The organism is Thermosyntropha lipolytica DSM 11003 (assembly GCF_900129805.1).
Classification (GTDB): domain Bacteria; phylum Bacillota; class Syntrophomonadia; order Syntrophomonadales; family Syntrophomonadaceae; genus Thermosyntropha; species Thermosyntropha lipolytica.
This window is the reverse complement of the sequence record NZ_FQWY01000019.1, coordinates 1-41313: the sequence shown is the minus strand read 5'-3', so window position 1 is coordinate 41313 and position 41313 is coordinate 1. Positions and strand designations below refer to the sequence as shown.

The 41313-nt window shown below is 41.5% G+C and carries 35 protein-coding genes, 1 other RNA gene, 1 pseudogene and 1 other annotated feature; of the genes and pseudogenes, 35 read left to right on the top strand and 2 right to left on the bottom strand.

From position 1 onward, the window contains the following. Positions 1–12: 12 nt before the first annotated feature. Both BUB92_RS06710 and BUB92_RS11370 read right to left on the bottom strand, forming a co-directional pair. Positions 13–579, bottom strand: a complete 567-nt coding sequence (locus tag BUB92_RS06710) for a hypothetical protein (RefSeq protein WP_200774221.1) — start codon at positions 577–579, stop codon at positions 13–15. After that, positions 560–658: pseudogene (locus BUB92_RS11370) on the bottom strand (IS607 family transposase); the annotation flags it as partial. The gene BUB92_RS06710 and the pseudogene BUB92_RS11370, both read right to left, overlap by 20 nt. Positions 659–853: 195 nt before the next feature. On the opposite strand from BUB92_RS11370, the gene recJ reads away from it, so the two are divergent. The 35 genes from recJ to ftsZ all read left to right on the top strand — a co-directional run bounded on the left by recJ (position 854) and on the right by ftsZ (position 40923). Next, a complete protein-coding gene (recJ, locus tag BUB92_RS06705; RefSeq protein ID WP_084728379.1) occupies positions 854–3730 on the top strand; it encodes a single-stranded-DNA-specific exonuclease RecJ in 2877 nt (958 codons plus the stop codon). Beyond that, positions 3687–5891 carry a RelA/SpoT family protein gene (locus BUB92_RS06700; protein WP_423230201.1) on the top strand — a complete coding sequence of 735 codons (2205 nt, stop codon included), beginning with the start codon at positions 3687–3689 and terminating at the stop codon, positions 5889–5891. The genes recJ and BUB92_RS06700 overlap by 44 nt, the downstream gene beginning before the upstream one ends. 3 nt (positions 5892–5894) lie before the next feature. Beyond that, positions 5895–6344, top strand: a complete 450-nt coding sequence (gene dtd / locus BUB92_RS06695) for a D-aminoacyl-tRNA deacylase (RefSeq protein WP_073091900.1) — start codon at positions 5895–5897, stop codon at positions 6342–6344. A 19-nt stretch (positions 6345–6363) separates the two neighbouring features. After that, on the top strand, positions 6364–6984 hold the full coding sequence (locus tag BUB92_RS06690; protein WP_073091898.1) for an MBL fold metallo-hydrolase: 621 nt from the start codon (positions 6364–6366) through the stop codon (positions 6982–6984). Between the two features lie 66 nt (positions 6985–7050). Next, positions 7051–7305 (top strand) — a binding site (T-box leader). 167 nt (positions 7306–7472) lie between these two features. After that, positions 7473–8315: a 3-deoxy-7-phosphoheptulonate synthase gene (gene aroF, locus BUB92_RS06685; RefSeq protein ID WP_073091894.1), complete on the top strand. Its 843-nt coding sequence runs from the start codon at positions 7473–7475 to the stop codon at positions 8313–8315. 1 nt (position 8316) lies between these two features. Further along, a complete protein-coding gene (gene pheA, locus BUB92_RS06680; RefSeq protein ID WP_073091892.1) occupies positions 8317–9177 on the top strand; it encodes a prephenate dehydratase in 861 nt (286 codons plus the stop codon). Further along, entirely contained in the window at positions 9137–10615 is a 1479-nt protein-coding gene (gene hemZ / locus BUB92_RS06675) for a coproporphyrinogen dehydrogenase HemZ (protein WP_073091889.1), read from the top strand. The genes pheA and hemZ overlap by 41 nt, the downstream gene beginning before the upstream one ends. A gap of 37 nt (positions 10616–10652) precedes the next feature. Continuing rightward, positions 10653–11912, top strand: a complete 1260-nt coding sequence (hisS, locus tag BUB92_RS06670) for a histidine--tRNA ligase (RefSeq protein ID WP_073091887.1) — start codon at positions 10653–10655, stop codon at positions 11910–11912. A 19-nt stretch (positions 11913–11931) separates the two neighbouring features. After that, positions 11932–13692, top strand: coding sequence for an aspartate--tRNA ligase (gene aspS, locus BUB92_RS06665; protein WP_073091885.1), 1761 nt, complete (start codon positions 11932–11934; stop codon positions 13690–13692). 96 nt (positions 13693–13788) lie between these two features. Then, a non-coding RNA gene (gene ssrS / locus BUB92_RS06660) (6S RNA) lies at positions 13789–13967 on the top strand. A gap of 25 nt (positions 13968–13992) precedes the next feature. Then, on the top strand, positions 13993–14688 hold the full coding sequence (locus BUB92_RS06655) for a tRNA threonylcarbamoyladenosine dehydratase (RefSeq protein WP_073091882.1): 696 nt from the start codon (positions 13993–13995) through the stop codon (positions 14686–14688). A 46-nt stretch (positions 14689–14734) separates the two neighbouring features. Then, positions 14735–15415: an endonuclease III domain-containing protein gene (locus BUB92_RS06650; protein WP_242939014.1), complete on the top strand. Its 681-nt coding sequence runs from the start codon at positions 14735–14737 to the stop codon at positions 15413–15415. Between the two features lie 17 nt (positions 15416–15432). Next, positions 15433–16731 carry a phenylacetate--CoA ligase gene (locus BUB92_RS06645; RefSeq protein ID WP_143156884.1) on the top strand — a complete coding sequence of 433 codons (1299 nt, stop codon included), beginning with the start codon at positions 15433–15435 and terminating at the stop codon, positions 16729–16731. A gap of 13 nt (positions 16732–16744) precedes the next feature. Next, a complete protein-coding gene (locus BUB92_RS06640) occupies positions 16745–17173 on the top strand; it encodes an ACT domain-containing protein (protein WP_073091877.1) in 429 nt (142 codons plus the stop codon). Positions 17174–17429: 256 nt separating this feature from the next. Beyond that, on the top strand, positions 17430–17924 hold the full coding sequence (locus tag BUB92_RS06635; protein WP_073091875.1) for a hypothetical protein: 495 nt from the start codon (positions 17430–17432) through the stop codon (positions 17922–17924). 18 nt (positions 17925–17942) lie between these two features. After that, entirely contained in the window at positions 17943–19892 is a 1950-nt protein-coding gene (locus BUB92_RS06630; protein WP_073091872.1) for a hypothetical protein, read from the top strand. 24 nt (positions 19893–19916) lie between these two features. Next, on the top strand, positions 19917–20807 hold the full coding sequence (locus BUB92_RS06625) for a copper amine oxidase N-terminal domain-containing protein (protein ID WP_073091870.1): 891 nt from the start codon (positions 19917–19919) through the stop codon (positions 20805–20807). 93 nt (positions 20808–20900) lie between these two features. After that, positions 20901–21944: a PHP domain-containing protein gene (locus tag BUB92_RS06620; protein ID WP_073091868.1), complete on the top strand. Its 1044-nt coding sequence runs from the start codon at positions 20901–20903 to the stop codon at positions 21942–21944. A 322-nt stretch (positions 21945–22266) separates the two neighbouring features. Next, the gene (gene mraZ, locus BUB92_RS06615; protein ID WP_073091865.1) at positions 22267–22698 is read left to right on the top strand and encodes a division/cell wall cluster transcriptional repressor MraZ; all 432 of its coding nucleotides are present in this window, start codon (positions 22267–22269) and stop codon (positions 22696–22698) included. 10 nt (positions 22699–22708) lie between these two features. Further along, positions 22709–23626: a 16S rRNA (cytosine(1402)-N(4))-methyltransferase RsmH gene (gene rsmH, locus BUB92_RS06610; RefSeq protein WP_073091863.1), complete on the top strand. Its 918-nt coding sequence runs from the start codon at positions 22709–22711 to the stop codon at positions 23624–23626. A gap of 28 nt (positions 23627–23654) precedes the next feature. Next, positions 23655–24158: a hypothetical protein gene (locus BUB92_RS06605; protein ID WP_073091861.1), complete on the top strand. Its 504-nt coding sequence runs from the start codon at positions 23655–23657 to the stop codon at positions 24156–24158. Between the two features lie 19 nt (positions 24159–24177). Next, entirely contained in the window at positions 24178–26292 is a 2115-nt protein-coding gene (locus BUB92_RS06600) for a stage V sporulation protein D (protein ID WP_073091858.1), read from the top strand. Positions 26293–26315: 23 nt separating this feature from the next. Further along, positions 26316–27788: a UDP-N-acetylmuramoyl-L-alanyl-D-glutamate--2,6-diaminopimelate ligase gene (locus BUB92_RS06595; protein ID WP_073091856.1), complete on the top strand. Its 1473-nt coding sequence runs from the start codon at positions 26316–26318 to the stop codon at positions 27786–27788. After that, positions 27785–29182 carry a UDP-N-acetylmuramoyl-tripeptide--D-alanyl-D-alanine ligase gene (locus BUB92_RS06590; RefSeq protein WP_084728378.1) on the top strand — a complete coding sequence of 466 codons (1398 nt, stop codon included), beginning with the start codon at positions 27785–27787 and terminating at the stop codon, positions 29180–29182. The genes BUB92_RS06595 and BUB92_RS06590 overlap by 4 nt, the downstream gene beginning before the upstream one ends. Before the next feature lie 24 nt (positions 29183–29206). Further along, the gene (gene mraY / locus BUB92_RS06585) at positions 29207–30193 is read left to right on the top strand and encodes a phospho-N-acetylmuramoyl-pentapeptide-transferase (protein WP_073091854.1); all 987 of its coding nucleotides are present in this window, start codon (positions 29207–29209) and stop codon (positions 30191–30193) included. A 40-nt stretch (positions 30194–30233) separates the two neighbouring features. After that, positions 30234–31607, top strand: coding sequence for a UDP-N-acetylmuramoyl-L-alanine--D-glutamate ligase (gene murD, locus BUB92_RS06580; protein WP_073091851.1), 1374 nt, complete (start codon positions 30234–30236; stop codon positions 31605–31607). Between the two features lie 25 nt (positions 31608–31632). After that, complete coding sequence (ftsW, locus tag BUB92_RS06575) at positions 31633–32733, top strand: putative lipid II flippase FtsW (protein WP_073091849.1); 1101 nt, start codon at positions 31633–31635, stop codon at positions 32731–32733. A 15-nt stretch (positions 32734–32748) separates the two neighbouring features. Further along, on the top strand, positions 32749–33846 hold the full coding sequence (gene murG / locus BUB92_RS06570) for an undecaprenyldiphospho-muramoylpentapeptide beta-N-acetylglucosaminyltransferase (protein WP_073091847.1): 1098 nt from the start codon (positions 32749–32751) through the stop codon (positions 33844–33846). Between the two features lie 85 nt (positions 33847–33931). Next, positions 33932–35326: a UDP-N-acetylmuramate--L-alanine ligase gene (murC, locus tag BUB92_RS06565; protein ID WP_073091844.1), complete on the top strand. Its 1395-nt coding sequence runs from the start codon at positions 33932–33934 to the stop codon at positions 35324–35326. A 13-nt stretch (positions 35327–35339) separates the two neighbouring features. Next, positions 35340–36590 (top strand): UDP-N-acetylglucosamine 1-carboxyvinyltransferase, encoded by a 1251-nt coding sequence (gene murA / locus BUB92_RS06560; protein WP_073091908.1) that lies wholly within the window; start codon positions 35340–35342, stop codon positions 36588–36590. Positions 36591–36705: 115 nt separating this feature from the next. After that, positions 36706–37431, top strand: coding sequence for a cell division protein FtsQ/DivIB (locus BUB92_RS06555; RefSeq protein WP_073091842.1), 726 nt, complete (start codon positions 36706–36708; stop codon positions 37429–37431). Between the two features lie 15 nt (positions 37432–37446). Beyond that, positions 37447–38172 carry a DUF881 domain-containing protein gene (locus BUB92_RS06550; RefSeq protein WP_084728377.1) on the top strand — a complete coding sequence of 242 codons (726 nt, stop codon included), beginning with the start codon at positions 37447–37449 and terminating at the stop codon, positions 38170–38172. 5 nt (positions 38173–38177) lie between these two features. Continuing rightward, positions 38178–38510 (top strand): small basic family protein, encoded by a 333-nt coding sequence (locus tag BUB92_RS06545; RefSeq protein WP_073091837.1) that lies wholly within the window; start codon positions 38178–38180, stop codon positions 38508–38510. A 75-nt stretch (positions 38511–38585) separates the two neighbouring features. Beyond that, positions 38586–39821: a cell division protein FtsA gene (gene ftsA, locus BUB92_RS06540; protein ID WP_073091905.1), complete on the top strand. Its 1236-nt coding sequence runs from the start codon at positions 38586–38588 to the stop codon at positions 39819–39821. Positions 39822–39840: 19 nt separating this feature from the next. Next, positions 39841–40923 carry a cell division protein FtsZ gene (gene ftsZ / locus BUB92_RS06535; protein WP_073091834.1) on the top strand — a complete coding sequence of 361 codons (1083 nt, stop codon included), beginning with the start codon at positions 39841–39843 and terminating at the stop codon, positions 40921–40923. The last annotated feature ends 390 nt before the right edge of the window (positions 40924–41313 follow it).

Below are 41313 nucleotides of genomic sequence, written 5' to 3'. Positions count from 1 at the left end.
AGCAGGCGGTATTTAAGCACTCCCATAGCCCCTGTCCCAAGAAACAGGAACTCGCGCCCTTATCCGGGTCTCCCCACTTGCCCTGAAAAGATTACTCTCTTCAGGACAGAGATGTCTCGCACTTTCTCCTACGTTGATTCTGAGTGCAGCACTATTTTCATCTATTTCAATTCTTGTGTTGAGATTTCCCTTCTTTGTCTTGTCTCCTCTTGAGTAGAGATGGCCTTTTCTTTTTTCCTGCCATTTTTGTTGCAGTTTTTTATATTCATTTCCATTTATATGCCGTTTCTTGAGTTTTTTAAATAAATTCCTGCCGCCGAAAATAACTTTACTGGGGTTTTCGCCTTTTTCTCTGCATGACTCAAGAACGCTTTTTGCCTTTATTATCGCATCATCTGCATACCTCGAATTCAGGTGAAAAACCCCTTGAAGGTCTCTTTTAAGTTCGTTTCTGGTTTTGCCTTCTAGAAGCCTGTGGTATGCAAATCTCATGCAGGCTGACCATCTTCTCATTAAATCCGCTACTGCTCGCTCATCTTCTTTGCTCGGGAAAGTAAGTTTAGTCTGTATTGTTATCATCCCTTTTATCACCTCTTTGTCCGTAAATCCTGGCTGCAAATGAGGTGACTATTGCTATTAAGTCTTCTGCCATTTTTCTAGTTTATAATTGTTCTTCAGCTGATCCTTTACTTTTTGCATACTTAATAACATCTATTATCACCAATTAAAGTTATATCACTTTGTATTACTATGGTTTGTTGTCGCTAACCTCCTTAATTAAATATACACTATATGCAAAATTTTATTATAAAAAAAGAAATTTATCCATAAAAAACGGGGATTTTAGGTTATAATGTTTTTTATAATTGGCGATGTTTGTTTTTTGAAGGAGGCTAATAACCATAAGATGACGGTTTGGAAGATAAAGGATTTTTCTCGACATAAGGCTGGGCAGCTGCAAGATAAATTGGGCTTATCCTGGCCTTTAGCTGTTTTGCTTACCCAGAGGGGAATAGATGAAGAAGCCAAGGTACATAAATTTCTTGCAGGAGGATTGAATGATTTAATTTCTCCTTATCGCATGCAAGGTATAAACCAGGCAGTTTTAAGGATAAAGGAGGCGGTTAGCCGGGGAGAAAAGGTAGTCATATATGGTGATTATGATGTAGATGGTATATGCAGTACGGTGATAATGCTTAAATGTCTGGAAAAGTTGGGCTTAAAGGCTGATTATTATATTCCAGACCGCTTTAGTGAAGGTTATGGACTCAATGAAGAAGCAGTCATTAAGCTGGCTGAAAAAGGCTATAATCTGCTTATAAGTGTTGACTGTGGGATAACTTCAGTTAAAGAGGCAGAAACGGCAGCCCAACTGGGTATGGATATGATAATAACTGATCATCACACTCCCCCTGAGGTATTGCCGGAAGCTAAGGCTATAATAAACCCTAAGCTGGATGAAGAAGAAGATATCATGCATCTGGCCGGGGCAGGAGTAGTTTTCAAACTGGCAGAAGCTTTAATTGGAGAAGAGGCTTATCATTTTATAGAGCTGGCTGCTTTAGCTACAGTTGCTGATATTATGCCTCTTACCGGTGATAACCGGATTATTGTAAAAGAAGGTTTAAAGAGGATGCCGGCTACCAGGAACCGGGGGCTTAAAGCCCTTTTGGAGAAAACCGGGCTTAGAGAAAAAGAGGAAATTACTCCCTGGCATCTGGGATTTATCATAGCTCCCCGGATTAATTCGGCAGGAAGGCTCTATAAGGCGGATTTAGCGGTAGAGCTTTTTTTGCGCGATGATGAGGCTGCATGCCAGGAGATTGCCGAAAAGCTTTGCCAGCTAAATAATGAGCGCAAAAACCTGGAGGATTGTATCTGTAAAGAAGTGGTTTTAAAGGTCGAAAATGAGGTGGATCTGGAAAGGGAAAAGATTATTGTAGTGGCAGGTGATAACTGGCATCCTGGGGTTTTAGGGATTGTAGCTTCCCGCATCTGTGAAAGGTATAACCGGCCTGCTGTCCTTATATCCTGGGAAGAAGGGATGGGACGTGGTTCGGGAAGGAGTACAGGGGACATAAATCTTTATGAGGCTTTAGCTTCTTGCCGTTCAGAACTGGTTCATTTTGGCGGCCATAAGATGGCAGCCGGGCTTACTATAGAAAGAGATAAATTTGCGGTTTTTAAAGAAAAATTATCTGCCTGGGCCAGGGATAATATAGATGCCGCTCTTCTTAAACCGGTTTTATTAATTGATTGTGAAATCAGGCCAGAAGATATAAATGAAAGATTGTTAGATGAGATAGAGAAGTTAAAGCCTTATGGGGAAGGCAATGAGATCCCTTATTTTATAGCGCGCAAAATGGAGGTAACCTCTGCTTATCTGGTAGGCAAGGACAGGGATCATGTTAAAATGAACCTCAATCCCGGCAACCTGGCAGCAGTAGCTTTTGGCAAACCTGAATTTATGAATTTTCCGCTGGATAAGTGTTATCATGATGTAGTCTTTTATCTGGAATATAATGATTTTAGAGGGGAAAGAACTATTCAGCTGAAGATTAAAGAAATAAAGCCATCTTTTGTGCCTGATAATCCCTATATCGCCTCATCCCACCTGAATAAACGGGAGTGGTGGACAGGGATTTTATCTCCCATAGAAGAAGGAAAGCCAGTAGTTTTACTTTATCCCACTTACCGGGTGTTAAAAAAACATGCTTTACAGCTGGAATTGTTTTTTAGGCCCGGGGTTTTGTGTGCCATACATGGTAAGCTGGCTCCGGAAGAGAGAAAAAGGAGATTACAATATCTTATAAAAAATGAAAATAAAATATTTCTCTTGACTCAGGCTTTGTATGATTATATATGTAAAAAAAAGCTGGTAAAAGATTGGCCTTATATAATAAAAGTTATGGATGATAAAGCCGGAGCAGGAATTTATTATGGGTATGATAACTGGGAAGAGCAGATGGTTGCCAATATAAAGTGGAAAGATAAATGGCGATACTCCGGGAAAAAAAAGGTATTGGTGTATGCCAATAAAATGAGCACGCTTAAGCTCTGGCAGGAGAAGATCCCCAATGTACTGATAGAAGCCGGAGAAGAGGATGTAAGGAAACGCGATTATATGCGCCATGTTTTTGATGCCCTGGAGGAAGGGGTATTGTTGACTGATGGGGGAACAGGCAGATTTATTGCGGAATTAGATGAAGTAGTTTTTGCCGACATGCCTTTAAGCCTTTATGAAACCAGGCTGGTTATGGATCAGATAGCAGCAGCTGACCAAATAAATCCGGTGTTTTTATTTAGTCAGGAAAAATTAGATGAGCATGATATTTTTTTAAAACGACATTATCCTGATGCCGGTATAGTAAAATCAGTATTGACTTATTTGTTCAGACATCCGGGAGCAGTTCTTGAGGTGGAACTGGAAAAGTTGACCCATGAGGTAAATAAATTGACCGATGGGGATTTAAAGAAACAGGATGTGGCTGCTGTTTTGCACATTCTTAGTGATTTGGACTTGTGTCAAATAAGAAAAAAGGGTAGTATTATGGAAATAAAGCTTTTGCAGCCTGCAGTGGCGACTGTTGATATTGCGGAATCTCCTTATTATCTGGAAGGACTGGCGGAAAAAAAGGCTTTTTATAACTGGAAAAGCAGGATAATGGAGCTTTGGCGTGGTGATAATGATGTTAGGAACAGAAATGATCGGACCGGAAAAAATAATTGAAAAGGTTAAATCATATGATCCTGATGCCGATATTGAACTGATTGAGAGGGCCTATAACTGTGCCTATGCAGCTCATGCCGGACAAAAAAGGATTTCCGGGGAACCTTATATAATTCATCCTCTGGAAGTAGCTCTTATTTTGGCTGATCTGGAACTAGATGTAGAAACTATTGCCGCTGCTCTCCTGCATGATGTGATAGAGGATACTCATCTTACCTATTTGAATATTGTAGATGAATTTGGGGAAGAAATCGCCCTGCTGGTTGATGGGGTAACCAAACTGAGCCGTATCGATTTTAAGTCGAAAGAAGATGCTCAGGCGGAAAATCTCCGCAAGATGTTTATTGCTATGGCTAAAGATATACGGGTTATTTTGATAAAGCTGGCTGACCGGCTGCATAATATGCGCACTCTGCACTATCATCAGAATGAGGAAAAGCAAAAGGAAATTGCCCGGGAAACCTTGGAAATTTTTGCTCCTTTGGCCCATAGATTAGGGATATTTAAGATTAAATGGGAATTAGAAGATTTAGCTTTTTATTATCTGGATAAAGAAATGTATTATGAAATTGCCAAAAGGCTTAAACAAAAGCGGAAAGAAAGAGAAGAATATGTACACGAGCTTATTGCGCAAATAAAACAGAGATTGGATGAAATGGGGATTGAAGCCGATATTGCCGGCCGTCCTAAAAATATTTACAGTATATACAAAAAGATGGTCAAGCAGAATAAGGATATTGATGAGATATATGACAAGATCGCCATCCGGGTGATAGTAAATGATGTACGGGATTGTTATGGGGTTTTGGGAATAATCCATACTATGTGGAAGCCTTTGCCGGGAAGATTTAAAGATTATATAGCTACTCCCAAGCCTAATATGTATCAGTCCCTCCATACTACCCTTATCGGCAAAGGTGGCGAACCTTTTGAGGTGCAGATAAGAACCTGGGAGATGCACAGAACGGCTGAATATGGCATAGCTGCCCACTGGAGGTATAAAGAAGGTGATAATCCCAAAGAAAGGAAGTTTGATGAAAAACTTTCCTGGCTGAGGCAACTTCTGGAGTGGCAGCAGGATGTCAAGGATACGCGTGAATTTATGGAGTCCCTTAAGATAGACCTTTTTGATGATACGGTATTTGTTTTTACTCCCAAAGGGGCTGTTATTGAACTCCCTAAAGGAGCATGCCCGGTAGATTTTGCCTACCGTGTGCATACGGAAGTAGGACATCAGTGTATTGGAGCCAAGGTTAATGGCCGCATAGTGCCGCTGGATTATCCCTTGGGAAATGGCGATATCGTTGAGATTATAACTTCCAAACATTCACCCGGGCCTACCTATGACTGGCTTAACTTTGTAAAGACTTCAACGGCTAAAAGCCGTATAAAACAGTGGTTTAACCGGGAAAAGAAACAGAGCAATATAATCAAAGGCAGAGATATTTTAGAAAAGGAGCTTAAAAAGAAACACCTTGATCCCAAGGAATTGATGAAAGAGGCCAAACTTACGGAAGTGGCCAAAAAGTTTAATTTTAATACGGCTGATGATCTGCTGGCGGCGGTAGGAGATGGAGTTATAACCCCTAATCAGGTTATAAACCGGCAAAAAGAACTGTTTTTCCCGGCTACGCAGGTAGAAGATATAATAGAGATTGCCCATGCTAATCAAAAAACGACTGCTAAAAACCGGGAAGCTGCGGCTTTACGCATAAAAGGGGTAGATGATGTAGCTATAAGGCTTGCCCGCTGCTGTAATCCCCTCCCGGGAGATAAGGTTTTGGGCTATATAACCAGAGGACGCGGGGTTTCCGTACATCGCCAGGATTGTCCCAACCTGCAAAATTATTTAAAAAATGAACCTGATCGGATAATCGAAGTAGAATGGTCAGATGACAAAGGCATGTTTAATGTGGAGATTGAAGTTAAGGCTTATGACCGTGATCGTTTAACTACAGATGTGATGACAGTAATTGCCGATATGAAAATCCATATTAATTCTGTTTATTCCCGGGTTACCAAAAATGATGAAGCTTTGATAAACCTTAAACTGGAGATTAAAGATATAAACCGTTTGTATGCCGCTATGCAGAGAATTAAAAAAGTGAAGGATGTTCTAGAAGTAAGAAGGGTTTTACCAGGAGAAGTAAGAGGTGATTAAGGTTTGCGAGCTGTAGTACAGAGAACTAATCACAGTAAGGTTACCGTAGAAGGTGAAGTAAAAGGTGAGATTTTAAAAGGTTTAACTGTTTTACTGGGGATAAAAAAAGGGGATAGCGAAAAAGATGCCGCGTATATGATGGATAAAATAGCTAATTTGCGCATTTTTGAAGATGAAGATGGTAAAATGAATCTTTCGCTTCTTGATATAAAAGGGGAAATCCTTTTAGTAAGCCAGTTTACTCTCTACGGTGATGCCCGCAAGGGAAGACGGCCCAGTTTTAGCGATGCAGAGATTCCTGAACGAGCTGAAGAGCTGTTTAACTACTGTGTAAAGATTTTAAGGGATATGGGCATAAAGGTGGAAACCGGGGTTTTTGGAGCAGGTATGCAGGTGCTTATCGAAAATGACGGTCCCTGTACTATACTTTTAGATAGTGAGCGAATATTTTGAGGATAGGAGGAAGAAACGGGTGATACTCAAGTGTTTAGAGATCAATACGGTAGGGGTTAACTGTTATATAGTAGGGTGTGAGGAAACCAGGGAAGTGGCAGTTATAGACCCGGGAGGTAATCCGCGGGCTATCGTGAATCTTTTGGAACAGGAAGGGCTGAAGGCAGTTTATATAATAAATACCCATGGGCATGTAGACCATATAGGTGGCAACCGGGGGGTAAAAGAGGCTACGGGAGCCGCAATACTTATTCATGAAGGTGATGCCAAAATGCTTACCAATGCCGTAGCTAATTTTTCCTTTTTATTTGGCGGCAAGGTAATAAGTCCTCCTGCGGACAGGCTTCTTAAAGAAGGGGATATAATAAAAATAGGCAACACTGTCGAGTTAGAAGTAATTCATACCCCGGGACACAGTCCCGGCAGCATATGCCTTAAAACAGGAGATGTTATTTTTGTTGGCGATACCCTGTTTCAGGGTTCAGTAGGAAGGACTGATTTCCCCGGTGGTTCTCACAAGCAGCTTATCACTAACATAAAGGAAAAATTGCTCTGTTATGATGACCATGTAGTATGTTATCCGGGACATGGACCAGCTACCACTATTGGCTTTGAGAGACAATATAATCCGTTTTTATAAAAGGATCTTTACAAATTTAATTTTATTTGGCATAATATAGTTTAACTATAACAGGTAAATAACTTGTTAAATGCGATGAAGAAGTAAAGTAGGTTTGTGGAATTATCCAGAGAGGAGATGCCGTGGGCTGGAAGCATCTCTATAAGGAAGCAAACTGAAGTTCACTTTGGAGCACCCGGCTGAAACAGAGGGGAGTAGGTCGTGGCGGAACTCTCACCGTTAAAAGAGAGGGGATATCGGATAATACCTGTATCCTTATAATAAGCGGGCCGTATGGCAATTTGGGTGGTACCGCGGGAAGTAAAGCTTCTCGTCCCATAGGGATGAAAAGCTTTTTTTATTAGTATAGGTTATTATCCCGTATCCTTTTAATGAGTGGGCTTTTGTGCCAATCAGGGTGGTACCGCGGGAGAACAAACCTCTCGTCCCTTCAAAAGGGATGAGAGGTTTTTATTTTAGGTATATTTCTGAAGAAAGGGTGGTTATTTATGAAAAATTTATCAGCTAAATACGGAAAAGATATGCTGGTTTTGCGTCGCAATAAAGAAGAGAATACCGTAATTAAAGTAAAGGGATGTGTGATCGGCCAGGAACAAATAGTGGCCGTAGCCGGTCCCTGTGCCGTAGAAAATGAGGATATGCTGAAAGAAACTGCTTTCAAGGTAAGAGCTGCTGGGGCTCTGATTTTAAGGGCAGGAGCTTATAAGCCCCGTACTTCCCCGTACAGTTTCCAGGGTTTAGGAGAAACCGGCCTTAAGATTCTGGCCCGCATCGGGCAAGAAATGAATATGCCGGTAATTACTGAGGTTATGGATAGTGAAGACATAGCTTTAGTAGCCGAATATGCAGATATTCTGCAGGTAGGGGCCCGCAATATGCACAACTTTTCTCTCCTGCGCAAATTAGGAAAGATAAATAAGCCGGTAGTTTTGAAGCGAGGGCTGGCGGCTACGATTGAAGAATGGCTTTTGGCTGCTGAGTACATCTTAGCTGGTGGAAATGATAAAGTTATCCTATGTGAAAGGGGAGTCAGAACTTCAGAACCCTGGACCCGCAATACCCTGGATTTATCTGCAGTAGCTCTGGTAAAAGAGATTTCCCATCTGCCGGTTCTGGTAGATCCGAGCCATGCTACCGGCAGAAGGAGCCTGGTTATCCCGATGGCGAAAGCGGCCATAGCGGCAGGAGCTGACGGAATTATGGTAGAAGTACATCCCGAGCCGGAGAAAGCCTTATCAGATGGTGAACAATCCTTAACTCCCCGCGAATTCAGCCGTTTGATGCGGGAGTTAGAAGAAGTAGCCAGAGCGGTGGGAAGGAGGTTAAGATAAAATGAGGTGTGCGGTATTAGGACCAAAAGGAACCTTCAGTGAAGATGCGGCTCTTCTTTACTGGCCGCAAGCTGGGGAAATAAAGGTAGCCCCTACGATAAAGATGCTTTTTGACCAGCTTATACAGAGAGAAATAGATGATATCCTGGTCCCGATAGATAATTCTTATGCCGGTTCCATAGACTCTACCATGCAGGCTTTGAATGATTATGAAGTCAGTATACACGGGGAAATTATACTTGATATTGAACAATGCCTTTTAGCCAATAATAACTACCGGATAGAAGAATTAGAGCTTCTGGTATCACATCCGGCAGCCCTTATGCAGTGCAGCACTTTTATCGAAGAAAACCTGCCGGATATAAGAACGGAAATAACAGGAAGTACCGCCCGGGCTGTACAAATAGTAAAAGGGGAAACGCGTAAAGCGGTGGCTATTGGCAGCAGCTATGCGGCTGAACTCTACGGCATGCATATATTGTGCCGGGGGATAGAAAATGCCTGTAATCAAACGCGTTTTATCCATGTAAGGCGAAGAGATAAAGTTCAATATGAAGGGGATAAAGGAAGTTTGATTTTTACCCTCCCTGATAAGCCAGGTGCCTTATATCAGGCTTTAGAGGTTTTTGCCCGTCGGGGTATAAATCTTTGTAAGATTGAATCGAGGAGAAGCGGAAAGCTTAGAGATAGTTTTGCTTTCTACATAGAATTTGATAATCTTGGTCAAGATGCTGTGCTACCTGAAATTTTGACCGAACTTGGCAAACAGAGCCGGGAAATCAAGTTTCTAGGTATGTACAGCAGGGATAGGAGGAAAAAGGATGTTTATTTACATGGAGCTTGCACCGGAAAATTTGTATGACTATATGCATGAACTTGTACGCATGGGTTATCCCGATGCCCGTGTTACCATGAAGTTTTGCCCGGAGGCTGAAGTAGTAATAAGGATAAAGAGTGAGGAAAAAAAGGGAGGCTTATTTTTCACCGGAGAGATTGAAGAAGGAGAAAAAAAGACGGATTTTAGCCATTTTTACCCGTTAAAAAGTGAAGATGGGCATAATGAAATGCATAAAATAGCCCGGATTTTTATCTTTGAGCTTTTATTCAGGCATTTAGGGAAGAAGGTGAATGCCTACGGCATACTTACCGGAGTAAGGCCGGTAAAACTAGTACACCGGCTTTTGGACCTTAATTATGATAGGGAAAAAATAGAGTCAATATTAAAAGATGAGTATTTGCTGACAGATGATAAGGCAAAAATTCTGGTAGAGGTGGCTTGCCGTAACCGGCCTTATCTTCTCACCCGGGAAGAGGCATATAAACTGGTAAGCTTATATATCGGGATACCTTTTTGTCCTACCCGCTGTTATTATTGTTCTTTTCCCGGGGCGGTGCTCAAGGATTATGCCCTTGAGATACCTCCTTTTATGCAGGCCTTAAAGTATGAAATAGAAGGGATAGGGAATTTTTTGCGCAGCCAAAATATTAAAGTGCAGACCATTTATATAGGTGGAGGCACCCCTACAGTACTTTCTGAATCTGACCTGGAGAATCTATTTATTGTGCTGCATGATAATTTTATCCTGGATAATATTGCAGAAATTACTGTAGAGGCGGGCAGACCTGATACTCTGACCAGGTCGAAACTTAAGATTTTGCAGGGGGCAGGAGTAAACAGGGTCTGCATTAATCCTCAATCTATGTGTGATGCTACTTTAAGAGCAATAGGAAGAAATCATGATGTGAAAGGGGTGATACAGGCTTATAATGATGCCCGTGCCATAGGCATAACCAATATAAATATGGATGTAATCATAGGTTTGCCAGGAGAAAATTTAAGACAAAATATGCACACAGCAAGGGAAATTTTATCTTTAGAACCGGAAAATGTGACTGTCCATACCCTGGCGGTAAAAAGAGGAGCCAAAATGGCTGAAGAAGGCAGAAAAGGTACTGATGCTGCCAGAATAGCTGAGGTGAGTCAGGGGGTAGCTTATTTTTGGGAAACTCTTACCGGTGCAGGTTATGTTCCGTATTATCTGTACCGGCAGAAGTATATGCAGGCCAGCATGGAAAATACCGGATTTTCCAAACCGGGCAGGTTTTGTTTATATAATATCCAGATGATAGAGGAAAGGCAGACTATCATCGGTTTAGGGGGAGGAGCAGCCAGTAAATTTGTAAATCCAGCTGATTGGACATTGAGTTCTCTTTATAACCCTAAAAATCCCCAGGCCTACTGTGATGGGGTTTTTGCCCTGGTAAATCGCAAAGTTGACAAGCTAAAATGCTTAAATTAGAATTATCAAGGAATAACTTGATCTTGGAGGATAAGGAATGCAGATAAAAGTTCCCCGGGGGACTTATGACATTTTACCCCCTCAGTCTTCAAAGTGGCATTATTTAGAGAAAATATTGCGGGAAACAGCAGAAGTTTTTGGCTACCGGGAAATAAGGACCCCTATTTTTGAACATACTGAACTGTTTGAGAGAGGGGTAGGAGAAAGCACGGATATTGTAAGCAAAGAAATGTATACTTTTGCTGACAAATCAGAACGCAGCTTAACTCTAAGGCCGGAAGGAACTGCTTCCTGTGCCCGGGCTTTGATCGAACATAGTGCTTACAGCGGGCTTCTACCTGTTAAGTGGTATTATATGGGGCCTATGTTCCGCTATGACCGCCCGGAAACGGGAAGGTACAGGCAGTTTCACCAATTTGGGGTAGAAGCTTTTGGCAGCTTAAGCCCTTACATGGATGCGGAAGTAATTATTTTACTGGTAGAAATTTTACACAGGTTAGGGCTTAAAGATTATGAGCTGCATCTGAATTCGGTAGGGTGTCCGAAATGTCGCAGAGCATACAGAGAAAAGCTTATTTCCCATATTAAGCCGGTTAAGGATCTTTTGTGTCCTGACTGCCAGGGCCGTTATGAAAAAAATCCCCTGCGGGTTTTGGATTGCAAAAATGAAGCATGTCATGCTGCCATAAAAGGTTATCCTGTCCTTTATGACAGTTTATGCGATGAGTGCCGGGAGCATTATGCTGAGGTACGCAAAGCCTTGAGTGATAACCAGGTATCATACATACATGATGATAATCTGGTACGGGGCCTTGATTATTACACCAATACCGCTTTTGAGGTACATATACCAGGGATTGGTGCGCAGAGTGCTGTAGGTGGAGGCGGCAGGTATAATGGCCTGGTAAAAGCATGTGGAGGCCCTGATATAGGCGGAGTAGGATTTGCTTTAGGGATGGAAAGGCTGCTTTTGGCTCTGGCAGAGGGAGAAGAAGAAAAGGCAGGCATAGTTGATGTTTTTGTTGCCGTTATGGACAGACAGTATGAGGATATAGGGGTAAAAATACTGACTGATCTGCGCCGGGCAGGAATAAAGGCAGATAAAGATTATACCGGAAAAAGCCCCAAGGGGCAGATGAAGCATGCCGATAAGCTGGGAGTAAAGATGGCGATTTTACTGGGAGAAGATGAAGTTAAAAATAGTTTTGTAACCGTAAGAGATATGATTAGCAAAGAACAATACCAGGTAGGCCACAGGGAACTTATAGATTTCATAAAGAGGCATATAAAAGCATAAGTTAGGAGGAAAAGGGTTAATGAAGAGAACTCACAGCGCGACTGAACTTGATGTTGAGCATATAGGACAGGAAGTTGTTTTAAATGGCTGGGTGGATACGAGAAGGGACCATGGAGGGCTTATTTTTATCGATCTGAGGGACCGTTCCGGGATAATTCAGATTGTTTTCAGTCCGGAAGTGAATGAAGAAGCTTTTCGCTTAGCGGAAAAGGTAAGAAATGAATATGTTATTGCGGTAAAGGGTAAGGTCTGCCGAAGGCCGGAAGCTACGGAAAATCCTAATTTAAAGACAGGAAAGATTGAGATTTATGTTGAAAAAATGGAAGTCTTAAGTTCAGCCAAAACTCCGCCTTTTTATATTGAGAATGGCATAGATGTAGATGAAAACTTAAGGCTTAAATACCGCTATCTGGACTTAAGGCGCCCGGAAATGCGTGATAACCTGCTCTTAAGACACCGGGTAGTTAAGACTATCCGCGATTATCTGGACAGCCGGGGTTTTATTGAAATAGAAACCCCTATACTTACGAAAAGCACTCCGGAAGGGGCTAGGGATTATCTGGTGCCGAGCCGCGTGCATCCGGGCGAGTTTTTTGCTCTCCCCCAGTCACCGCAGATTTTTAAACAGCTTTTGATGGTAGCCGGTATGGAAAAATATTTCCAGATAGCCAGGTGCTTTAGGGATGAGGATTTAAGGGCTGACCGGCAACCTGAATTTACCCAGCTGGATATGGAAATGTCTTTTATTGATGAGGAAGATATTTTTAGTCTGGTAGAAGAAATGATGGCAAGGATTTTTGAAGCGGGAATAGGGAAGAAACTTGCTACCCCTTTCCCCAGGATTAGCTATGATGAAGCTATGAAAAAGTATGGCTCAGATCGTCCAGATCTTCGCTTTGCTCTGGAAATTGTGGATATAACCGAACTGGTAAGAGAGGTTGAGTTTAAGGTTTTCTCGGCGGCAATCGAGTCAGGAGGGGTAGTGAGGGCTTTAAATGCTAAAACCTGTGGAAGTTTTTCCCGCAAGGAAATTGATGATTTAACTAAAATAGCACTTGCCTGTGGAGCTAAAGGCCTGGCCTGGATAGTCGTAACGGAAAATGAGCTTAAATCACCTATAACCAAGTTTTTTACGGAAGAACAGATGGCAGGTATTTTAAAAGCGCTGGATGCTCAGCCAGGAGACCTTTTGCTTTTCAGTGCTGATAGCGAGGAAGTTGTATGCCGGGTATTGGGAACCTTGCGCTTAGAGCTGGCTAAAAGGCTTAACCTCATTGATGAAGATAAGCTCAGTTTTGTGTGGGTAATAGATTTCCCGCTTCTGGAATATGATGAAGAAGAAAAAAGGTATGTAGCTGTACATCATCCCTTTACCTCGCCCCGGCTGGAAGACCTGGATATTCTGGAAAAGAGTCCGGAAAAAGTAAAGGCCAGGGCTTATGATCTGGTGCTTAACGGCACGGAAATTGGAGGAGGAAGTATAAGGATTCACCGCCGGGACGTACAGGAAAGAATGTTTGCTCTTTTAGGGCTGAACCAGGAAGAAGTGCGTGAAAAATTCGGTTTTATGCTGGATGCTTTTGAATATGGGACTCCGCCCCATGGAGGAATAGCTTTCGGCATTGACCGTCTGGTGATGATTATGGCGAAAAGAAATACCATAAGGGATGTTATAGCATTTCCTAAAACCCAGAGCGCTTCCTGTCCCTTAACTAATGCTCCTTCTCCGGTTACACCCAAGCAGTTAAGGGAGTTGCACATAAAAGTAAGAGAAAATTAGCAAAATTTTGACAAAATACCTCGCAATTACAGCCGGGGTTTATTGAAGAAAGCCTTGCTATATGGTATTATGTAACTAGCAAAAGAGAATTAGACAGCATCCCTGCTGTGTGCGTGAGAAGTCGTAAGTTTTTGCCAACACAAAGACAAAGGGAGCCTGGACTCTGTATATGGCATGGAAGCCCCTGATAAGGGGGAACCATAAAGTATACAGGAGGGCACCCACCTGGTATTTGGGGTTTAAACTACGACTTATCACGGCTCGGTGGGGTTTTTTATTTATGCGGTGTGAGGGAAGAATATGCCAGGTTATTTTACACGTACCGAACTGCTTATTGGCAAAGAGAATATGGAAAAAATAGCAAAAGCTTCCGTAATGGTGATTGGCCTGGGCGGGGTAGGTTCTTATGCAGCAGAAGCGGTGGCCCGGGCAGGAGTAGGGAATATAATCCTGGTTGACCATGATAAGGTGGTAGAGAGCAACATAAACCGGCAGCTCCCGGCTTTAACTTCTACTCTGGGCCGGCTTAAGGTAGAGGTGATGGGGGAGAGAATAAAAGATATAAATCCGGACGTTAATTTAAGGATCATATCCCTGCCCTATAATGAAGATACAAGTAGTGAGATATTAAAGGGTACGCTGGATTATGTTATAGATGCTATTGATTCTCTGCCCGATAAGCTTCACCTCATTAAAACCTGTTTGGGGAATAAAATACCTATTGTAAGTTCTATGGGAACTGCTAACCGGCTTAATCCCCAGTTTTTAAAGATTGGTGATATCAGCCAAACCCGAATCTGCCCTATGGCTAGAAAGATAAGGCGCGAGCTTAGAAAAGAAGGCATCTTCAAAGGGTTACCCGTTGTATATTCCGAAGAAGAGCCGGTTAAGAATGATTATAACGGCGAAACCAGGTTAGGGAGCATAAGTTATGTTCCTTCGGTAGCCGGCCTTTTACTGGCTAGTTTTGTAATTAATTCCCTTATTTCCAAATAAAGAGATGTTTAAGAAGTTTTCGTAAATAAGGGGGGATGTCAGGGCTTTGCTGGCAGATAGTGAGTTTTTTTATCAAATATATGAAATGCTATTGGCTCATTTTGGACCCCGGGGATGGTGGCCGGGGGAAAGTACATGGGAAATAATGGTGGGTGCTGTTTTGACCCAGGCGGTGGCCTGGAAGAATGTAGAAAAGGCTATTTTAAACTTAAAACGGGCAGGCCTTTTAGAGCTAGAAGCAATGTGTAGAGCCGAGGAGGGAAAAATAGCTGAGCTTATAAAACCTGCTCTGTATCACAGGCAAAAAGCCAGAAAGCTTAAAAATCTGGCCGGTTATGTGAAGGAAAGATACGGGGGAAATCTCGAGCTGATGTTTAGCCAGGAAACGAAAAACCTGAGAGGGGAATTGCTTTCTTTGTGGGGGATAGGCAAGGAAACTGCTGACTCTATTCTGCTTTATGCCGGGGAAAAGCCGGTATTTGTCATCGATGCTTATACGATAAGAATATTTTCCCGCCTGGGAATAGTAGACCAGAATACAAGCTATGATATGATGCAGGAATTGATGCATAGATTCTTGCCCTCCGAGGTAGAGCTTTACAATGAATATCATGCCTTACTGGTAGCTTTAGGTGCTAATTATTGCAAAAAAAATAATCCGATTTGCAATCTTTGCCCTATAAATAATTTTTGCAATTATTTAAAAATCCAGAAGGAAAATAAATAAGGAGGTCGAATATTTTGATTTACTGGGATCAGGAAAAGGAATGTATGCCGATCGAACAGCTGAGGGAACTGCAGTTAAGAAGGCTTAAAGAAACGGTTTATCGGGTTTATGCTTTTGTGCCAGCTTATCAAAAGAAAATGGATGCGGCAGGTATTAAACCAGATGATATAAAAACCCTGGATGATCTTAAAAAACTTCCTTTTACTACTAAACAGGATCTGAGGGATAATTATCCTTTTGGACTATTTGCTGTTCCCATGAGTGAAGTAGTCCGAATACATTCTTCTTCAGGGACTACTGGCAAACCGACGGTAGTAGGCTATACCAAAAAAGATATCGACATATGGGCAGAGCTTATGGCCAGAGCTCTGGTAAGTGCTGGGGCTACCAGACATTCTGTGATACAAAATGCTTATGGATATGGTCTTTTTACAGGCGGCCTGGGCGTACACTATGGAGCAGAGAGGATCGGGGCTTCGGTTATTCCGAGCTCAGGAGGAAATACCAAGAGGCAGATTATGCTTATGCAGGATTTTGGCACTACTATTTTAACCTGTACTCCGTCTTATGCCCTTTTCATGTATGAAGTTATGCAGGAAATGGGAGTAGATCCAGCTGACTTAAAACTTAAGGCAGGCATATTTGGAGCTGAGCCCTGGTCAGAAAATATGCGGCGGGAAATTGAAAATAACCTTAAGATAGATGCTTATGACATATATGGCTTGAGTGAAATAATAGGCCCGGGAGTAGCTGTGGAGTGCAAATACAAGAATGGCTTACATATTGCCGAAGACCATTTTATTGCCGAGATCATAGATCCGGAAACGGGAGAGGTTTTGCCCGAGGGGGAACAGGGAGAACTGGTTATAACTGCGATTACCAAAGAGGCATTGCCTATAATAAGGTACCGGACCCGGGATTTGACAACTCTTGACCGCACACCCTGCCCGTGCGGAAGGACCCATGTCCGCATGCAAAAGGTTCTGGGGCGTTCTGATGATATGGTCATCATACGGGGAGTAAATGTTTTCCCTTCCATGGTAGAAAGCGTGCTGCTTAACATACCCGGCGTAGAACCGCATTATTTGCTGGTGGTTGACCGCAAAGGCAATCTGGATGAATTAGAAGTGCAGGTAGAAGTTTCGGAAAAGGTATTCAGTGATGAAGTAAGAAAATTAGAAGAACTAGGTGCCCATATAAGAAGAGAACTGGAAAGTGCCCTGGGGGTAAGTGTTAAAGTGAGATTGGTAGAACCCAAGTCTATAGAGCGCAGTGAAGGCAAAGCCAAGAGGGTTATTGATAAACGCAAATTCTAAAGGAGGGATATAGATGGCGAAACAGATATCAGTTTTTCTGGAAAATAAAGCAGGAAGGCTTGCTCATGTAACCAGGGTTTTAGGCGATGCAGGTATAAATATTCGTGCCCTTTCTATTGCTGATACTTCTGATTTTGGTATTCTGCGGCTTATCGTATCTGACCCCGATAAAGCTTATAAGGTATTGAAAGAAGCAGGCTTTACTGTAAGTGAAACTGAAGTAATTGCTGTACAGGTGCCTGATGCGCCGGGAGGTTTGGCTTCGGTTTTAGAGCAGATGTCGGAGGAAAATCTCAATATCGAATATCTCTATGCCTTTTTAGGCACTTCAGAAAACGATGCCTTGGTGATTTTTAAGGTCGAAGATATTGAAAAGGCGCGCAAGGCTTTTATCGAGCGCGGGATAAAATTTCTGGATGAAACCAGGCTTTATCAGCTTTAATCTGGATTCCAATGCAGGCAAAAGATTTCTTGATCTTTTGCCTGCATGTAAGTAATCATACCAGTTTTTTACTCATATAATTCTTCTAGATATCATTCCTCATTCACGGCAAATCGTTTTTCACCTATCGTGGCTACTGATTCTGCTTTATCTGATTTCTAGCTTGTTTCTTGCCTGTATGCATCATTTCTTCACAGCATTTTCCCCACTCTTTTTGCAACAATTTTCAAAAAATTATAACAAAGGAGGTGAAAAGATGAAACAAGCTCTGAGTTTGGGCCTTCTGGTTGCCGTATTATTCGCCATATTCGTGTATTTCCAGGAAGCAGTAGGGGCCAGTGCTTTTTATATAGCTGCCCTCTCTATGGCTATGTTTGCTGTAATCGGTCCTTTTGGTGATTATTTCAAGACCGCTGTTGCCATGTTGATCGGGGTAATCATAGCCATGGCAGGTATAATAATTCTGGCTGCCAAGTTCCCGCTGCCTCCGGACAACATAGCCTATGTAGCTCTAGTATCAGGGATTGCCGTATTTATACTCGTTTTACTGTCGGCAACTGGATTGCGCATTGATGCTATGTTCATCGGCTGGGCAGGATACCATGCTGCTGTTTTCCCGCTTTATATGGCTGATGCCTCGCAACTTGCCCATCAGGCATTGCCGGCTGCCGTGGGAGTAAGCGTATCTTTGCTCATAGGCCTGGTGCTGTCTCTTCTGGTTATCAAGATTGCTATGGCTGTGAATAAATAGGGGAAGGAGGGAAGAGAATTGCTCAAACACAAAAAATGGTATACTGGTTTGGCTATGCTGCTAGTTTTTTGCCTGGTATTTATGCCTGCTCAGGTAGCTTTAGGCCAAACCCCATCCAAGGTAATAGATAATGAATTAGTTATAACTCAGCTAGGTGATAATGGACAAATCCAGGATATAAAAGTGTTAAATCATATTCGGGTTTTTGGTAAAGGTCAGTATGTAATCGAAGATAATGCCGGATATAAAGTTTCCAGTCTGCGCAATCTTTATAGCAAGGAAGCGATAAGCGAACAGAATGGAAAAATAAAAGTATCAGCAGCAGTAGCTGGAGATAAACCTTATGAAGATATTTATTATTTAGCTTCCGTAAAGAAAGAAGAAATAGCGAAAATAAAAATGCCGGTAAGTGTTGAGATTGAATACTACCTGGATGGTAAAAAAGTTAAGCCATCTGATATAGCCGGCAAAAGCGGACATTTAAAGATTGTGGCTACTTTTGAGAATAAGACGGGGGAAAAGAAGGTACTGGAATTTACTGATTCTAAAGGCAATCTGGTACAGAAAGAAGCCGAAATTTATACACCCTATGTTGTTTCTCTTTCCGGCTGGGAATTCAGCAACAAAAAATTCGCCAATGTACAGGCCCCTGGAAAAGCTGGAGAATCTCCGGGAGGGGTAGTAGTAAACATCAAAGACAATACGGTGGTAAGCTGGACGGTACCCCTTATTCCTCCCAAGTATCCGGCTAAACAGTATATCGTTCTGGAAGCCGATGGCAAGGATATTGAGCTTCCCAGCTTTAAGATTGCAGTTATACCCGTACTTCCCACAACTTCGGAAGTAGATTCTCTTTCTCAGGTACAAAATAGCTTATCTATGCTCTATGACGGCTTTGACAAAATCCAGAGCGGGGTAGGAGCGGAAGATAAAGAGGCTACTCTGCTTTATGGGCTTAATGCCGTAGAACAGGGGTTAAACCAGATAAGTAGTGGACTGGGAACCTTGATTGGCAAGGTAAAGATGCTTCGTTTTGGCCTTTCCAATCCAGCTTTTGATGCTGCAAGCTATGATGCCTTTAAAGGAACTGATGCCAAAGGTAATACTCCCGGGGCTAAAGATGCTATAGGACTTATAAAGAAGACAGTTGATGAAAAATTTATCCCTGCTTTAGGTGCGCAAAAAATGGTATTGACCGTCCTGCAGGGGGTTATAGGAACACCTGCTGACCAGGGGCAGACTCCTTCGCTTTCTACCAGTCTGTACAATGATGTGAATTACCTTAAAACTGCGGTAGCAGGAACTCCGGCCGAAAAAGTAATAACTGAGGCTATTGAACCTAAACTTATGGCTATAAATCACAATGTCGGGGTTTTCCGCGATGGCGGTCAGATGATAACTTCCAGCGGAACCGTAGATTTTCCGGCCAGTGTAAGTGCTTTGGAACTGGGAACTACTATGTTATCAAACAGCTTGGGGAAAGTAGATGCTGGTCTGGGTCTTATGGTAGCAGGGCTGGGTAATGTTGATAAGAATGGAAATCCGGTTAAGTCAGTCGATGCCAGCGGCAATCCCAATACGCTCCTTTATGCTCTGGCTGCTATGCAGGCAGGTATTGAAGAAAAAGCACTGCCGGGTATGGCTAAGATTAAAGAAGGAACAGGACAAATCGGCAGTGGAGCCGGACAGGCAAAAGAGGCTATCTATGAAGGTATGAAAACTTTTGCTTCGGTAGGAGCTATTGCTGATGCTCTGGCTCAGAAAGCAAAAGAGGCTGATACATTCCTCGGCAAGCCAGAAGGAGCTGAAGGAAGTGTAGCCTATGTATTCCAGACTCCAGAAATCAGCAAACAGGCCAATGCGGTTAAATATGGAGCAGGAGCTGTGGTAGTAGCCTTGATTATACTGCTGGCCCTTGGGCGGCCGCCCAAACAGGCTTTCCAGGCTGGAGTTCAGGAAAGTGCCTAAAAATAAAAGGGGGAGGTTGTTGATATGAAAAAAAGATGGATAGTCATGGTGGCTATTATGATGCTGTTGGCCTTTACAGCTGGGGCAGTAGCCGGTTCTACTTCCCAGGTGATTCAGGCTACTCTGGCTCATGATTTTAAATTTATGCTGAACGGAAAAGCATGGACTCCTCAGATTGATGGTAAGAATTTAAGTCCTATTGTTTATGAAGGACGCACCTATCTGCCTGCCCGTCCCCTGGCGGAAGCTCTGGGAGTAAAAATAGACTGGGATAAAAGTACAAAGACAGTTATAATCGGAGAAGCTCCGGTAGTAGTTGAAGAACCTAAACCGGAACCGAAGCCGGAGCCGCAGCCAGAACAGCCTAAAGAAGAACCTAAAGAGGAAGCTCCTGCTATTGCCAGTGCTGATGATGCTGCCAAGGCTATCGTAAAAGCTTTTGCTCCGGTAAATGCCAAGATAAGCATTTCCGGATTGGTAGCCGGCATGGTTAAAGTTGGGGCGGAAGCTACCGCTTCTATTGCTGCTGATGGCAAGGCAAATGCTAATATCAAGGGTGATGCAGGTCCTTTAGGCCAGAGTGATGTTAATGCTCCTCTCTGTCCTTATTCGGAACTGATTTATGGACCGGAAGGAGAGGCTTTAAAGGTAGTAGCCGGTGCTGCTTTTGCTGACAAAGGCGATGTATATGTTATTACTGTAACTGGAAATACCCCGGCTTCACTTCTTAATATGCTGAACAAGGTAAATGATAAGGCTACCTGGTCTGAGGTCAAAGGCACAGCGGAAATTACCGTAGATAAGAAGACTAACCGGGTAACCAAGATTATTATTAAAAATGGTACGGCCAAGGTTAAAACTATGTTAGGAGAAAAAGAAGCTACCTTTGAAGCTACTTTCACCTACAGCTACTAAAATAAAGCTATAACCAGGGTTGATTTAACAGGAGGTTAAGGGTATAAAATACTCTTAACCTCTTTTGTTTAAAGGAGATGGAGGTGAAAAGTTTTGTATGAGTATGTGGGCAATCTCCATATACATTCGGTTTATTCGGATGGTACAGGAACGGTAGCTGAAATTGCCAAAAAGGCTCAAAGAGCCGGACTTGATTTTGTGGTGATAACTGACCATGAAAATATGCGCGGTTTTAAAAAGGGTGAAGAAGGCTATTATAATAAAGTGCTGGTTTTGATAGGTATGGAAATCAACGATACTTGCTGTCATTATCTGGCTTTAAATATAAAGGAGGAAATAGAAAATAATACTTTAAACCCCCAGCAAGTAATCGACCAGGTAAATGAACAGGGGGGAATAGGTATTATTGCCCATCCTTTTGAAAAAGGTTCTCCTTTTTATGCCCGGGGGATAGCTTTTCCCTGGAACCAGTGGCAGGTAAAGGGATTTCAGGGGATAGAAATATGGAATTTTTGTTCTGGCTGGAAAGATAATTTAGAAAGCCGGTTAAAGGCGATTTTTTTGCTTTTCTGGCCGCGGTTTTGTATAACTGGCCCTGATAAAGAAGCTCTAAAGAAACTTGATTTCTTGCAAGGGCAGGGAGAAAAGGTGGCAGCCTTTGGTGGTTCTGATGCCCACAACATAAGGTTCAGGTTAGGATTTATTCCGGTAATGGTAGGTTCTTATCTTAAAACTTTTCGGTCAGTCAACATGCATATTTTGCTAAAAGAGAAGTTAACAGGAGATTATAAGAAGGATAAAGTGAAGATATATGAAGCTTTGCGCCAGGGCAGAAGCTGGGTAGCTGATGATTATCGCCGAAACAGCCGGGGATTCTCTTTTAACCTTAAATATGAAGATAGGACCTGGACTATGGGTGATGAAGTAGAATACCGGGAAGGAATGTGGATAGAAGTTTTTACTCCCCATAAAAGCAGGGTAAGGCTTATACATAATGGGCAAAGGGTAGCGGTGAGCCAGGGCAGGAAACATGTCTTTAAAAGTATAGAAAAAGGGGTATACAGAATAGAAGCAGATTACATGATTTTAGGATGTTATCGCCCCTGGATATATTCTAATTCTATATTCCTGGTGTAATAAAAGGTAAAGGCGAAAATAATAATCGAGAACTTGACGGTAACCTTTTTTCCGGCAAGTTTTTTTTATACTTTTTTAGTTTTTACAAAAATAGGACTTGAGAAAGAATTTTTTAATAAATTTTAAAGGAATATTTTTCCTTAAATCGGGATTTAAAGGCCTAAAAGCCGGTAAACAGGCTTTTTCTTGTCGAATTTAATAAAATAAGCTTAAATTTTTTTTATTTTTAAAAAAAGGATATTTACCGATGGGAGTAGAATAAAGTGGAGTAAAGTGGAGCAAAGTGGAACAGAATCCCTTAATAAATAAGAGGAGAGCACATATGTTTCTGGGTGAGTATCAGCATTCCTTGGATGCTAAAGGGAGGATTACTATTCCGGCCAAATTCCGGGAAAGCCTGGGAGATAGGTTTATTGCTACCAAAGGGCTGGATAACTGTATATTTCTTTATCCTCTAGCCGAATGGAGACAGATTGAAGAAAAGCTTAAAAAGCTTCCGCTTACTAGAGCAGATGTAAGAGCTTTTGTGCGCTTTTTTTTCGCTGGTGCTTCGGAGCTAGAACTTGATAAGCAGGGAAGAACAGTTCTGCCTCCTAATTTAAGGGATTATGCCCAAATTGAAAAAGATATTGTGATAATAGGGGTAGGAACAAGAATTGAGATTTGGGCAGCTGATAGCTGGGTAAACTATGCGAAAGAAGCAGAGGCTTCCTATGAAGATATAGCCGAGAAGATGGTGGATTTAGGAATTTAGGAGTGTTGATATGCACAAACCAGTGCTCTTAGAGGAAACGATAAATAACCTGGTAAAGGATAGAAAAGGAGTATATGTTGATGGTACTTTAGGGGGCGGAGGACATCTGCAAAGGCTTATGCAGGAACTGGATCCCGCAGCCAGGGTTTTTGCTTTTGATAAAGATAAAGATATTATGGAAGCGACGAAAAAAAAGCTTCCTTATCCTAATATCACCTTTATACATGCTGATTTCCGTTTTATGGAAGAAAGGCTTTTTTTATACGGAATAGATAAAGTTGATGGTATAATGCTTGATTTGGGTGTTTCGTCATTTCAGCTGGATGATCCCTCCCGCGGATTCAGTTTTCATGAAGATGCGAGATTGGATATGAGAATGAACCGGGAAGAAGCTTTAAGCGCCTGGGATATCGTAAATAATTATGATGAAGCCGAGATAGCCAGGATTATCTATGAATACGGGGAAGAAAGATTTGCCCGCTCGATTGCCAGAGCGATTGTAAACAGCAGAAAAATAAAAAGTATAGACACTACTTTGGAACTGGTAGAAGTAATAAAAAAAGCGGTTCCTTATGCTTACAAAAAAGAAAAACATCCCGCCCGCAGAACTTTTCAGGCTTTGCGTATAGCAGTTAATAAAGAATTAGATGCTCTGCGCGAAGTTTTACCGCAGGCGGTGAGGCTGTTAAAAACAGGGGGGAGGCTTTGCATAATAACTTTTCATTCCCTGGAAGACAGGATAGTCAAAGATTTTATGCAGAGAGAAGCCAGGGAGTGTTTATGCCCGCCTGGTATGCCCGTATGTGTATGTGGACATAAGCCACAGTTAAAGATTGTAACCAGAAAACCAGTAGTTCCAAGTGATGAGGAGTGTAGCCTTAATCCAAGAGCACGCAGTGCCAAATTGAGGGTAGCGGAAAAATTGTAGTTCTATAAAGTAGGAGGGGAGAATAAAATTGATACAGGCAGGCTATAAGTATGAATATTATTCCGATTATGCAACGAATACGGAAGAAGCTTATTACCAAAAGCCTTGCTATTCGTCTAAAGCGAATTCCCTAAAGGCGCAAAAGAAAAAAACGCTTTGCAAGATAATAGGGATTTTTTTCATGTATGCAGTTGTTTTGGTGTATTTATGTGTAAAAAGTGCCGTATTAGGTTATCAGATTGTAGAGTTAGAAAAAGAAATACATAATATTGAAAATGAAAATTTGCGGATTCAATATTTAACTGAGAATAGCTGTTCTTTAGAGATGGTAGAAAAGATAGCTAGCAAAGAGCTGGGTATGATAAAACCGGATGCAAGAATGACTGTGGCAGCTTTACCGGTAGAAGTGCAGGTTAAAGCTCCGGAACGGATAGCTTTAAGTGAACAAAATGATGGTAAGGGAGAAAAGGAGGAAAAGCCTCTTTATAAGTTGTATTCTAACCTGGTTTTTTTGGCTGATAAGAGCAGGTAAATAAAATGGGAGTGGTATGATGGATAAATCTACCAGCTTAGTAGTAAGAAAGCGTATAGCTACGCTTTTTTTCTTGTTTACACTGGTATTTTTTTTACTCCTTTTAAGGATATTTTGGGTGCAATTCGTAAAAGGAGCCGAGCTTGCGGAAAAGGCTATGCAGAACCGTATGCGTGATATACCGGTTGAGGCCAAGAGAGGTATTATTTATGATCGCAATGGCCACGAGCTGGCTATATCTGTAAGTGTGGATTCGATTTATGCTATTCCTGCTGAGGTGAAATCTTCGCACCGGGAAAGGGAAATTGCTGATAAACTGGCCCGGGTGCTTGCTATGGATGAGGAAAAAGTTTATAACCGGATAACCAGCAATACTTCATTTGTCTGGATAAAAAGGCAGGTAGATCCTGAAACTACTAAAAAGCTTCGCGAGATGGATTTACCGGGCATAGGTTTTACTGAGGAGAGCCGGAGGTTTTATCCCAAGGGCAGCCTGGCCAGTCATGTTTTGGGGATATCAGGAATTGATAATACAGGATTAGAAGGAATCGATTATTATTACAATGATTTAGTAGGAGGAACGAAAGGAAGAATAATTATAGAGCACGATGCTGCCAACAGGCCCATACCCGAAGCAACTCATAAATATATTCCACCTCAGGATGGAGCCAATCTTATATTGACCATTGATGAGACTATACAATACATTGTAGAAAGGGAACTGGATAAGGTTTTTAAAGAGCGCAAAGCTAAAGCGGCAGCGGTTATAGTTATGGATCCGCATACGGGGGAAATATTAGCTATGGCCTCAAGGCCAACCTTTGACCCTAATAATTATAATGATTATCCCTCTTCTAATCGGCGTAATTTTGCTATAAATGATGTTTATGAACCAGGATCTACGATGAAAATTATTACCGCCGCTATGGCTTTAGAAGAAGGTGTAGTTTCTCCCCAGCGAAAGTTTTTCTGTCCTGGTTATGTTAAAGTAGGAAGGGAAACGATTGGCTGTTCCAACCGCAAGGCCCATGGCAGTCAGACTTTTGCTGAAGTAGTAGCTAATTCATGTAATGTTGGTTTTGTGGAAGTAGGATTAGAAATTGGCTTAGACAGGTATTATAAATATATAAATAACTTTGGTTTCGGCAAGCCTACGGGTATTGATCTGCCAGGTGAAGCGAAAGGTATACTGGTCCCAAGAGAAAGAGCTATGCAGATCGATTTGGCTACTATGTCCATAGGGCAGGCTAATGCTGTTACCCCTCTGCAGCTTATTACCGCGGTGTCAGCCGTAGCTAATGGGGGTAATCTTATGCAGCCTCATCTGGTTAAAAGTATTATAGATAAAGATGGTAAAGTAATAAAAAAGGTAGAACCTAAAGTAGTAAGAAAGGTTATTTCGCCGGAAACGGCCCGGGAACTTTGCTTAATACTTGAAGGGGTAGTACAGAATGGAACTGGTAAAAATGCTTATATAGAAGGTTACAAGGTGGCAGGTAAGACAGGAACGGCGCAAAAAATATCTCCTACGGGAGGCTATCTACCTAATGAATATGTAGCATCATTTATTGGTTTTGCTCCGGCAGATAATCCGCGCCTATCTTGTATTGTAGTAGTAGATGCTCCGCAAGGCTATCCTTATTATGGAGGCTGGGTGGCAGCTCCTGTTTTCCGGGAGATAATGAAAGATGCTCTGCGTTATTTAGAAGTTCCTTTATATAAGGCAGAAGAGGATAATAATGCCCGGATAGAGAAGGTGGTAGTTCCAGATATAGTTAATCTCCCTCTAGGGGAAGCGATTGGAATTATAACTTCCCGGGGACTTAATGCCAAGGTGATAGGAACCGGCAATGTGGTATGGAAACAAGCACCTAAAGCGCAAACCAAGGTTGACAAAGGGACCCAGATTATTGTTTATCTTTCTTCCTTGCCTGCTGATAAGGGAGAAGGGGAGATTACGGTACCAGATTTGGAAGGGAAGTCTATGCGTGAAGTAGCCAAGATCCTTTCTGATTTAGGTCTCCATCTTATGCCGGAAGGTTATGGATTAGCTTATGAACAATCACCGGAACCGGGTAAAATTGTTACCGCTGGTTCCACTATCAAAGTGAAGTTTCAGCCTGTTGGTGAATAAATGGGCGGGAAAGGAGAGAAAAGATGCGACTTGGTGATGTTTTAAAGGGGATAGAATATAAAATAATAAAGGGCAATGGGGATGAAGAGATAACCGGTGTTTATTATGATTCAAGAAAGGTTAAACCCGGGTCATTATTTATATGTATCAGGGGATTTAAGGCTGATGGGCATAATTATATTTCTGAGGCTCTTTTAAGGGGAGCAGTAGCTATACTTGCTGAGGAGATAAGGGAGGTAGCTGCTGATATAACATATATACTTACGGGCAACACCCGTAGTGCTATGGCTAAAGTAGCGTCTAACTTTTATGGCCGGCCTTCATCTTTTATGAGGGTTATAGGGGTTACCGGCACTAATGGCAAGACTACTACGACCCATCTTATACAAAATATTCTTACCCAGGCTTCTTTAAAAACAGGTATTTTAGGAACCCTTTATGCACGGGTGGATGATTATAAAAAGGAAATGGGACATACCACCCCGGAAGCTCTAGAAATTGAAGAATTTATGAGCCTTTGCCGGCAAAAAGAGGCCAAGTATGTGGTAATGGAAGTTTCTTCCCATGCTTTAGATTTAGACCGGGTTAAAGAAATAGATTACAATGTGGCCCTTTTTACTAACCTGACTCAGGATCATCTGGATTATCACCAAAATATGGAGAATTATAAAAATGCTAAACTTAAACTGTTCTCCATGCTGGGAGAAAAAGAAAATAATTTTGCGGTTATAAATAATGATGATAGATATGCCGGGGACTTTATAAAAGGGACTAAAGCGGAAGTAATAACTTATGGGATAGAGAATGATGCCCAGGTAAAGGGGTATAATCTTGATATAAGTGCTAGAGGTACCAGTTTTATGGTTAAGTATAAGGATATAGACTTTAAAGTTGATATGCAGTTAATTGGCTTATTCAGTGTTTATAATGCTTTAGCGGCTATTGCTTTTGCTCTTAGAGAGGGAATAGAACCAGAGATAATAAAAGAGGCTTTAGCTAAGACCACCAGTGTGGCGGGCAGATTTGAACTGGTAAAATGCGGCCAGGATTTTACCGTGGTGGTGGATTATGCTCATACTCCAGATGGATTGGAAAATGTTTTAAAAACAGCTAAGGAGCTTACTTCCCAGCGGCTTATAACGGTTTTTGGCTGTGGAGGAGACAGGGATAAAACGAAAAGGCCTTTGATGGGGGAAATAGCAGCCAGGTACAGCGATTTCTGCATAGTGACTTCTGATAATCCGCGTAGTGAAGACCCTAAAGCTATAATCGATGATATCATTCCCGGTCTTTTAAAGGTGGAAGGTTCACGTTATGCCGTAGTTGTTGATAGAAGGGAAGCTATAAGACATGCCATTTATATGGCTAAACCAGGAGACATGGTAGTTATTGCTGGTAAAGGGCATGAAACTTATCAGTTGATCGGGGATAAGGTTTTAGATTTTGATGATCGTAAGGTAGCAGCAGAATTTTTAAAGGAGATAGTGAAAAGATGAGAATGGCTATTGATTTCATATGCCGGAGTATAGAGGGCAAAGTGGTATGGGGAGAAAAAAGCGGTTATGTATACAGTGTAAGTACTGATTCGCGCGATATAGGCAATGAATGTCTATTTATAGCTTTGCGTGGAGAACGCTTTGACGGCCATGATTTTGTTTTGGAAGCCTTTGCCAAAGGGGCTTATGCGGCAGTAGTTGATAGAGATGTGCCGGGAGAAATACCTGCCGGCAAGGTGGTTATCAAGGTTGCTGATACTCTCAAAGCTTTGCAGATGCTGGCCAAGAGTTACCGCGAGAGGTTTAAAATACCGGTTATCGCTGTTACCGGCAGTGTAGGTAAAACTACAACCAAAGAGATAATTGCTTCTCTTTTAGCCAGAAGGTTTAATACTTTAAAAACCGAAGGCAATTTTAATAATGATATTGGGGTGCCTTTGACCCTTTTTAAACTGGAAGCCCATCATCAGGCAGCCGTAATTGAACTGGCCATGCGGGCATTGGGAGAAATTGACCGTTTATCTTATATGGTAAAACCACATGCGGCAGTAATTACCAATGTAGAGCCGGTTCACCTGGAAACTTTAGGAAGTATGGAAAATATAGCTAGAGCCAAGTGTGAAGTATTAAAATACATCGATCCTGATGGTTTTGCTTTAATAAATGGAGATAACCAGCTGTTAAGAAAGACAGCGGCTAATTACTCTTGTCGGAAATACACCTTTGGGTATAATAATGATTGTGATTTCCGGATTGTAAAGGTAGAAAGTAAGAATAAGGGCATAAATATTGTGGCCGATATGAGAGGAAAGGTATATAAGATGTTTTTCCCCCTGCCCGCTTCTAAACTAGCATATAATGTGGTAGCAGGGGTAGCTGCCTGTCATCTGCTAGGAATAGATATGCATGACGCCATATCGGCTTTGGCTCATTATGAAGCCGGGGATAACCGGCTCCGGGTTATAAACTTGAGCTGGGGAGGAAAGATCATCGATGATACCTATAATGCCAATCCTTTGTCCATGGAAGCAGCATTAGAAACAGGTAAAAACTTGCGGGAAAAAGGACGTCTGGTGGCCGTGCTGGGGGATATGTATGAACTGGGGAGCTATGAAATTGAGGGACATCTTGAGGTGGGGAAAAAGGCAAGCCAGAACAGAGTAGATATTTTGGTTACGGTGGGAAAGCTGGGAAAATATATAGCCCAAGGGGCTTTGCAGGCGGGAATGTCTCCTGATAAGGTATATAGTTTTGCCGATAAAGAAGAGGCTTTTTCTTTTTTATGTGCCCATCTGGATAATGAGGATACAGTTCTTTTCAAAGCTTCCCGCGGAATGAAGATGGAAGTATTGGTGGAGAGATATTTAGATTTTATGGAGAACCGAGATAAATAGGTATGCGGTACGGAGGTTGTATTTATGGCGGAATATGTAATAAGCTCATTGCTGGCGGGGCTTATAGCTTTTATAGTTGTTCTGGTTCTGGCTCCTTTTATGATTCCTTTTCTTACCCGTTTGAAAGCGGGACAGAGCATAAGAGAAGAAGGACCTAAAAGCCATTATGTTAAGGCAGGTACCCCTACTATGGGGGGGATAATGATGATTACTGCGGTTATGGTAGCTGTTTTGGCTATGGCTCCAAGGAGCACGGAAGCCTGGGTAGCTATGCTGGTTATGCTGGCTTTTGGTGGTATTGGGTTTTGGGATGATTACATAAAGGTAGTGTTAAGGCGTTCTCTAGGTTTGAAAGCCAGAGAAAAACTTGTTTTACAGCTACTGGTAGGTATAATTTTCGGCTTTTTTTTGGTCTGGTATTTTAACCGGGGAACGGAGATTATAATTCCCCGTATAGGGATTATTGATTTGGGTTATCTTTATATACCTTTTTTGCTATTAGTGTTAATGGGGACTTCTAATGCGGTAAATCTTACCGATGGTTTGGATGGCTTGGCTGCCGGAGTTACTTTTTTTGTGGCTATAGCTTTATCCCTGATAAGTATCATGACCGCTCATTATGAGCTGCTTATTTTCTGCCTGGCTTTGGCGGGGGCTTGTGCGGGATTTCTCGTTTTTAACCGTCATCCAGCCCGTATTTTTATGGGTGATACCGGATCTATGGCTTTGGGGGGAGCAGTAGCTGCTGTAGCTTCTTTTACTAAAATGGAGATAGTGTTGATTATTATAGGTGGAGTTTATGTAATTGAAGCTTTAAGTGTTATTATCCAGGTAGTATGTTTTAAAACTACGGGAAAAAGGGTTTTTCTTATGAGCCCTCTTCATCATCATTTTGAATTACAAGGCTGGCCGGAAAAGAAGGTGGTCCGCTTTTTCTGGCTGCTTTCCGTTTTATTTGCCTTATTAGGGTTATTGGCTCTTAAGGGGGCAGGTAATTTTTATATAGGTTAGTTTTTAAAATATTATTTTGCTTTCGAGGAGAATATAAATTATGATAGGAGAATTAAAAGGTAAAAAAGTTCTGGTACTGGGTATGGCCAGAAGCGGTCTGGCTGCAGTTGAGGTATTGCTTAAAAGAGGTGCCAAGGTTACAGCGGCAGATGAAGGAAAGTCGGATAAGATAGGGAAGGCAGCACGCATACTTGAAGATAAAGGAGTACAGGTTCTGGTAGGAAACTATCCCCTGGTTAAAAGCGATAGTTTCGATTTACTGGTTATAAGTCCGGGTATACCGCTTTCCATTGAGCCGGTGCAGGCTGCTTATAAAGAGGGGATACCGGTTATTGGCGAGCTTGAACTTGCCTATAATATAAAATCCCCGGCGGTAGAGATATATGCAGTAACTGGAACTAATGGTAAGACTACTACGACAGCCCTGCTAGAGGCTATCTTGCAAAAAAGCGGCAGGAATGCCCGGGCAGCAGGCAATATAGGTATACCTCTTACCAGCGTTGTTGACCGCTTGGAAAAAGGGGTTATAGCTGCGGAGGTTTCCAGTTTTCAGCTGGAAACGGCTATACATTTTAGGCCTCATATATCGGGAATTCTTAATATAACCCCTGACCATTTGGACCGACATAAGACTTTTGATGCTTATGTAGAAGCTAAAGCGAAAATTTTTGCCCGGCAAAAAAAGGGAGATTTTACCGTGCTAAATTATGATGATAACCGGGTAAGGAATTTGGCTGCGAAAAGCAAAGCTAAGGTGGTGTTTTTTTCTATACAGAATAAGCTGGAGGAAGGCTTGTTTATAAAGGAAGGGAATATAATAGCCAGATTTAATGCCAAAGAAAACCTGATATGTTCTACAAGTGATATTTTGCTAAAAGGCAAACATAACCTGGAAAATGTTTTATGTGCCAGTACCATGGCTTATCTGGGGGGAGTAAGTCCGGAGGTAATAAGGGAAACCCTTACCACTTTTAGAGGGGTAAGGCATCGCATGGAAGAGGTAGGGTATATAGAAGGGGTTCTTTATGTAAATGATTCCAAAGCTACTAATCCTGAATCGGCTATAAAGGCTCTGGAGGCTTATGATAACCCGGTAATACTTATTGCTGGAGGCCGGAATAAAGGATCTCGCTTTGACGAACTGGCCCAGGTGGTGAAGAAAAAGGCCAAAAGCCTCATACTCTTAGGAGAAGCTAAAGAGGAAATAAAGAGGGCGGTTATAAAGGCAGGATTTAGCGATATATATGAAGTTACAGGTTTAAAAGAGGCAGTTTTAAAAGCCAAGGAATTAGCCAGGGAAGGTGATGTGGTTTTGTTATCACCTGCCTGTGCTAGCTGGGATATGTTTGAGAGTTATGAGCACCGGGGCGATTGTTTTTGCTCGGCAGTAAGAGAGCTGGAAATTAAAAATTGACCATCCTTATGGCAGGGGGGGTTTAATGAGGCTGAAAAAAGGGCCACCTGATTTTGTCCTTTTTGTTACGATTTTAGCTCTTTTGAGCATAGGACTTATTATGGTTTTTAGTGCCAGCTCTGTCACGTCCAATGTCAAATATGGAGATGCTTACTATTATTTTAAACGGCAATTGATATGGGCCGGCATAGGGCTGGTAATAATGATGATAATCATGAGAGTAGATTTAAAAAAGATTAAGGCTCTAGCTTATCTGGTAGCTGCTTTGGCTTTAGTATGCCTGATTTTAGTGCTTACGCCGCTAGGCATAACGGCCAAAGGTTCCAGCCGCTGGCTGGGGGTAGGTTTTCTTTCTTTTACTCCTTCCGAGCTTGCCAAGTTGGGAATGGTTATGTTTATGGCCCGCAACCTGGAGGTAAATTTAGATAATATTAAATCTTTTACCACCGGAATTTTACCTTATCTGGTAGTATTAGGGCTGGTTTGTGGACTTATAATGATGCAGCCTGATTTAGGAACCTCTTTTGCTCTGGCCGGTACGGTGTTTTTTATGTTGCTGGCAGCTGGAGCCAGATGGAATCACCTGGTGGGAATAGCTGCAGCCGGGATGCTGGCCATAATGGGGGCGATTGCTGTTGCTCCCTATCGCATGGAAAGGTTCATTGCTTTCCTTAATCCCTGGAAATATGCCCGTGATGAAGGATTTCAGACGGTACAATCTTTATATGCCTTGGGATCAGGTGGCTTATTCGGTATGGGGTTAGGACGCAGCAGGCAAAAATTTTTTTATCTGCCTGAACAACATACCGACTTTATTTTTGCTATCCTGGGGGAAGAGTTAGGGTTTATAGGAGTTTTTCTGGTTATTGCTCTTTTTATTCTCCTGGCCTGGAGAGGATTTAAAATTGCCATAAATGCTCCGGATAATTTTAGCAGTTTACTGGCAACAGGTATAACGACCATGATAGTTTTTCAGGCGGCTATAAATATAGGTGTAGTTTGTGGGGCTTTGCCAGTTACAGGTATAACTTTGCCTTTTATAAGTTATGGAGGTTCCTCACTTCTTTTTACCCTGATAGGAGCAGGTATTTTACTCAATATATCGCGATATAGTTCGATAAGATAGGAGGAAAATATAGTTATGAGGCTTATAGTAAGCGGTGGCGGTACAGGAGGCCATATTTATCCTGCTTTAGCTATCGCTAAAGAGGTAAAAAGGATTATTCCTGAGGCCCAAATACTTTATGTAGGTACAGAAAAAGGGATGGAAAAGGATATTGTAAGTAAGGAAGGTTATCCTTTTTACGCTGTTGATATATCGGGCATAGATCGTTCTTCTCTTTTGAGGGCTTCCCGGTCTTTGCTCAAGGTTCCCAAAAGTTTTTGGCAGGCTTTTAATATAATAAAAGAATTTAAACCTGATGTAGTACTCGGAACCGGAGGATATGTTTCTTTTCCCGTGGTTCTGGCGGGTACTTTTTTTAATTGTAAGACTATGATACACGAGCAAAATGTGTTCCCCGGTTTGGCTAACCGTAAGCTGGCTTCCCGGGTAGATTGTATTTTTCTTACTTTTGAAGAGACGAGAAAATATTTATCAGGCAAGAAGATTAAAGTAACCGGTCTTCCTGTGAGACGGGAAATAATGGAAGTGAAGCGAGAAGAGGCTCTTAAGCATTTGGAGCTGAAGGACAAGTTTACTCTGATAGCTTTCGGCGGCAGCCGGGGAGCTATGAGCATAAATAAGGCTATGCTGGAGGTAGTTCGAAGATACCAGAATAATGAAGATATGCAGATAATATGGATAACCGGTTATACAGGTTATGAAGAGATAAAAGAAAAACTGGCCATGAGTATTGATACTGGTAAAATGAAATTAACCCTCAGGTTATTTCCTTATATGTATAATATTGAGGAGGCTTTAGCCGTATCCAGTTTGGCAGTTTGTCGCGCCGGAGCCAGTACTTTATGTGAACTGGCGGTTTTGGGACTTCCTGCTATATTGATACCTTATCCTTATGCAGCAGAAGGACATCAAGAAAAAAATGCCCGGGCGCTTAAGGAAAAAAAAGCTGCCGACATGGTTATTGATGAATATTTAGATGGAGATACTCTTTATAATAAAATTGAATACCTGCGAAATAATCCCTATCTTTTAGCTGAAATGCGTGCTAATTTGCTTAAAGAAGCCAGGCCATATGCTTTAAAAGATATTGTAGAAACTATTATTAATGGCTGATTTTAAGGCTGTTATCATTTTGTAACCACTTTTATTAGTTATGCATAATATAGAGTGTAACCTGCAAGGAGAAGGAGATGAAAGAATGGCCACAATACCAGGGCATTGGATTCATATGGTAGGCATAGCTGGAGCAGGAATGAGTGGTATAGCTAGAATACTTTTTGAGCAGGGATTTAAGGTTACCGGATCAGATCTCCAGATAAATGGTACCGCCCAAAGACTCAGAGAAATGGGAATAGAAGTTTATGAGGGACATTCTTCTTCTAACCTGAAGGAGGGGGTTGATCTTCTCGTAGTTTCTTCAGCTATACCTGAAGATAATCCCGAGGTAAATTTAGCTTTAAAAAGAAATATTCCGGTTTTAAAGCGGGGACAGATGCTGGCCTGTATGGTAAACAATAAGAAAGGTATAGCCGTAGCTGGAGCCCATGGCAAAACTACAACTACTTCTATGATTTATTGGGTTTTGCGGGGATGTGGTATAGAACCTACTTTTATAGTAGGAGGAGAGTTGCAAGATGGACATATAAATGCCAGGCTGGGAAATAGTGATTATTTTGTAGTCGAAGCCGATGAGAGTGATGCTTCTTTTTTAGAAATTTTTCCTTATGTTGCCGTAGTTACGAATATTGAAGATGATCACTTAGATTTTTATGGGTCAATCGATAATATAAAGAAGGCTTTTGTGCAGTTTATTAATCAAGTAAGGCCCGAGGGATTTGCTGTTATTTGTGGTGAAGATAAATATATAGCAGATATTAAACATGATATTTCGGTTCGTACTATAACTTACGGGGAAAATAGTAACCATGACTATTATATAAAAAATTGGCACCCTAAAGAGCTAGGTTCTGTTTTTGAGGCTTACCGCAAAGATGTATATTTGGGACAGGTGGAACTATCTGTTCCCGGCAAGCATAATGCTTTGAATGCTATAGCTGCTATAGCGGTAGCTTTAGAACTAGGTATGGATTTTGCAAAAGCAAGAGAAGAGATCAAAAAATTTAGTGGAGCCAAAAGGCGTTTTCAGATTAAAGGTGAAAAATTTGGCATTATGGTGGTTGACGACTATGCTCATCATCCTACCGAAATAAGAGCAACCCTGGCGGCAGCCCAGAATTTAAAGCGGGAGAGAGTAATAGCTATATTTCAGCCCCACCGTTATTCCCGAACCTATAAACTGTGGCGCGAGCTGGGAGAAGCTTTTTCCGCTTGTGATTTAGCTATTTTTACTGAAGTATATGCAGCATCGGAAAAACCTATTCCAGGAGTTGATGGCAAGCTGGTATATGAAGCTGCTTTAGGAACAGGCTGTAATGCAGTATATCTTGATTCTTTTAAAAGGATAAAAAAATATTTGTTGGAAAATACTAGAGCCGGTGATTTGGTTCTTACCATAGGGGCAGGAGATGTTTGGAAAATAGGCGAGGAGTTTCTAAGTGAACTTGAAAGCCTGGCGGTTAAGGGTATATCCTAGCGGAGGTGTTTTTTTGAGCAGGTTGATAATCCGGGGTAATATGAAGCCGCTTAAAGGTAAAGTTAAAATAAGCGGTTCTAAGAATTCTACTCTTCCTATAATGGCAGCCAGTATAATGGCTAATGAAGAAGTGATATTAACCGGAGTACCTGATTTAGAAGATATAAATGTCATGGCCGAAGCTTTAAGGATTCTGGGGGCTAGAGTGCAAAGGGAAAAAGATGTTTTGATCATTGATGGTAAGAGTGTATCTAAATGTGAGCTGCCGGAAAGTATTTCTCGTAAAATGAGAGCTTCCAATCTGGTCATGGGAGCGTTATTGGGACGCTTTAAAGAAGCCAAGGTAGCCTATCCTGGAGGATGTGCGATAGGTAGCAGGCCTATGGATCTGCATGTAAAGGGATTTGTTAGCCTGGGTTACGAAATAAATGAAGAAGCAGGTTATATGGAGGGTAAAGCTAACCATATAAAAGGAACGGAAATTTTACTGGATTTCCCTAGTGTAGGTGCCACGGAAAATATTATGATGGCAGCCAGCATGACTCCTGGGATAACTATAATTCGTAATGCGGCCAGAGAACCTGAAATAGTAGATTTACAAAATTTTCTTAACTGTATGGGAGCCAGGATACGAGGTGCGGGATTAGATACGATAAGAATTGAAGGGGTAGATTATTTAGGAGGAGTTCAGCATACGGTAATTCCTGATCGTATAGAAGCAGGAACTTTCATGGTAGCAGCAGCTATAACTAGGGGGGAAATATATATAGAAAATGTGATAATAGAACATGTTCAGCCGGTTATAGCCAAGCTAAAGGAGATGGGGACCGAGATATTCCCTTGCAGTATGGGATTAAGGGTAACAGGGAATAAAAATTTGCGCGCTACCGATATAAAAACTATGCCTTATCCAGGATTCCCTACGGATATGCAGCCGCAGATAACTGCATTATTAGCAACCGTAAAAGGAACCAGTGTGGTAGTAGAAACTATTTTTGAAAATCGATTTATGCATGTGCAAGAATTGCGGAGAATGGGGGCTGATATAAAGGTTGAGGGGCGGGTGGCCATAATTAAAGGTAAGAAAAATCTGCAAGGGGCCTTAGTTCAGGCTACAGATCTTAGAGCAGGAGCTGCACTGGTTTTGGCAGCTTTGGCGGCTGCGGGAGAATCAGAAATTGAACAGGTTTACCACATCGATCGCGGTTATGAAAATTTACATGTAAAATTGAAAAATTTAGGAGCCGATATAGAAAGAAGATAAAAATAAGTTTGAGAGATTATCTCAAGCTTTTTTTTGTATCAATAATTGTAATGATTTTATGACAAATATTTGCTATAATCGTTTCAGTTAGCGTTATAGGAGAGATTATAAGCTTATGCGCAAGGTTATAACTGCTTGCCTTTTAAGCATAATAACCCTGATATGTCTTTATCTTTTTTTGCACAGTTCTTTTTTTAATGTAGAAAGGATATATGTAACAGGAAATAAGGAAGTTTCGGAAGAAGAAATTTTAGAGATAGCTGATATATTCCCGGGAATTAATATATTTGAAGTAGATAACCGACTGTGTTCTAAGGCTATTGAACTGCATCCTATGATTAAAAAGGCACAGGTTATAAGGCACCTTCCCCGTAGTATTGAAATAAGGGTAGAGGAACGCACTATATGGGCAGTAATACCTTACAATGATGTTATACTTTGTGTAGATGAAGAAGGTGTATGTATAGACCGCAGGCCTAATTTTCCCGCAGGTGATTACCCGATTATAACTATGGAAAAAATGCCGGCGAAAATAAATTTAGGCCAGGCAGTGCAGCCGGCAGGGATGAAAATGATGTACCAGATCTGGAGCAGGTTGACTCCTGACATGAAGAGGAGATTATCAGATTTTCACTATATAAATAGTAAAAAAGAAGTAGTTATATATACTTCGCTGGGAACGGAAGTAAAATTTGGTTCGGATGATAGGCTGGAAGAGAAGATGGAATTATTAGAAAAGGTTTTAAAATTAGAAGAAGAATTTAATAATAAGGGAAATGAGGCTATAGAATATGTTGATCTGCGTTTTAAGGGACAACCGGTAGTAAAAACCAAGGATTAAAAGCAGGTGATGATTATGGAAAATAACAATAAGGCAACCTGGATATCGATAGCTTCGGTATGCTTGGTTTTAGGAATTATGCTGGCTATACAATTTAAGACTACGCAAAGTTACCAGCAATCTTTGCTTCCTTCCCGTATCAATGAACTGTCCCAGAGGCTTAATGCAGTAACGGAAGAAAGGGATGCTCTGGCTGAGGAAGTTTTAGAACTAAGAGAAAAATTAAAAAATGTCCGTGATCAGGATAAAGCCATGGCTGATTTGCAAGAAGAATTGAGGAAGGTTAGTATGGCAGCCTGTATGCTTCCTTTAGAAGGACCGGGGATAATAGTTACTCTTGATGACAGTAAACGCCTTCTTCAGCCTGGTGAAAACCCTAATGATTTATTAATTCATGATACCGATTTACTGATGGTGGTTAATGAGCTTAAAGCTTCCGGAGCGGAAGCGATATCAATAAATGGAGAAAGAATAACCGCTATGACGGAAATAAGATGTGCGGGAACCATGATTTTAGTTAACTGGAATAAGATCTCTCCCCCTTTTGAAATAAGAGCCATAGGCAATCCGGATATGCTGGAAAGTGGACTTATGATAAGAGGAGGAGTAGTAGAAATGCTTAAAGTATGGGGAGTACAGGTAAATGTACAGAAAGTCAACAAAGTAACGATTCCTGCTTATAATGGCAAGCTTAAGTTCGAATATAGTACACCGGTAGAATATAAAGAAAAGGCGGAATAAGTGATATGTGGTTATTGGCGGTTTTTTGTTTGTTACTTGGAATTATAATAGGTTTTCAAATGCCGCTGCTTCCGGCTATTTATGCTAAATATATGTCCATCGCCGTACTGGCTGCGTTAGACTCGGTTTTTGGCGGTATTAGGGCATATATGGAGGATACTTTTGACAATTTAATTTTTATCAGCGGTTTTATAGTTAATGCCCTGCTGGCAGCTGGACTTGCTTATTTGGGAGATAAGCTGGGAGTAGAGCTTTATCTGGCGGCAGTTGTCGTTTTTGGAGTGCGCTTATTCCAGAACCTGGGAATTATTCGTCGATATCTCCTGAAAAAATACTAAATAAAATTATAAGTAATAAAAAGGAAAATCCGCCTTTTTGTGGTATTTGTAATTAAGAGTACTAAAAAGGGGCGGATGGTTATTAAGAGGAGAGGTTTAGCTGTAGGGTTAGATATAGGTACCAGCACTATCAAGGCAGCTTTAGGGGAGTTTATATCTGGGAAAGAGATTAATATTTTAGGGGTGAGCCAGGTTTTTTCTTCTGGCTTGCGTAAGGGAAATGTAATAGATATTGAAAATACTGCCCAGGCTATAGCGGGCTGTCTGGGTGAACTGGAAAGGCTTACTGGATTAGAAGTTGGCCAGGCGGTAGTAGGTTTTTCCGGGGCTGATATATTTTCCATAAATAACAGGGCAGTTATTGCTGTAGGTAATCCAGGGAATGAAATACTTCCTGAGGATAGGGAGAGGGTTTTAAAATCAGCGCAAAATATACCTCTGCCCCCGGATAAAATCATATTACAAAGAGTAGAAAGGCAATATATAGTTGATGGATATGAAGGGGTTAGAGATCCGGTAGGGATGATGGGAAGCCGGCTGGAAGCAGAAGTGGCTGTTATTGTAGCTAAAGCTGCTGCCGTACAGAATTTGTACCGAAGTGCTGAGCGTATAAATTTACAGATAGAAAAATGTTTTTATAATGCTCTATTGGCTGCAGAAGCAGTACTTCTGCCTACAGAAAAAGAAATAGGGGTAGTTCTTGTTGATATAGGTGCGGGAACTACCGAAGTGAGCTTTTTTGAAAGAGGAAGCCTGGCCTGTACGGCTGTTTTGCCTATAGGAGGAGAATATATAACCCGGGATATAGCAATAGTGCTTAAAACATCTCTGGGAGAAGCTTTGCGCATAAAAGAACATTATGGAGTAGCTAGTCCTTTTTTAGTAAAAGAAGGGATAACGATAAAAATAAAGAATATACAAGGTAATCAGACAAGAGAAGTTTCTGCCCGTATGGTGGCGGAAATAATTCAGGCCCGGGTTTTGGAAATGATGGAAATGATACGGGATAGGCTTATAAGTTTTGGATGTCTTTCCCGCATGCCGGGAGGAATAGTGGTAGTAGGTGGCGAAGTTATGCTTCCCGGAATGGTACAGGTTATGGAGGAGTATTTTGGGGTACCTGTACGTATAGGCGTCCCTAATAGTATAAGAGGGATAACTAATGATTTTGCCCTTCCCCAAAATGCTGCCGTTATTGGGGCGGTAGTCTGTGCTGCTAAGGGCAGGGCATGTGTTCCTGGGCATAATAATCAAGGGTTTTATAAGTTTTTCGATAAGCTGGGTTATTTTTGCAAAGATTTATTTAGTTGAGGGCAGAGGAGGTATTTAAATGCCATTAGAATTTGATGTTGAGATGCAGCAGTTTGCTAATATCAAGGTAATAGGTGTTGGTGGTGGAGGTAATAATGCCATAAACCGCATGATAGAAGCCGGATTGAAAGGAGTAGAATTTATTGCGGTTAATACTGATGCTCAGGCTTTATTCCTCTCCAAGGCTGATAAGAAGATTCAAATAGGAGAAAAATTGACTAAAGGTTTGGGAGCGGGAGCTAATCCTGAGATAGGTATGAAAGCAGCTGAAGAGAGTGCCGATGAGATAAAGAGGGCATTACAAGGAGCTGATATGGTTTTTGTAACTGCTGGCATGGGAGGAGGAACCGGTACCGGGGGGGCTCCAGTTATTGCCAAGATTGCTAGAGAGTTGGGGGCTTTAACTGTAGGGGTAGTAACTAAACCTTTTACTTTTGAAGGAAGAAAGCGTAGTGCCCAGGCGGAAAAAGGAATTCAGGCTTTGCGGGAAGAGGTAGACAGCCTTATAACTATACCTAATGACAGGCTTTTGCAGGTAGTTGATAAACATACTGCTTTTAATGATGCTTTCAAAATTGCCGATGATATTTTACGACAAGGAGTACAGGGGATATCTGACCTGATTGCTGTGCCAGGTATTATTAATTGTGACTTTGCAGATGTACAGACAATTATGAAGAATACTGGTTCTGCTTTAATGGGAATAGGCAGAGCTTCAGGTGAAAATAGAGCAGCGGAAGCCGCCAGAATGGCTATTTCCAGTCCTCTTCTGGAAACTTCTATTGATGGGGCTAAAGGAGTACTTTTTAATATAACCGGTGGTCATGATCTTACTTTATATGAAATTAATGAAGCGGCGGAAATTATTCATGCAGCTGCTGATGTAGAGGCTAACATTATTTTTGGTGCCAATATAGATGAGAGCTTACAGGACGAAGTAAGGGTAACGGTAATTGCTACGGGATTTAATACTTCCCGGTCGCAAAATATAAGTAATATATCGAAAGAAGTGGCTAAAGAAAGGACCAGGTTGATAGACACTTCAGCTTCTCTTCTGGATAAGGCGGATTTAGAAATCCCTCCTTTTTTGCGCAGAAAATAAAAAAGCAAATAATACAAAATTTGTAAATATCGTAAGTCATAGGCGGGAATTTTTTAAAATCCCGCTTTTTTATTTGGTTCTTTGTCAATAGTTGGGGTAGCAGGTGTTAGTGGTCAAATACCTGCTACCTCTTTTGTACTATCTGCCATGTTGTAAATACAATTAGTGAACACTTTGTAAAATGCTTTCCCGAAAGTAAGCAATGGATACTATATTTTTGCGGCCTGGTTTTGAAACAGGAAAATAAAACCTTTAACCCAATTAAAAACGGAGCCCAGGCTTAATTAGCTGGTTTTCCTCTCTATAGGTAGAGGCATAATTCTTTTTACGAACAGCAATGCAGTATACGATTACGAAATCTGGAAAAATTCCTATAACCATAAGCATTGC

Bases quoted from the DNA above. Each gene is read 5' to 3' on its own strand.
- BUB92_RS06710 (WP_200774221.1), bottom strand. From the start codon at position 579: ATGATAACAATACAGACTAAACTTACTTTCCCGAGCAAAGAAGATGAG.
- recJ (WP_084728379.1), top strand. From the start codon at position 854: ATGTTTTTTATAATTGGCGATGTTTGTTTTTTGAAGGAGGCTAATAAC.
- BUB92_RS06700 (WP_423230201.1), top strand. From the start codon at position 3,687: ATGATGTTAGGAACAGAAATGATCGGACCGGAAAAAATAATTGAAAAG.
- aroF (WP_073091894.1), top strand. From the start codon at position 7,473: ATGAAAAATTTATCAGCTAAATACGGAAAAGATATGCTGGTTTTGCGT.
- pheA (WP_073091892.1), top strand. From the start codon at position 8,317: ATGAGGTGTGCGGTATTAGGACCAAAAGGAACCTTCAGTGAAGATGCG.
- hemZ (WP_073091889.1), top strand. From the start codon at position 9,137: ATGTTTATTTACATGGAGCTTGCACCGGAAAATTTGTATGACTATATG.
- hisS (WP_073091887.1), top strand. From the start codon at position 10,653: ATGCAGATAAAAGTTCCCCGGGGGACTTATGACATTTTACCCCCTCAG.
- aspS (WP_073091885.1), top strand. From the start codon at position 11,932: ATGAAGAGAACTCACAGCGCGACTGAACTTGATGTTGAGCATATAGGA.
- BUB92_RS06655 (WP_073091882.1), top strand. From the start codon at position 13,993: ATGCCAGGTTATTTTACACGTACCGAACTGCTTATTGGCAAAGAGAAT.
- BUB92_RS06640 (WP_073091877.1), top strand. From the start codon at position 16,745: ATGGCGAAACAGATATCAGTTTTTCTGGAAAATAAAGCAGGAAGGCTT.
- BUB92_RS06635 (WP_073091875.1), top strand. From the start codon at position 17,430: ATGAAACAAGCTCTGAGTTTGGGCCTTCTGGTTGCCGTATTATTCGCC.
- BUB92_RS06625 (WP_073091870.1), top strand. From the start codon at position 19,917: ATGAAAAAAAGATGGATAGTCATGGTGGCTATTATGATGCTGTTGGCC.
- mraZ (WP_073091865.1), top strand. From the start codon at position 22,267: ATGTTTCTGGGTGAGTATCAGCATTCCTTGGATGCTAAAGGGAGGATT.
- rsmH (WP_073091863.1), top strand. From the start codon at position 22,709: ATGCACAAACCAGTGCTCTTAGAGGAAACGATAAATAACCTGGTAAAG.
- BUB92_RS06600 (WP_073091858.1), top strand. From the start codon at position 24,178: ATGGATAAATCTACCAGCTTAGTAGTAAGAAAGCGTATAGCTACGCTT.
- BUB92_RS06595 (WP_073091856.1), top strand. From the start codon at position 26,316: ATGCGACTTGGTGATGTTTTAAAGGGGATAGAATATAAAATAATAAAG.
- BUB92_RS06590 (WP_084728378.1), top strand. From the start codon at position 27,785: ATGAGAATGGCTATTGATTTCATATGCCGGAGTATAGAGGGCAAAGTG.
- mraY (WP_073091854.1), top strand. From the start codon at position 29,207: ATGGCGGAATATGTAATAAGCTCATTGCTGGCGGGGCTTATAGCTTTT.
- murD (WP_073091851.1), top strand. From the start codon at position 30,234: ATGATAGGAGAATTAAAAGGTAAAAAAGTTCTGGTACTGGGTATGGCC.
- ftsW (WP_073091849.1), top strand. From the start codon at position 31,633: ATGAGGCTGAAAAAAGGGCCACCTGATTTTGTCCTTTTTGTTACGATT.
- murG (WP_073091847.1), top strand. From the start codon at position 32,749: ATGAGGCTTATAGTAAGCGGTGGCGGTACAGGAGGCCATATTTATCCT.
- murC (WP_073091844.1), top strand. From the start codon at position 33,932: ATGGCCACAATACCAGGGCATTGGATTCATATGGTAGGCATAGCTGGA.
- BUB92_RS06555 (WP_073091842.1), top strand. From the start codon at position 36,706: ATGCGCAAGGTTATAACTGCTTGCCTTTTAAGCATAATAACCCTGATA.
- BUB92_RS06550 (WP_084728377.1), top strand. From the start codon at position 37,447: ATGGAAAATAACAATAAGGCAACCTGGATATCGATAGCTTCGGTATGC.
- BUB92_RS06545 (WP_073091837.1), top strand. From the start codon at position 38,178: ATGTGGTTATTGGCGGTTTTTTGTTTGTTACTTGGAATTATAATAGGT.
- ftsA (WP_073091905.1), top strand. From the start codon at position 38,586: ATGGTTATTAAGAGGAGAGGTTTAGCTGTAGGGTTAGATATAGGTACC.
- ftsZ (WP_073091834.1), top strand. From the start codon at position 39,841: ATGCCATTAGAATTTGATGTTGAGATGCAGCAGTTTGCTAATATCAAG.